The organism is Streptomyces glaucus (assembly GCF_039533365.1).
GTDB classification, from domain to species: Bacteria; Actinomycetota; Actinomycetes; order Streptomycetales; family Streptomycetaceae; genus Streptomyces; species Streptomyces glaucus.
Genome location: NZ_BAAATK010000039.1, coordinates 1 through 56,967, shown reverse-complemented (window position 1 = coordinate 56,967; position 56,967 = coordinate 1). Strand labels below are relative to the sequence as shown.

Genomic DNA, 56,967 nt, shown 5'->3' with positions numbered 1-56,967 from the left:
CGAGCAGGTGATCGAGGACGTCTCGACCACCGTCACCCCGCAGGGCCTGGTCGGGATCTGCCGGTTCCTGGACACGCCCTTCGAGGAGATCCTCAGGGCCCGGCCCAGGCTGGTCGCCGTCCTCGCGCACGTCCGCGACCCCGGCAACGCCGGAACCGTGCTGCGCTGCGCCGACGCCGCCGGAGCCGAGGCCGTCGTCCTCACCGACGCCTCCGTCGACCTGTACAACCCCAAGGCCGTCCGCGCCTCCGTCGGCTCCCTGTTCCACCTGCCGGTCGCCGTCGGCGTGCCCGCCGAGCGGGCCGTGGCCGGGCTGAGGGACGCCGGCGTGCGGATCCTGGCCGCCGACGGCGCGGGCGACCGGGACCTGGACGCCGAGCTGGACCACGGCACCATGGGCGGGCCCACCGCCTGGGTGTTCGGCAACGAGGCCTGGGGGCTGCCGGAGGAGACCCGCGCGCTCGCCGACGCCGTCGTACGCGTCCCGATCCACGGGAAGGCCGAGAGCCTGAACCTCGCCACCGCCGCCGCCGTATGTCTCTACGCGTCGGCGCGTGCACAGCGCGCCGCCGGAGGGTGCCGCTCCGTCACCGAGAGCTAGTAGGGTGACCAGCTCGGGGACCCTCTCCCGAGCGCTCGGCTCCGCACGAGCGGGGAGGCGCCCCCAGGCCGTCCGAGAGGTGGGGTACGGGGATGAGCGTCGGCACGAGCAGCGCACCGGGAGCACCCGAGGTGCGGCGCCCGCCCGCACCCCGGCCCGGTGATCCCGCCGAGCTCGGCATCGACCCCGACGAACTGCCCGACGGCCTCGTCGTCGCCGACGAGCACGGGCACGTCGTCTGCTTCAACGCCGCCGCCGAGCGCATCACCGCCCGGCCCGCCGCCGAGGCCCTCGGGCAGCGGCTGGACCAGGCCCTGCCGCTGGAGGACCTGGAGGGCCGGCGCTGGTGGCAGCTGACCGACCCGTACGGCGGGCTCGCCATCCGGGTCCGCCAGCCCGAGCGCAACCTGCTGCTGCCCGGCGGGCGCGAGGTGCTGGTCTCGGCGCGGTACGTCCGCACCCGGCCCACCGGGCCCGTCCGCCGCGTCGTCGTCACCCTGCGCGACACCGAGGCCCGCCGGCGCACCGAGCGCAGCCACGCCGAGCTGATCGCCACCGTCGCCCACGAGCTGCGCTCCCCGCTCACCTCCGTCAAGGGCTTCACCGCCACCCTGCTCGCCAAGTGGGAGCGGTTCACCGACGACCAGAAGCGGCTGATGCTGGAGACCGTCGACGCCGACGCCGACCGGGTCACCCGGCTCATCGCCGAACTGCTGGACATCTCGCGGATCGACTCCGGCCGGCTGGAGGTGCGCCGCCAGCCCGTCGACATCGGCGCCGCCGTCGGCCGGCACATCCAGGCGTACGTCGCCGCCGGGCAGCCCGCCGACCGGTTCCTGCTCCGCCTCCAGCAGCCCCTGCCCGCGCTGTGGGCCGACCCCGACAAGATCGACCAGGTGCTCAGCAACCTCATCGAAAATGCCGTGCGCCACGGCGAGGGAACCGTCACCATCGACATCACGCCCGCGGCGTCCCCGCGCGAGGGGGAGGACGCCGGCACGTCGGTCACGGTGAGCGACGAGGGCCCCGGCATCCCGGAGGAGTCCATGAACCGCGTCTTCACCCGCTTCTGGCGGGGCAGCAAGCGCGGCGGCACCGGCCTCGGGCTCTACATCGTCAAGGGCATCGTCGAGGCCCACGGCGGCACCATCACGGTCGGCCGCGCCCCCGGCGGCGGCGCCGAGTTCCGATTCACCCTGCCCGTGAGCGCTCCGGCCTATCTGACCTGAGCGGCCCGCGGGCGCATTCGTCCACCTCGGCCCCGTTAGACTCGGCCTTTGGCACCCTTGTGTCCCGCAGACGGCCCTCGGAGTCGGTGACGGGGACTTCAGCCAGCCAATCGGAAGCACGGGAAGAGATGTCGGCACCCAATAAGTCGTACGACCCTGTCGAGGTCGAGGCGTTGAAACCGGAAGAGATCGAGCGCATGCGGGACGAGGCGCTCGCCGCCTTCGCCGCCGCGGACTCCCTCGACGCGCTCCACGAGGCCAAGGTCGCCCACACCGGCCCCGCCTCCCCGCTGGCCCTCGCCAACCGCGAGATCGGCGCCCTGCCCCCGCACGCCAAGGCCGAGGCCGGCAAGCGCGTCGGCCAGGCCCGCGGCGCCGTGAACAAGGCCCTCGCCGCCCGGCAGGCCGAGCTGGAGGCCGAGCGGGACGCCCGCGTGCTGGTCGAGGAGGCCGTGGACGTCACGCTGCCCTACGACCGCGTACCGGCCGGCGCCCGGCACCCGCTGACCACGCTGTCCGAGCGCATCGAGGACGTCTTCGTGGCCATGGGCTACGAGGTCGCCGAGGGCCCCGAGGTCGAGGCGGAGTGGTTCAACTTCGACGCCCTCAACATCGGCCCGGACCACCCGGCCCGCGGCGAGGCCGACACCTTCTTCGTGCAGGGCCCCGAGGGCGGCACCGAGTCCGGCGTCGTGCTGCGCACCCACACCTCACCCGTGCAGATCCGCTCCCTGCTCGACCGCGAGCTGCCGGTCTACGTCATCTGCCCCGGCCGCGTCTACCGCACCGACGAGCTGGACGCCACCCACACGCCCGTCTTCCGCCAGGTCGAACTGCTCGCCGTCGACGAGGGCCTGACCATGGCCGACCTCAAGGGCACCCTGGACCACATGGTCCAGTCGCTGTTCGGCGAGGGCATGAGGACCCGGCTGCGGCCGAACTTCTTCCCCTTCACCGAGCCGTCCGCCGAGATGGACATGGTGTGCTACGTCTGCCGCGGCGAGTCCGTCGGCAACCCCGACCGGCCCTGCCGCACCTGCTCGTCCGAGGGCTGGATCGAGCTCGGCGGCTGCGGCATGGTCAACCCCAGGGTGCTGACCGCCTGCGGCGTCGACCCGGAGAAGTACAGCGGCTTCGCCTTCGGGTTCGGCATCGAGCGGATGCTGATGTTCCGCCACAACGTCGAGGACATGCGAGACATGGTCGAGGGTGACGTCCGGTTCACCCGGCCGTTCGGGATGGAGATCTGATGCGGGTCCCGCTTTCTTGGCTGCGGGAGTACGTCGACCTGCCGGCGACGGAGACCGGGCGCGACGTACAGGCCAAGCTCATTTCGGCCGGGCTGGAGGTCGAGACCGTCGAGCAGCTCGGCGCCGACCTGAAGGGCCCCCTGGTCGTCGGCCAGGTGCTGACCATCGAGGAGCTGGAGGGCTTCAAGAAGCCGATCCGCTTCTGCACCGTCGACGTCGGGCAGGCCAACGGCACCGGCGAGCCCCAGGAGATCATCTGCGGCGCGCGCAACTTCCAGGTCGGCGACAAGGTCGTGGTCGTGCTCCCGGGCGCCGTGCTGCCCGGCGGCTTCGCGATCTCCGCGCGCAAGACCTACGGCCGCGTCTCGCACGGCATGATCTGCTCCAGCGACGAGCTGGGCATGGGCGACGACGGCACCAAGGGCATCATCGTCCTGCCGCCCGAGACCGAGGTCGGCAAGGACGCCATCGAACTGCTGGAACTGGTCGACGAGGTCCTCGACATCGCCGTCACCGCCAACCGCGGCGACTGCCTGTCCATCCGCGGCGTCGCCCGCGAGACCGCCATCGCCTACGGCCTGCCGCTGCGCGACCCGGCGCTGCTCGACGTGCCCGCCCCGAACGCCTTCGGCCACCCGGTGCGCATCTCCGACCCGACCGGCTGCGACCGCTTCACCGCCCGCACGGTGACCGGCCTGAGCCCCGAGGCGCGCTCCCCGATCTGGCTGCAGCGCCGCCTGCAGAAGGTCGGCATGCGCCCGATCTCGCTCGCCGTCGACGTCACCAACTACGTGATGACGGAGCTCGGCCAGCCGCTGCACGCCTACGACCGCAAGCTGGTCCAGGGCGCCATCGGGGTGCGCCGCGCCGAGCCGGGGGAGAAGCTCACCACCCTCGACGGCGTGGTCCGCACCCTCGACGCCGAGGACCTGGTCATCACCGACGAACGCGGCCCCATCGGCCTCGCCGGCGTGATGGGCGGCGCGAACACGGAGATCGCCGACCACGAGGACGCGGAGAACGCCACGACCGACGTGGTCATCGAGGCCGCGCACTTCGACCCGGTGTCCATCGCGCGCACGGCCCGCCGCCACAAGCTGTCCTCCGAGGCGTCCCGCCGCTTCGAGCGCGGCGTCGACCCGCAGGCCGCGGCCGCCGCCGCCCAGCGGACGGTGGACCTGCTGGTCCTGCTGGCCGGCGGCACCGCCGAGGCCGGCGTCACCGAGGTCGCCGCCCCGTCCGCGCCGCGCACCGTCACCATCCCCGCCGACCACCCGGACAAGGTCGCGGGCGTCGCCTACGGCCGCGAGACCGTCGTCCGCCGGCTGCAGGAGATCGGCTGCGACGTGTACGGGCAGGACGAGCTGACCGTCACCGTGCCGTCCTGGCGGCCCGACCTCACCGACCCGAACGACCTGGCCGAAGAGGTCATCCGCCTGGAGGGCTACGAGAACCTGCCCTCCACGCTGCCCAGGCCGCCGGCCGGCCGGGGCCTGACCCACCGGCAGCGGCTGCACCGCCGGGTCGGCCGCGCCCTGGCCGGCGCCGGCTACGTCGAGACGCCGAACTACCCATTCGTCGCCGAGCAGGTCTTCGACCAGCTCGGCCTGGACGCCGACGACCCGGCCCGCCGCGTCGTGAAGCTCACCAACCCGCTCAACGACGAGGAACCCGCGCTGCGCACCTCGCTGCTGCCGGGCCTGCTGGGCGCGCTGCGCCGCAACGACGGCCGCGGCAGCCACGACCTCGCGCTGTTCGAGACCGGCCTGGTCTTCCACCCGCGCGAGGAGCAGAGGGCCGCCGTCCGGCTCCCCGTCGACCGGCGGCCGACCGACGAGGAGATCGCGGAGCTCGACTCCGCGCTGCCCGAGCAGCCGCGGCACGTCGCCGTCGTCCTCGCCGGCGCCCGCGAGCAGGCCGGCTGGTGGGGCAAGGGCCGCCCCGCCGACTGGGCCGACGCGGTCGAGGCGGCGCGCACGGTCGCCCGGGAGGCCGGGGCCGAACTGATCGTCCGCAAGGGCCGGTACGGGCCGTGGCACCCGGGCCGGTGCGCCGAGCTGGCGGTCGTCGCGGACGGTGCGGAGCGGGTCGTCGGCCACGCCGGTGAGCTGCACCCGCGCGTGCTGAAGGCGCTGGGGCTGCCCGCGCGCACCTGTGCGGCGGAGCTGAACCTGGACGTCCTGGAGCAGGTCGGCGACGACACCCCGCAGGCGCCGGGCATCTCCACGTTCCCGGTCGCCACGCAGGACGTCGCGCTGGTCGTCGACGCGTTCGTCCCGGCGGCACAGGTCGAGGCGGCGCTGCGCGAGGGCGCCGGTGAACTGCTGGAGTCCATCCGGCTGTTCGACGTGTACGAGAACGCCGAGCAGCTGGGCGAGGGGCGCAAGTCGCTGGCGTACGCGCTGCGGTTCCGGGCGGCCGACCGGACGCTGACCGTCGACGAGGCGTCGGCGGCCCGGGACGCGGCGGTGGCGCTGGCGGGCGAGCGCACGGGAGCGGTGCTGCGGAGCTAGCGCCGCGGGGGCGGGGCTGCGGGCGTCCGGCGGCCACCGGTTCGTCGTGGGTGTCGCGCCCACCGGTGGAGTCGCGCGTCACCGCAGCCCACGCCCTGTGGGACATACGGGATCACCTCACTCGATCGGGTGAGATCCTTCGCAATCCGGCCCTTTAGGGGCATGTGCTGGACAGAATCGGACCGGCCTTTCGGGGCCGGTCCGCACTGTCAGGGCCTGACTGGGGGGCCATTCGGCATGATCCGCATCAAGGCTGGGGCCCCCCGAAGGGTGCGGCCCCGGACGACTTCCCGGGCACCCGCCCACCCCGGCCTTCCCGCACGCGCCCGGCCGGGCGCCCGGCGCCCGTCGCGGGAAGACGGCCGCGGGCCCCTGCTCCGGGCCCTCGCACTCGGACTGCCCACCGTCCTGGGCGCCACCGCGATCACCTACCGGCTGGTCTCCCCGACCGCCCCGCAGAACGGGCTCGGAGCCCGGGTCGTCACCGGTGCCGTCTTCTTCGCGGCCGGCACCGGACTGGTGCTGCACGTGCGGCGGGGGCTGCTGCGCGAGCTGCGGCAGGCCCGCCGGGTCGCGGGCGCCGCCCAGAGCGCGCTGCTCAGACCGCCGCCCCCGCGCATCGACGGGCTGGACATCGCCGCCGTGCAGCTCTCCGCCGACCCCGGAGCCGCGATCGGCGGCGACCTGTACGAGGCCGTCGGCACCGAACACGGCGTACGGGTGCTCATGGGCGACGTGCGCGGGCACGGCATCGCCGCCGTGGAGACCGCCGCCGCCGTCCTCGGCAGCTTCCGCGAAGCCGTGCACGACGAGGCCGAACTCCCCGGTGTGCTGCGCCGGCTGGACCGCGCGCTCGCCCGGCACCTGCGCCGGCGGTCCGGCGACGAGTACGCGGCGGCCGAGGAGTTCGTCACCGTGCTGCTCCTGGAGATCCGCCCGGACGGCGAGGTGCGCGCCCTGAACTGCGGCCACCCGTGGCCGTACCTGCTGGACGCGACGCGCGTCGAGCAGCTCGCCGGCGCGGAGTGCCTGCCTCCGCTCGGGCCGTTCCCGCTGCCGCCGGACCTGTCGCCGGTCCACTGCGGTCACCTGCTGCCCGGCCAGGCCCTCTTCCTCCACACGGACGGAGCCGAGGACGCGCGGGACGCCGGTGGCCGGTTCTTCCCCCTGGCGGCGGCCCTGACCGGAGCGCTGCACGAGCATCCCGTCCCCGTGCCCCAGGCCGTGCTGCGCTTCGTCCTCACCGCGCTGCTGCGCCACACGGGCGACGCGCCCCCGGACGACGTCGCCCTGCTGGTGCTGCGCAACGACCGCCCGCCGCAGCACCCCCCGACGGCAGGAGGCCGGGACCGGGACGGCTCCGTCGCCGGGCCCCGGCCGGCCACGTCGAACGCGCAGCCGACCACCAGCCTCTGAGCCCGCGACGCCACCGGCGGAACCGGCTGCCGTCCGCCCCGCCGCGGAGTGTCGGGCAGGCGGCGGGGCGGACGGCGTGGCTGCGGGCCGCCGCACTGCTACGAGGGGGGAGCCGGCGGCCCGGCCGGCCTCTTCACGAGGAAAACCAGTCAACCGGCCGGAAACCCCGCGCGACAGCGCGCGCACCGCCCGGATCCGAGCACTCCGTTCACACCCCGTGTGAAGGCGGACGCACTACGCTGTCGGCACCGAGCCATCCCGGGGGCACCCATGCAGCCCAACACCCTGCTCGACGCGATCCTGGACGAAGCCGGGATCTCGCACGCGGGACTCGCCGCACACGTCAACCAGGCGGGCCGCAGACGCGGTCTCGCCCTCCGCTACGAACACACCGCCGTCGCCCGGTGGCTGAAGGGGCAGCGGCCCCGCGGCCAGGTGCCCGACCTGATCTGCGAGGTGCTCGCCGCCCGACTGCACCGGCCCGTCACCCTCGACGACATCGGCCTCGGCGTGCCCGGCGAGCCGTCCGTCCCGCACGTCGGCTCGCTGTCCGGCTTCGTGGAGCGCGCCACCGCCCTGTGGCGCTCCGACCAGCAGCGGCGCCCGCACGTCCTGGACGCGCCCGCGCTCACCGGCACGCCCGCCGTGATGCCGGTGTGGGAGTGGGAGAACCCGCCCGAGGACGTGGACGTCTCCCGCGGCGGCCGGCACCGGGTGACCCCGGCCGACCTCGACATGCTGCGCGCTGCTCGCACCCACTACGAGCAGCTGTACCGCAAGGCCGGCGGCATAGCGACCCGCGCCCGGATCGTCGGCTTCCTCAACGCCGAGGCCGCCCCCCTGCTGCGCGGCAGCTACACCGACGCCACCGGCCGCCACCTGCACCGGGCGACGGGCGGGCTGGTGGCGATCGCCGGCATCTGCGCGTACGACTCCGACGCCCACGGCCTCGCCCAGCGCTACTTCCACCAGGCCCTGCGGCTCGCCAAGGCCAGCGGGGACCGGGGCCTCGGCGCGTACGTCATCGCGCTGCTGGTCAACCAGTCGCTGTTCATGCGGGAGTTCCGCCAGGCCGTCGCCTTCGCCGAGGCCGCCCTGCGCGCCGCCGGCAAGCACATCACCCCGGCGCTCGCCTCCGACCTGTACGCGATGCAGGCCAAGGCGTACGCCCATCTCGGCGACGGCACGAGCGCCCTGTCCTGCATCCGGCGGGCCGAGCGGGCCGCCGAACGCATCCGGCGCGGACACGAACCCGACGAGACCGGCTATGTCCAGCCGGGCCTGGTCAACGTCCAGGTGGCGGAGGCGCTGCTGAGCCTCGGCGAACTCCGGGCCGCCGCCGAGCACGCCGCCGCGGCCGTCGACAACCCCGCCCACGACCGGGGCCGGGTGCACCGGCTCGCCATACTCAGCACGATCGAGCTCCGGCAGGGCAAGGCGGACAAGGCGGCGGCCACCGCGGTGCGGATGGCCGAACAGGCCCGCGGCATGGAGTCCCAGCGGCTGCGCGACCGGCTGCGCGCGGTCCGCGAGCACCTGGTGCGCAGCGGCTGCGCGGGCACGGCCGAGGCGGCCGAGCTCATCGACGGGGCGCTGCGCGTCCCGCTGTGATCCCCTGACGCCCACGTCGCCGGAGGCCGTGCCTCCCCTTGCGCCGCGAGCGGCGGCCGTGCGCCTGCTGCCAGACCGCCCCTGCTGCGATATTGCCACCTACCCGACGAAAGGTGGCATAGCCGTGCAGTGGGTGAAAAAGAACGAACAAACTGTGTACGCGAACCGCTGGTTCAGCGTGAATCTCGCGGATGTCGAACTGCCGGACGGCCGGCACCTCGACCACTTCCTGGTGCGGCTGCGGCCCGTCGCCGTGGCCACGGTGGTCAACGAGGCCAACGAGGTCCTCCTCCTGTGGCGCCACCGCTTCATCACCGACAGCTGGGGATGGGAACTCGCGGCGGGCGTCGTCGAGGACGGCGAGGGCGTCGCCGCCGCGGCGGCCAGGGAACTGGAGGAGGAGACCGGCTGGCGGCCGGGACCTCTGCGCCACCTCATGAGCGTGGAGCCGTCCAACGGTCTCACCGACGCCCGGCACCACATCTACTGGGCCGACGAGGGCGAGTACGTCGGACACCCCGTGGACGACTTCGAGTCGGACCGCCGGGAGTGGGTGCCCCTCAAGCTCGTCCCCGACCTGGTCGCCCGCGGCGAGGTCCCGGCCGCCAACATGGCGGCCGCGTTACTCCTGCTGCACCATCTCAGGCTCGGGCAGGACGTCCTGCCCTGATCCTTCGCAGGCGTTCGGCCGCTCAGCGGCCGAACGCCTGCCAGACCGCCACGACGAGGGCGCCCACGGCCGTGAGGGCCGCGATCGACGGCAGCGGCCAGCGGGCGTGTTCCAGGGTGACGAGCCGGGAGTGCAACTCGTCCAGTTCCTTGGCGGTCTCCTCGGTGCGGTGACTGAGCAGGGCCAGCCCGCCCTCGACGCGGGCGTGCGCCACGTCGAGGCGGCGCCGTAACTCTGCGAGTTCTCCATGGACGACGGGATGCTCGGGATCGGCGGTCACGTGTCCGCTCCTTTCCGTAGTCGAAGCACATCCCTTGCATGCGCATACTGAGTCAACTCGCCTGGTGGGCGCATGGGGAGCGTGTGCGCAGGGCATATGCGGGCTCGGCGCGCACACGGTGTGTGAATGGCGCGGGCCCGGCGCCCTCAGCGGTGCCGGGCCCGCGGGCCGACTGGAAATTCACCCTCCGTAACCAGCTGGGTAAGGGGAGGGAACCGTTCTGCGGCGGATGCCGCGGGGCGCCGGGGTTCCGGCGGCGGATCCGCGGGCGGGCCGCCGGCGGAGGTCCCGCTCCGGGCGGCGGCCCGGTCGTGAACGGGAGTGCCCGGCGCGGCAGTTGCCGGACGCGGTGTCATCGGTGCGGGGACTGGTATGACTTGGTGCATGCAGGAAGAAACCGCCCAGTCGGCGATCGACACGTTCGTCTCCGCGTTCAACGCGTCGGACGACAGCTATGTGACCGTTCTGCTGTCCCAGGCCCTGACCTCGGACGTCATCCTCTGGGGCCCCCTCGGGCGCAGTGAGGGCATCGAGGCGGTGGAGCGTTTCGTGCTGGACATCCGACGGCATCCGGCCGGCGCCGGCCGGATGGTGCGGACCTCGGGGGTGGACATGCCGGGGGAGTGGGCCCGGTACACCTGGGTCTTCACGACGCCGGAAGGGGGGCCGCGGCTGGCGGGGACGGACGTCGTCCACCTGCGGCGCGATCGCATCGACCAAGTGATCGTCTTCGCCGGGGACATCAAGCCACTGCCCTGACCGCCGCCCGGCCCGGAAGCGGGCCGGGCGCCCGGTTCCTGCCGGGCCGCGGGCGGGGGAGCCCGGGGAACAAGGGCACGCGTGCGGCTCGCGCCACTCGTTGCGAGTCCCCGCCCTCACATGTCGACGTTCATTCGAACACACAGCTGTCGCCAATGGTCAGGCGTCAGGCGGCACGCCCCAGGGGCCTTGGCTTGTCGCACCCTTGTCGTCTCACGGTCGCCTCGCCGCGTCCCGGCCACCCGTAGCGGGGCAGGGCCGGGAGGGCGGCCGGTTCTCCGCGGCGCGTCGACAAAGGGGTGCGGCCGCGGATACTTCACAACTCGGTGTTCAAACAAACATGAGTATGTTAGAAATGACTCATGGGTGTCGCCGATCGTCCGGACCTGACCCTGCGGTCGGCGCAGGGCTCCGGCAAGGTCTCCGCGCCGGAGCCCTCCCGGTGTGAGCCCCGGAGACGACCGTGCGCCGGGGCCTGGACGCGCCGGCGCACCGGGGCCCGGCGCGCCCGGTCCTCCCGCGCGATCACGGTCGCGGACGCCGCCGGGTCCGGCGTCCGCGCCTTCGGCCGGGTCGCCGGACCCGGCGCGGCCGATCACGTCGTCACCGGCGCCGCCGACGACCCGCGCACCCACCCCGACGGCCCGACCACCCTCAGGGCACCGCGGCAGCCGGATGTCCGGACCCCTCCGGTCCGACACCCCGTCACCCACTTCACACCGAGGAGCAGTTCCGTGCACACCACCACCCGCTCGCTGATGATCCTGGTCGCCGGACCCTACCGGTCGGGCACCGGCGACGACCCGCGCAAGCTGGAGACGAATGTCCGGGCCATGAACGAGGTCGCCCTCAAGCTCTTCCGCGCCGGTCACCTCGGTGTCACCGGTGAGGCCCTGGCCCTGCCGCTGCTGGAGACCGCCGGCAGCACCGGTCCCGGTGACGCGGCGTACGAGGAGATCTTCCACCCCGTCGCCGAGCAGCTGCTGGCCCGCTGCGACGGAGTGCTGCGGATCGGCGGCCCGTCCGAGGGCGCCGACCGGATGGTCGCCCGGGCACGCGCCCTGGGCAAGGCGGTGTACACCGGCCTCGACGACGTCCCGGCCGCGCGGTGACCGCGGGCATCGACACACCGGACCGGCGCGGCCGCACGGGCCTCGACCGGCACGGCCGCGATCTGACCGGCAACCCGCGGGTGCGGATCGTCGACGTGGAGGTCCTCTCCTGCGACTGGTACGTCCTGCGCAGGACCACCTTCGACTACCAGCACCGCGACGGCCACTGGAGCCGTGAGCAGCGCGAGACCTACGACCGCGGCGACGGCGCCACGATCCTGCTCTACGACACCGACCGGCGGACCGTGCTGCTGACCCGTCAGTTCCGCCTCCCCGCCTACGTCAACGGGCATCCCGACGGGATGCTGCTCGAGACGGCGGCGGGCCTGCTGGACGGCGACACCCCCGAGGAGGCCGTCCGCAGGGAGGCGGCCGAGGAGACGGGATGCGTCGTCGACGCGGCCGAGCACGTCTTCACCGTCTACATGAGTCCCGGCTCGGTCACCGAGCGCCTGCACTTCTTCGCCGCCCGTTACCATCCCGCCTCCGTCGCGGCGACCCACGGGGGCGTCATCGGCGAGGGGGAGGACATCGCCGTCGTGGAACTGCCCTTCCACAAGGCGCTCGACATGATTAACAGTGGCGAGATCGTCGACGCCAAGGCCATCATGCTGCTGCAGTGGGCAGCCCTCGACGGCCCGTTCACGCGCGGCCACCCGGCCGGACGCCCCTTAGGAACCGTCACCCGCTGACGATCCCGAAGGAGCCGGACGCGGCGCGGACGTCCCTCGCCGGCCATCCCGCCGTCCACCACCGCCGGCCGGGCCCGCGCCCGGCCGGCGGGGAAGCGCGCACCTGACACGACCCGACATCCCAGGGGGGAACCATGACCTGCCGCACCCGGACGACCGTGGGCGGTGCACTGGCCGCGATGCTGCTGTCGGCGCTGCCGACGGCGGCAGCCGCGTCCGCACCCGACTCCCACGGACCCTTCACCCTCACCGAGGAGAAGGGACACGTGCTCGACTGCGCGGGGGAGCGGAACGGGGTGAGCGCGGCCGTACAGCTCTACGAGAACTCCGCGTTCGGCACCTACGCGTACGTGAGCGTGCGGACGGCGGACACCGAGTACCTGCGGGACGGGGAGACGGACGCCGGTCTGTTCGACCACGGCACGATCTCCCGCGAGGTGACCGTCCACGAGGGAGGGGAGACGACCGGCCCCGCACGGACGGTCGTCGTCGACGGCTCCTACACGCCCGCCGGACCGCGGCAACGCGTCCACGAGGTGCACGACGAACCGTGGGGCCAGGTGGTGGTGAAGGGCTGGAAGACACCGCTGTCGGCTGCCGTCACCGTGCGGGTGTCGGGACAACGGATCGACCTGGCCTGCGGCGACGCCTTCGCCTTCGACCACAGGGTCCGGCGGCCCGTGACCAGCGGGAACTGAGCCCGGACAGGGACCCCCGCGGAGCGGCGCCCCGTGGGACGGTGCGCGGACCGGCCTGCCGCCCCGCCCGCCGTCCGCGTCCCTGTCACCGCTTCGTCACGACCGGGCGGCGGAGCACAACTCCCGCACGGCACCGCGCGTCCAACCCACGGCCGGACCGGCCACCACCACATCCGACGGGGGAACACACCATGACCCACGGGGACTTCGCGGCTGCCGCCGCGTCCTTACCGCCACCGGCCGGCGCCGGCGTCGCCGCCGGTCCACCCTGCAGCGGGAGCCGGGCGGTGCGGCGCCGCGGCGGCCGCCCGTACGACGAGAACCCGACGACCCGGGCCGCCGAACGGCCCCGGTCCGCCGCACCGGCCGGCACGGCGGCGTCCGCCGGCCGGACAACCGTCCCTACCCGTGAGGTGGTAGCCCCATGAGCATCGTCGACCTCGCCGCGCTCGGTGAGTCCTTCACCCGCGACCCCTACCCCGTGTACGCCCGGCTGCGGGCACAGGGACCGGTGCACCGCATCCGGATGCCGGAAGGGGGCGCGGAGGCGTGGCTGGTCCTCGGGTACGAAGCCGGGCGCGCCGCACTCGCGGACCCCCGGCTCTCCAAGGACTGGAGCAAGGCCTCCCCCTCCTTGCCGCTGGGCGCCATCTCCTCCGGCCCGCACATGCTCAGGGCCGACCCGCCGGACCACACCCGGCTGCGCAAACTGGTCGCCCGCGAGTTCACCACCCGCCGGGTGCAGGAACTCGCCCCGCGCATCCAGCGGACCACCGACGCGCTGCTGGACCGGATGCTCGCCGACCCCGAGGGACGCGCCGACCTGGTCGAGGCGCTGTCCTTCCCGCTGCCGATCTCCGTCATCTGCGAACTCCTCGGCGTCCCCGACCTGGACCGCGAGTCCTTCAGGACGTGGTCGAACGACGCGCTGGGCGCCGCCGATCCCGAAGTCCGCAAGGCCGCCGCGGCCGCGATGGCGCAGTACATGGTGGAACTGGTGGACCGCAAGCGGCAGCAGCCCGGTGACGACCTCATGAGCGCGCTGATCCACGGCTCGGACGAGGACGGCGACCAGCTGTCCCACGAGGAACTCCTCGGCATGGCCTGGCTGCTGCTCGTGGCCGGCCACGAGACCACCGTGAACCTCATCTCCAACGGCGTGCTCGCCCTGCTCACCCATCCGGACCAGCTGGCCGCCCTGCGCGCGGACCTCTCCCTGATCGACGACGCGGTGGAGGAGATGCTGCGCTACGAGGGCCCGTTGGAGACCCCCACGTTCCGCTTCACCACCGAGCCGGTGACGATCGGCGACACCACCGTCCCCGGTGGCGGCGAACTCGTCATCGTCGCCATGGCCGACGCCAACCGCGACCCGGAGCGCTTCCCCGCGCCCGACCGGTTCGACATCTCCCGTGACGCCCGCGGCCACGTGGCGTTCGGCCACGGCATCCACCACTGCCTGGGGGCGCCCCTGGCCCGTCTGGAGGCGCGCATCGCCATCAGGACGCTGCTGGAACGCTGCCCCGACCTCGCCCTGGACATCCACCCGGCGGCCCTCGCCTGGCGCCCGGGAATGATGATCCGCGGCCCGCTCAGCCTGCCCGTGCGGTTCACCGCGTAGGCCGGCGGCAGACCCGGACCGGCCCGGCGGCCGGCCGGCCGGACACCGCTCCACGGCAGCGGACCGGCCCCGCGGCCGGGCACCCGCGCTGCCCGGCCGGCCGGGGCGCGCCACCGGTACCGACCCGGTACCGGTGGCGCGCCGCGACGGCCCGGACACGGCCCGGTCCCGTCACCCGGCGCCCTCCCCCGCCCGCAGACCCGCCCCGACCCGGATGCGAACGACTGTCACCATGACGAACCCCCTCACCGCCGACGACGGCACCCTCCTGGCCAGAATGGAAGCCAACCTCGCGGAGCACGCGAGCCACCTGCACCGGCACATGGACGGCGCGACGGTCACGGAGACGGACGATCTGCTGATCGCCGACAGCGGCCTCGACGACGACACCTTCAACATCGTCGCCGCCGCCCGCTTCGCACCGCACCACGCCGATGCCCGCATCGGCCGGACCCTCCGGGACCTCACCGCCACGGGCCGGCGCTTCTCCTGGTGGGTGGGCCCCGCCTCGGAGCCCTCGGACCTCTCCGCCCGGCTGCGGTCCGCCGGCCTGGCACCCCACGAGAACGAGACGGCCATGTGGGCCGCGCTCGACACCCTGCCGCCCCGGCCGCACCTGCCCGAACTGGACATCCGGCAGGTCGTCGCCCCGGAACAGCTCGCCGACTACTCCGCCGTCCTCGCGGCGAACTGGGACCCGCCGGCCGCCACCGTCCGCCGCTTCTTCCGGCTGGCCGCCCCCCGGGCGCTCGCCGCCGACTGCCCGGCCCAGTACCTGATCGGCTACCACCGCGGCCACCCGGTCTGCTCGGCCGAGGTCTTCCACCACGCGGGAGTCGCCGGGATCTACAACATCAGCACCCTGGTCACCCACCGCAGGCGCGGCTACGGGGGCGCCGTCACCCTCGCCGCACTGCACGCGGCGCGCGACCGGGGACAGCGGATCGCGGTCCTGCAGGCGTCGCCGGAGGGCGAACCGGTCTACCGGCGCCTGGGCTTCGTGCCCTGCGGGCACTTCACCGAGCACGCCGTCGGCTGAGCGGCCGCCGCCCAGGGGCCGGGCGGCGGCCCCTGGGCGGCCGGCGGCCGGCCGCCCGCACGGTCAGCCGTAGGTGTAGAACCCCGACCCCGTCTTGCGGCCCAGCCGGCCCGCGTCGACCATGCGCTGCAGCAGCGGGGGAGCGGCGTACAGGGGCTCCTTGTACTCCTCGTACATCGACCGGGCCACCGAGGCGACCGTGTCCAGGCCGATCAGGTCGGACAGCTTCAGCGGGCCCATCGGGTGGGCGCAGCCGAGCTCCATGCCGTTGTCGATGTCCTCGCGGCTGGCGATGCCCGTCTCGAACATCCGGATCGCGGAGAGCAGGTACGGGATCAGCAGCGCGTTGACCACGAAGCCGGAGCGGTCCTGGGCGCGGATGGCGTGCTTGCCGAGCACCTTCTCGGCGAACAGCTGGGCCCGGCCCAGGGTGCCCTCGGAGGTGGTGAGCGCCGGGATCAGCTCGACGAGCTTCTGCACCGGGGCCGGGTTGAAGAAGTGGATGCCGACGACCTGGTCGGGCCGCGAGGTGGCGACCGCCAGCTTCACCAGCGGGATCGAGGAGGTGTTGGAGGCCAGGATCGCGTCGGGCCGGGTCACGACCTGGTCGAGCACCTGGAAGATCTCGGTCTTGACCTGCTCGTTCTCCACGACGGCCTCGATCACCAGATCGCGGTCGGCGAACTCGCCGAGGTCGGTGGTGAAGCTCAGCCGCGCCTGGGTCGCCGCCCGCTCCTCCTCGGTGATCTTGCCGCGTTCGGCCGCCTTGGCCAGGGAGTTGAACAGCCGGGTCCGGCCGATCTCCAGGGCCTCGCCGGTGGTCTCGGCGACCCTGACGTCCAGACCGGCCCGGGCGCACACCTCGGCGATGCCCGCGCCCATCTGGCCGCAGCCCACCACTCCGACGCGCTCGACATCTGCCGATGGGATGGCTGTCACATCGTCCCCTTCGCTGATCCGCTGGTGTACGGCCGGCGGCGGGCCCGCCGGTCCGGCGCCTGCTCCGTTCGTGCACGTTACTCCCAAGTATCGATGATCGATCGCGGGGGGCGGGCATCCGCCGGGGCATGCTGGGCGCGCCACAGGATCCGCGACGGCGCGGATCCGCGTCTTCGCCAGGGGAGCGCACCCATGGGACGAGTGTCACGCCGGGCGTTCGCCGCCGCCACGTTCGCGGCGCTCACCCCGACGCCCCGGGCGTCCGCGGCGCCGCGCCGCCGTGCCGCGCCCGCCGAGATGCGGGGGGTGTGGGTGGCGACCGTGGCCAACCGCGACTGGCCGTCCCGGCCGGGGCTGACCGCCGCCGCGCAGCGCGCCGAGCTGACCGCCCACCTGGACCGGGCGGTGCGATGCCGGCTGAACACGGTGATCCTCCAGGTGCGGCCCACCGCCGACGCGCTGTGGCCCTCGCCGTACGAGCCGTGGGCGCACTGCCTCACCGGCACCCAGGGCAGGTCCCCCGGCTGGGACCCGCTCGGCACGGCCGTCCGGGAGGCGCACGCCCGCGGCCTGGAGCTGCACGCCTGGTTCAACCCGTACCGGATCGCGGGCCACGCGGACCCGGCCAGGCTGGTCGCCTCCCACCCGGCCCGGCGGCACCCGGACTGGGTGGTGGCGTACGGCGGGAAGCTGTACTACAACCCGGGGCTGCCCGAGGTCCGGGCCTTCGTGCGGGACGCGATGCTGGACGCGGTGGAGCGCTACCCCGTGGACGCCGTCCACTTCGACGACTACTTCTACCCGTACCCGGTGGCCGGCCGGACCTTCGACGACGACGCGGCGTACGCCCGCTACGGCGGCGGCTTCGCGAGCCGGGCCGACTGGCGGCGGGACAACATCGACCGGCTGGTGCGCGAGACGGCGGCCCGCGTCAGGGAGATCCGGCCCGGCACCCGGTTCGGGATCAGCCCCTTCGGGGTGTGGCGCAACGCCGCCACCGACCCGCGCGGCTCCGCCACCCGGGCGGGCGTGCAGACCTACGACGACCTGTACGCGGACACCCGCGCATGGGTCCGCGAGGGCCTGCTCGACTACATCGTGCCGCAGCTGTACTGGCACATCGGCCTGCCCGCCGCCGACTACGCCGAACTGCTGCGCTGGTGGGCAAAGGTCGCCCGGGGCAGCCGGACGAAGCTGTACGCGGGCGAGGCGCTGTACAAGGCGGGCGACCCGGCCCAGCCCGCCGCCTGGCAGGACCCCGCCGAACTGTCCCGGCACCTGGCCCTGGCCAAGGACCACGCGCAGGTGCGCGGGCACGTGTTCTTCGCCGCGAAGGACCTGGCGGCGGACCGGATCGGGGCGATGGCGCGGGTGGTCGCCGACCACTACCGGCAGCCGGCGAGGCCCCCGCGCTGATCTACTGCTGTGTCTCCCTGTGCCGGATCTCGGTGTCGGGGCCGGGGGAGCACACGCCCTCGTGCCCGTCCTCGAAGCGGACGCGGTACGGGGGGTTGCCCTTCGGGCCCAGTACCTCGACGATCTCGCCGACCTTGTCGTGTTGACCGACCACCCTGCCGTGCTGGACAAGCTGGTCGCCCACGGTTGCACGCATCTGAGGGGCCTCCTCCACCATCTGCGAAGAGCAGCGGTCCTGGCCTTGAGTCTACGGCGCGGGCACCGGCTCGGAACCGGCGCGGACGCGCCGCTCAGCCGCGCGCCCGCTGCGTGACGGCGATGCACACGAGCACCGCCGCGGCCGTCAGCGGGGCGGCCGGCGTCAGGTGCTCGCCCAGCAGCAGCACCGACCACACCAGTGTGAGCAGGGGCTGGGCCAGCTGCAACTGACTGGCCTTGGGGATCCCGATGGCCGCCATGCCCCGGTACCAGACGACCAGGCCGAGGAACTGCGAGCCCGCCGCCACCCACAGCAGCCCGGTCACGGCGTGCGCGGTCAGCCGTACGGGCTCGTGCGCCAGCGCGAGCGCGGCGGCGGGCGCGGTGAGCGGCAGGCACAGCACCAGCGCCCAGCCGATCACCTGCCAGCCCGGCATCACCCGGGCCAGCCGCCCGCCCTCGGTGTAGCCGGCCGCGCACACCAGCAGCGCCCCGAACAGGTACAGGTCGGCGGAGGTCAGCGCGCCGCCGCTCTGCTGCACGGTGAAGAAGCCCACCGCCGCGGCGCCCGCCAGCGCCGCCGCCCAGAAGGTGCGCGAGGGGCGGACGCCGACCCGCAGGGCGGAGCACAGGGCCGTCGTCAGCGGGAGCAGGCCGACCACGACGGCGGCGTGCGCGGTGGTCGAGGTCCGCAGCGCCAGCGTGGTCAGCAGGGGAAAGCCGAGGACCACGCCGCCGGCGACCACCGCGAGGCCCGGCCAGTGGCGGCGGGCGGGCAGCGGTACGCGCAGGGCCAGCAGGCAGCCGCCCGCGATCAGGGCGGCGAGCACGCTGCGCACGGCGACCAGCGACCAGGGCCCGAAGCCCTCCAGGCCCCAGGCGGTGGCGGGGAAGGTGAGGGAGAAGGCGGCGACGCCGAGGGCGGCCTGCCCGGTGCCGAGGGCGACGCGCTTCCGGTCGGCGGTGACCGCTATCGGGACGGTGGCAGTAGCGCTACTCTGTGCTCTCATGCATGAGCGTAGCAGTGTGGCCGAACTGGCAGAACGACTGCGGCGCGAGCTGGACCGCTACCCGCAGGGTGGAAAGCTCCCGTCGAGCCGGGTCCTGGTCGAACGGTTCCGGGTGAGCCCCGTCACCGTGTCGCGGGCCCTGGCGCAGCTGGCCGCCGAGGGACTGGTGGTCACCCGGCCCGGCGCCGGCGCGTTCCGGGCCCGGCCCCGGGCCGCGGCCCCCGCCGCCGGGGACACCTCCTGGCAGGAGGTCGCCCTCAGCGCCGACGGCGCCGCCGACCTCGTGCCGCGCTCGGTGGACGCCTCGGGCGTGCTGGTCTCGCTCGCCGCCCCGCCGCCCGGGGTGATCGAGTTCAACGGCGGCTACCTGCACCCGCCGCTGCAGCCGGAGCGGGCGCTGGCCGCCGCCCTGTCCCGCGCGGGCCGCCGCCCCGGCGCCTGGGGCCGCCCGCCCGTGGAGGGGCTGGCGGAGCTGCGGGAGTGGTTCGCGCGCAGCATCGGCGGTGCCGTCACGGCCGCCGAGGTGCTGATCACCGCGGGCGGCCAGGCCGGGCTGACCACCGCGCTGCGCGCCCTCGCCCCGCCCGGCGCGCCCGTCCTCGTCGAGTCGCCGACCTACCCCGGCATGCTGGCCATCGCCCGCGCCGCCGGACTGCGCCCGGTACCCGTCCCCGTGGACGCGGACGGGGTGCGGCCCGCCCTGCTCGCCGACGCGTTCCGGGCCACCGGCGCCCGCGTCCTGGTCTGCCAGCCCCTGTTCCAGAACCCGACCGGCGCCGTCCTGGCCGCCGGACGCCGGGGCGAGGTGCTGCGCCTCGCGCGGGAGGCCGGCGCGTTCGTCGTCGAGGACGACTTCGTGCGACGGCTGGTGCACGAGGACGCGGGGCCGCTGCCGCGCCCGCTCGCCGCCGACGACCCCGACGGCGTCGTCGTCCACGTCTGCTCCCTGACCAAGGCGACCTCGCCCAGCTTCCGGGTGAGCGCGCTGGCCGCCCGCGGGCCGGTGCTGGAGCGGCTGCGGGCGATCCAGGTCGTCGACACCTTCTTCGTGCCCCGGCCGCTGCAGGAGGCCGCGCTCGAACTGGTCGGCTCGCCCGCCTGGCCGCGGCACCTGCGGGCGATCGCGGCGGAGCTGAGGACGCGCCGCGACACCATGACGGCCGCGCTCCGCCGCGAGCTGCCGGACCTCGCCCTGCCGCACGTCCCGGCGGGCGGCTACCACCTGTGGCTGCGGCTGCCCGACGGCTGCGACGAGGCCGCGCTGACGGCGGCCGCCCTGCGCGCGGGCGTCGCGGTCACCCCGGGCCGCCCGTACTTCAGCGCCGAGCCGCCGGCCGCGCACCTGCGGCTCAGCTTCGCGGCGGTCGCGGGCGGCGGGGAGATCACCGAGGGGGTGCGGCGGCTGCGCGCGGCCTGCGAGGAGGTGCTGGGATAAGCGGCCTGCGAGGAGGTGCTGGGATAACCGGTCGACGCGGTCCGGCCGGGCCTGCGAGCATCCCGCCATGACGGACACGCCGAGCCTGCCCGAGGGCTACGAGATCTCCACCGACCCCGGCCGCCTCGATGCCGGGCGCCTGCACCACTGGCTGTCCACCGACGCGTACTGGGCGATCGGCCGCCCCCGCGACAAGCAGGACCGGGCGATCGAGGGATCGCTCAACTTCGGGGTGTACGCGGCGGTGTCGGGGGAGCAGGTGGCCTACGCCCGGGTCGTCACCGACCGGGCCACCTTCGCGTGGCTGTGCGACGTGTACGTCGTCCCCGCGGCGCGCGGCAAGGGCATCGGCACGGCCCTGGTCGGCGCGGTGTGCGCGCATCTGCGGCCGTACGGGCTGCGGCGCGTCCTGCTCGCCACGCACGACGCGCACGGGGTGTACGAGAGGCTCGGCTTCCGGGCGCTGGACCGGCCCGGGCAGTGGATGGCGCTGTCCCTGACCCCGTGAGGCGCGGAGGTCCTCGTCCCCCGGGCCGCCTCCTCGGCCCGTGTGTTCCGGCGGGGCGTCCGTTCAGTCCCCGCGGGTGTAGTCGGTGGTGAGCACCAGGTCCTTGGCCGGGCCGCGCACCCGCCACACGGTCCGCCAGCGGTCCGCGTCCCGGACGGTGAACTCGCCCCGGTAGAGGTCGGCGGCGCACGGGTGGTCGGCGACGTACCGCCCGGACGTCAGGTCCAGGCCGTGGAACGGCCGCCCGTCCGCGAACCGCACGTCCGCCGTGCCCGGCGCCGCCCCCGGCAGGAAGCGGAGCGTCCGCTCGGCGGGGCGGGCGACGCCCCGCCAGACGAAGGTGCCGGACTCCCGGTGCAGCAGACCGCCCCGCTCCAGCGGGTCGAACACGGTGGTGCCGGAGAACTCGCCGGTCTCGCCGCTCGCGAGGTCGCGCACCGACCGCGCCACCCGCCAGCTCCCCTCCAGATACGTCAGCACCTCTGGTACTGGCCAGAACTCGCCCATCGCGTACCGCTCTTCCCGCTCGGCCGTTGCTGCGCGACCCATTGACGCGCACCTGCCCCCTCCCTATCTTGCCGTTCGAAGTGCTGACCATTGGTCGATATATCGAACAACTCCGGCAAGGACGTACACGCAGACGCACCAGCGCACCGCTCCACCCCCTCCCAGAGAGCCGCGGAGTATCCATGTCACGCACCACCCGCACGCGCCTCGGACTCGGTGTCACCGCCACCGCGCTCCTGACGGCCACCGCCCTCGTCCCGGCCCCCGCGCACGCCGAGGCGGTCACCGACTACACGATCACCCTGGACCCGTCCGCCCGGGGCGCGGCCGTCGACGACACGATGTACGGCGTGTTCTTCGAGGACATCAACCGGGCCGCCGACGGCGGCCTGTACGCCGAACTCGTGCAGAACCGGTCCTTCGAGTACTCCACCGCCGACAACGGCTCCTACACCCCGCTGACCTCCTGGACGGCCGAGGGCGCGGCCGAGGTCGTGAACGACGCCGGGCGGCTGAACGAGCGCAACCGCCACTACCTGTCCCTGGGCGCCGGCGCGTCCGTGACGAACGCCGGCTACAACACCGGCATCCGCGTCGAACAGGGCAAGAGGTACGACTTCTCGGTGTGGGCCCGCGCCGAGGCCGGCACCACCCTCACCGTCACGCTGAAGGACGCCGCGGGCCCCCTGGCGACCGCCCGCCAGGTCGCCGCGAAGGGCGGCTGGCGCAAGTACACCGCCGCCTTCACCGCGACCCGCACCAGCAGCCGCGGCCGCCTCGCCGTCGCCTCGACGGACGCGGCGGCCCTCGACATGGTGTCGCTGTTCCCGCGCGACACGTACAGGAACCAGCCCAACGGCCTGCGCAAGGACCTCGCCGAGAAGATCGCCGCCCTGCGCCCGGGCTTCGTGCGCTTCCCCGGCGGCTGCCTGGTCAACACCGGCTCCATGGAGGACTACAGCGAGGCCTCCGGCTGGCAGCGCCAACGCGCCTACCAGTGGAAGGACACCGTCGGCCCGGTCGAGGAGCGCGCCACCAACGCCAACTTCTGGGGCTACAACCAGAGTTACGGACTCGGCTACTACGAGTACTTCCGCTTCGCCGAGGACATCGGCGCCATGCCGCTGCCCGTCGTCCCGGCCCTGGTGACCGGCTGCGGCCAGAACAGGGCCACCGACGACGAGGCGCTGCTGGAGCGGCACGTCCAGGACACCCTGGACCTCATCGAGTTCGCCAACGGCCCGGCGACCTCCACCTGGGGCAAGGTGCGCGCCCGGATGGGCCACCCCAGGCCCTTCGGGCTCACCCACATCGCGGTCGGCAACGAGGAGAACCTCCCGGAGGAGTTCTTCGCCCGCTTCCAGCGGTTCCGGGCGGCGATCGAGGCGAAGCACCCGCAGATCACCGTCGTCTCCAACTCCGGCCCGGACGACTCGGGCACGACCTTCGACACGGCCTGGCGGCTCAACCGCGAGGGCGGGGTCGACATGGTCGACGAGCACTACTACAACAGCCCCCAGTGGTTCCTGCAGAACAACGACCGCTACGACTCCTACGACCGGCAGGGTCCCAAGGTCTTCCTCGGCGAGTACGCCTCCCAGGGCAACGCCTGGAAGAACGCCCTCGCCGAGGCCGCGTACATGACCGGCCTGGAGCGCAACGCGGACGTCGTCAAGCTCGCCTCCTACGCGCCGCTGCTCGCCAACGAGGACTACGTGCAGTGGAGCCCGGACATGATCTGGTTCAACAACCACGCCTCCTGGGGCTCGGCCAACTACGAGGTCCAGAAGCTGTTCATGAACAACACCGGCGACCGCGTGATCCCCTCCACCGCGACCGGCACCCCGGGCGTCAGCGGCCCGATCACCGGCGCCGTCGGCCTGTCGACCTGGGCGACCAGCGCGGCCTACGACGACGTGCGGGTCACCGCGGCGGACGGTTCGACGCTGCTGGGCGACGACTTCTCCGGGGACGCCTCGCAGTGGACCCACCGGGGCGCCGGCACCTGGAGCGTCCAGGACGGCGCCTACGTCCAGAGCGACGCCGCCGCCGAGAACACCCTGGTCACGGCCGGCGACCCGGCCTGGCACGACTACGACCTGCGGGTGAGGGCCACCAAGCGGTCCGGCAAGGAGGGCTTCCTCGTCGCCTTCGGCGTCAAGGACACCGGCAACTACTACTGGTGGAACCTGGGCGGCTGGAACAACACCCGGTCCGCCGTCGAGCAGGCCGTGGACGGCGGCAAGTCGACGCTGGTCTCCAGGGCCGGGTCGATCGAGACGGGCCGCGCCTACGACATCCACGTCAAGGTGCGGGGCCGCCAGGTCACCCTCTACCTCGACGGCCAGGAGTGGGGCGGCTTCACCGACGACAAGCCGGCCGAGCCCTTCCGCCAGGTCGTCACCGAGGACGCGCGGACCGGTGAGCTGATCGTCAAGGTGGTCAACGCCCAGGACGCGGCGGCCCGCACGGCGATCGACCTCGGCGGCGCGAAGGTCGCGTCCAGGGCCCGCGTGACCACGCTGGCCGCCGACGCGGACGCGGTGAACACCGAGACCGACGCCCCGGTCACGCCGGTGACGTCGGCCTTCTCCGGGGTCGCCGAGAGGTTCACGTACACCTTCCCGGCGAACTCCGTCACCTTCCTGCGGATCAGGCAGAGGTAACCGCCGGATCCGCCGGGCGGGGACGGCCCGCGCCTCCGTGCCGGCGCCGGGCCTCTCCCGCACGGCGTTGCATAAACGTGCAATCGAACGTATAGTCATGCCGTCTAGGAGGAGGTTCCATGGCGGTACGTGCGGCAGTGGCCGGAGCGAGCGGATACGCGGGCGGGGAACTGCTGCGTCTGCTCCTGGCCCATCCCGAGGTCGAGATCGGCGCCCTGACCGGCAACTCCAACGCCGGCCAGCGGCTCGGCGCGCTGCAGCCGCACCTGCTGCCGCTGGCCGACCGCGTGCTCGGCCCGACCACCCCCGAGGCCCTCGCCGGGCACGACGTCGTCTTCCTGGCGCTGCCGCACGGCCGGTCCGCCGCCGTCGCCGAGCAGCTCGGCCCGGACGTGCTCGTGATCGACATGGGCGCCGACTTCCGGCTGCGGGACGCCGCCGACTGGGAGCGGTTCTACGGCTCCCCGCACGCCGGCACCTGGCCCTACGGCCTCCCCGAACTGCCGGGCGGCCGCGCCGCGCTGGAGGGGTCCAAGCGCGTCGCGGTGCCCGGTTGCTACCCGACCGCCGTCTCGCTGGCGCTCTTCCCGGCGTACGCGGCGGGGCTCGCCGAGCCCGAGGCCGTGATCGTCGCCGCCTCCGGCACGTCCGGCGCGGGCAGGACGCCCAAGCCGCACCTGCTGGGCAGCGAGGTCATGGGCTCCATGTCGCCGTACGGCGTCGGCGGCGTCCACCGGCACACGCCCGAGATGATCCAGAACCTCAGCGCGGCGGCGGGGGAGCGCGTCTCGGTCTCCTTCACCCCCACCCTCGCGCCCATGTCCCGGGGGATCCTCGCCACGTGCAGCGCGAAGGCGCGCGGCGGGGTCACCGCGGCCTCGCTCCGCGAGACGTACGAGAAGGCGTTCGCCGACGAGCCGTTCGTCCACCTCCTGCCCGAGGGGCAGTGGCCCGCCACCGCCTCCGTCCACGGTTCCAACGCCGTTCAGGTGCAGGTCGCCCACGACGAGGCGGCGGGCCGCATCATCGCGATCAGCGCCATCGACAACCTGGCCAAGGGCACCGCGGGCGGTGCCGTCCAGAGCATGAACATCGCCCTCGGACTTCCCGAGGAGCTCGGTCTTCCCACGATCGGAGTCGCACCGTGAGCGTCACGGCAGCAAAGGGGTTCACGGCGGCGGGCATCGCCGCCGGAATCAAGGAGAACGGCAGCCCGGACCTGGCCCTGGTGGTCAACAACGGGCCCCGCCGCGCCGCCGCCGGCGTCTTCACCGCCAACCGCGTCAAGGCCGCGCCGGTGCTCTGGTCCGAGCAGGTGATCAAGAGCGGGCAGGTCTCCGCCGTGGTCCTCAACTCCGGCGGCGCCAACGCCTGCACCGGACCCAAGGGCTTCCAGGACGCCCACGCCACCGCCGAGAAGGCCGCCGAGGTCCTCGGGCGGGGCGCCATCGAGGTCGCCGTCTGCTCCACCGGCCTCATCGGCGTCCCGCTGCCGATGGACAAGCTGCTGCCCGGCGTCGAGACGGCCGCCGCCCAGCTGTCCGAGCACGGCGGCGAGAAGGCCGCCATCGCCATCAAGACCACCGACACCGTGCACAAGACGTCCGTCGTGACACGGGACGGCTGGACGGTGGGCGGCATGGCCAAGGGCGCGGGCATGCTCGCCCCCGGCCTCGCCACCATGCTGGTCGTCCTCACCACCGACGCCGACCTCGACGGCGCGACCCTCGACCGGGCCCTGCGCGCCGCCACCCGGGTCACCTTCGACCGCATCGACTCCGACGGCTGCATGTCCACCAACGACACCGTCCTGCTGCTCGCCTCCGGGGCGTCCGGGACCACGCCCGGCTACGAGGAGTTCGCCGAGGCCGTCCGGGCCGTCTGCGACGACCTGGGCCGGCAGCTCGTCCGGGACGCCGAGGGCGCCAGCAAGGACATCAAGGTCGAGGTGGTGGGCGCCGCGACCGAGGACGACGCCGTCGAGGTGGGCCGCTCCATCGCCCGCAACAACCTCCTCAAGTGCGCCATCCACGGCGAGGACCCCAACTGGGGCCGGGTGCTCTCCGCGATCGGCACCACGTCCGCCGCCTTCGAGCCCGACCGGCTGAACGTCGCCATCAACGGCGTCTGGGTGTGCAAGAACGGCTCCGTCGGCGAGGACCGCGAGAAGGTCGACATGCGCTACCGCGAGGTGCACATCGTCGCCGACCTCGCCGCCGGTTCCGAGACCGCCACCATCTGGACCAACGACCTCACCGCCGACTACGTCCACGAGAACAGCGCCTACAGCTCATGAGCACGACGAGGAAGCACACCGCGCTCCCCAAGGCCCAGATCCTCATCGAGGCGCTGCCCTGGCTGACCCGCCACCACGGCAGGACCGTCGTCATCAAGTTCGGCGGCAACGCCATGGTGGACGAGGAGCTGAAGGCCGCCTTCGCCCAGGACGTCGTCTTCCTGCGGCACGCCGGCCTCAGGCCCGTCGTCGTGCACGGCGGCGGCCCGCAGATCAGCGCCGCCCTCGACCGGCACGGCATCGTCAGCGAGTTCAGGGCCGGCCTGCGCGTCACCACCGAGGACGCCATGGACGTCGTACGGATGGTGCTGGCCGGGCAGGTGCAGCGGGAGCTGGTCGGGCTGCTCAACCAGCACGGCCCGCTCGCCGTCGGCCTCACCGGCGAGGACGCGCACACCATCACCGCCACCAGGCACCGGCCCGAGATCGACGGCGAACTCGTCGACATCGGGCGGGTGGGCGAGATCACCGAGATCGACACGGGCGCCATCGAGGCCCTGCTCGCCGACGGCCGGATCCCGGTCGTCTCGTCGATCGCCCGTTCCCAGGACGACGGACATGTCTACAACGTCAATGCTGATACGGCGGCTGCGGCACTCGCTGCGGCACTGGGCGCCGAAACCCTCATGGTCCTCACGGACGTCGAGGGACTCTACGAGGACTGGCCCCACTCCGACGAGGTGATCAGCCGCCTCACCGCATCCCAGCTGGAGAAACTGCTGCCGGAGCTGTCCTCGGGCATGGTGCCCAAGATGGAGGGCTGCCTGCACGCCGTGCGCAACGGCGTGCGCACCGCGCGCGTCATCGACGGCCGGGTCCAGCACTCGATCCTGCTGGAGATCTTCACCGACGAGGGCATCGGCACGATGGTCGTGCCGGACGAACAGGGGGAGCCGTGAGCAACGCCGCCAGCGACACCGTCGCCGACGCCACCGGCAACGAGGAACTGACCGCCCGGTGGCAGGGCGCACTCATGAACAACTACGGCACCCCGCGGCTGCCCCTGGTCCGCGGTGAGGGCGCCCGGCTCTGGGACGCCGACGGCAGGGAGTACCTGGACCTCGTCGGCGGCATCGCGGTCAACGCCCTCGGCCACGCCCACCCGGCGGTCGTGGCCGCCGTGAGCGAGCAGATCGCCTCCCTCGGCCACGTCTCCAACCTGTTCGTCGCCGAGCCGCCCGTCGCGCTCGCCGAGCGGCTGCTGCAGCTCTTCGGGCGGGACGGCAGGGTCTACTTCTGCAACTCCGGCGCCGAGGCGAACGAGGGCGCGTTCAAGATCGGCCGGCTGACCGGGCGGACGCACATGGTCGCCACCGAGGGCGGCTTCCACGGCCGCACCATGGGCGCCCTGGCGCTGACCGGGCAGCCCGGCAAGCGGGAGCCCTTCCTGCCGCTGCCCGGCGACGTCACGCACGTGCCGTACGGGGACGCGCAGGCGCTGGCCGCCGCGGTCACCGAGGAGACGGCCCTGGTCGTCATCGAGCCGATCCAGGGCGAGAACGGCGTCGTGATGCCCCCGGCCGGTTATCTGAAGGCGGCCCGCGCGATCACCGCCGCGACCGGGGCGCTGCTGGTCCTCGACGAGGTGCAGACCGGGATCGGCCGCACCGGGCACTGGTTCGCGTACCAGGCCCACGAGGGCGTCCTGCCGGACGTCGTCACCCTCGCCAAGGGGCTCGGCGGCGGGCTCCCGCTGGGCGCGACGGTGGCGTTCGGACGGGCGGCCGACCTGTTCCGGCCGGGCCAGCACGGCACCACCTTCGGCGGCAACCCCGTCGCCTGCGCCGCCGGACTCGCCGTCCTCGACACCGTCGCGAGCGAGGGGCTGCTGGACAACGTCAAGCGGCAGGGCGAGAAGCTGCGCGGGGGGATCGAGTCCCTGGGCCACGGACTGGTCGACCACGTCCGGGGCGCGGGCCTGCTGCTGGGTATCGTGCTCACCGAGCCGCTCGCGCCCGAGGTGCAGCAGGCGGCCCAGGACGCCGGCTTCCTCGTGAACGCGCCCGCCCCCGACGTCGTACGGCTGATGCCGCCGCTGATCCTCGGCGACGACGCGGTGGACGCCTTCCTCGGGGCCCTGCCCGGCATCCTTGACAAGGCCATCGAGGCCGACGGGGACGGACGATCCGGAGAATGAGACGACGATGAGCCAGGCGCAGGACCAGGAACAGCCCGCCGGGCCTGCCGTGCCGCAGACCCGCACCGCACGCCACCGCCGGATCGTGGACATCCTCAACCGGCAGCCGGTGCGCTCGCAGAGCCAGCTGGCGAAGCTGCTCGCCGACGACGGGCTGAGCGTCACGCAGGCGACGCTCTCCCGGGACCTGGACGAGCTGAACGCGGTGAAGATCCGCAACACCGACGGCGACCTGATCTACGCGGTGCCGAGCGAGGGGGGCTTCCGCACCCCCCGCGCGCCGCTGGGGGAGTCGGCGAAGGAGGAGCGGATGCGGCGGCTGTCGCAGGAGCTGCTGATCTCGGCGGAGGCCTCCGCCAACCTGGTCGTGCTGCGGACGCCGCCCGGGGCCGCGCAGTTCCTCGCCTCGGCCATCGACCAGGCGGAGCTGCACGACATCCTGGGGACCATCGCCGGTGACGACACGCTGCTGCTGATCAGCCGGAACCCCGACGGCGGGCAGGCGCTCGCCGATCACCTGCTGCGGCTGGCGCAGAACGGGCACTGAGGCGCGCCGGACGCCGGGCCGCCACGGGCACCCGGCAGGGCCGCTCGTCCCGGCCGGACGGCCGGGCCCCGCGTGCCGGAGCGGGCCGGCGCCGGACCGGCCCCGGTCCATCCGCCGCCCCCGCGGTCCCAGCAGGTCACCGTCCCCGAGGCGGAGCCGGTCCGCGGGGCGAGCGCGGTGACCGGCCGGGTGCCGGCGGCGTCGGCCGTCCGGGCCGGCAGCGGCGGCGGACACGAGTGGGGGCGGGGCAGCGACGGCACCGGGGCATGGCTCAGACCGGGGCCGGGGGCAGCGGCAGCGGCAGCCCGGGCAGTCCGTCCAGGCTGGTCGCGACGTGCTCCTTCTTGGTGAAGTAGGCGCTCAGCGAGGCGTCGTCCTCACGCGCGAAGCGCTTGCCGTGCAGGTTCCGGTCGGCCTCGTAGGCCATCAGGGGCACGGCGTAGCCGCAGGTGCCGCGGACGAGCTCGGCCGTCACGACGATGACGGCGCGCAGGCCGTGGACCGTCGGGTCGATGTCCGGGAAACGGGCGAGGAGGCCCTTGAAGCGGGGGTCGTCGCGGAAGACCGGTTCGCCGCGGCCGTGCACGCGGACGATGTTCGGCGGTCCCTGGAAGGCGCACCACATCAGGGTGATCCGGCCGTTCTCCCGCAGGTGGGCGATGGTCTCGGCGTTGGAGCCGGCGAAGTCGAGGTAGGCCACGGTGTGCTCGTCGAGCACCGCGAAGGAGCCCTTGAGCCCTTTGGGGGAGAGGTTGACCGTGCCGTCGGCGGACAGGGGGGCGGTGGCGGTGAAGAAGAGCGGCTGGGACTCGATGAAAGCGCGGAGCCTGCCGTCGATGCGCTCGTATGTCTTTCCCATATTTGACGAGTATGTGCGCAAATCTTTCGACCGTCTAAGGAATCGCCCGGTCCGGTTCGGTTCCGGCCGGCCGTGCGCAACGCGCCGCCGGCCGTGGCCGCCCCGGCCGGCGCTCGTGCGGGGCGGCCACGGGTGCCTGCCACGTCATCGGGTGAGCGTGACAGGCGGCTGGAGGGGGCGGCTCCGGAAAGGCCCTGGCCGGACGGCGGCCGTGCGCGGGCCGGGGCGGAGCCTGTGCGGCGGAACGACGCCCGTGTCCGCAGAGAGGTACGCGAAAGCGGTCCCGCGTGTTCAAACACCGTAAGAAATCGGCCGCTATCCGACCGAAACCGATCCCCTTGGGGGGCGGATTGACGAATCATGCGGACTCCTGCATACTCATGCATGTCAGCGAATGCACTGTGAGGAGAAACCCGTGACCGAGCGCGTCGTACTCGCCTACTCAGGCGGTCTGGACACCTCCGTCGCCATCGGCTGGATCGCCGAGGAGACGGGCGCCGAGGTCATCGCCGTTGCGGTCGACGTCGGCCAGGGCGGCGAGGACCTGGACGTCATCCGCAAGCGCGCGCTCGCCTGCGGTGCCGTCGAGGCCGAGGTCGCGGACGCCAAGGACGAGTTCGCCGAGGAGTACTGCCTCCCGGCGATCAAGGCCAACGCCCTCTACATGGACCGCTACCCGCTGGTCTCCGCGCTGTCCCGGCCGGCGATCGTCAAGCACCTCGTCGCCGCCGCCGAGAAGCACGGCGCCACCACCGTCGCCCACGGCTGCACCGGCAAGGGCAACGACCAGGTCCGCTTCGAGGCCGGCATCGTCGCCCTCGCCCCCGACCTCAAGTGCATCGCCCCGGTCCGCGACTACGCCATGACCCGCGACAAGGCCATCGCCTTCTGCGAGGAGAAGGGCCTGCCGATCGCGACCACCAAGAAGTCGCCCTACTCGATCGACCAGAACGTCTTCGGCCGCGCCATCGAGACCGGCTTCCTGGAGGACATCTGGAACGCCCCGATCGAGGACATCTACGAGTACACCCAGAACCCGGCCGTCGCCCGCGAGGCCGACGAGGTGGTCATCTCCTTCGAGCAGGGCGTCCCGGTCGCGATCGACGGCAAGCCGGTCACCGTCCTGCAGGCCGTTCAGCAGCTCAACGAGCGCGCGGGCGCCCAGGGCGTGGGCCGGATCGACATGGTCGAGGACCGCCTCGTCGGCATCAAGTCCCGCGAGGTGTACGAGGCGCCGGGCGCCATCGCCCTGATCACCGCCCACCAGGAGCTGGAGAACGTCACCGTCGAGCGCGAACTCGCCCGCTACAAGCGCCAGGTCGAGCAGCGCTGGAGCGAACTCGTCTACGACGGCCTGTGGTTCTCCCCGCTCAAGCGCGCCCTGGACGGCTTCGTCGAGGAGGCCAACCGGCACGTCACCGGCGACATCCGGATGACCCTGCACGGCGGCCGCGCGGTCGTCACCGGCCGCCGCTCCGAGCAGTCGCTGTACGACTTCAACCTCGCCACCTACGACACCGGCGACACCTTCGACCAGTCCGCCGCCAAGGGCTTCATCGACATCTACAGCCTGTCGGCGAAGATCGCGGCCAAGCGCGACCTCGCGTGACACCGCACGGCACCTCACCCGCATCGGCCTGACACCCGCCTCCTCACTTGCGCCTGAGTGGGGAGGCGGCGGCACATCCGTATCTTCCTAGGAGCGACCCACGTGAGCAGCAACAGCGGTGACGTACGGCTCTGGGGCGGCCGTTTCGCCGACGGTCCCGCCGAGGCCCTGGCGAAACTGTCCGCGTCCGTCCACTTCGACTGGCGGCTCGCGCCGTACGACATCGCCGGTTCGCGCGCGCACGCGCGCGTGCTGCACAAGGCCGGGCTGCTCACCGACGACGAGCTCCGGCGCATGCTGGCCGGGCTCGACCAGCTGGAGGCCGACGTGGCCGACGGCTCCTTCGTGGGCACCGTCGCCGACGAGGACGTGCACACCGCCCTGGAGCGCGGCCTGCTGGAGCGCCTCGGACCCGACCTCGGCGGCAAGCTGCGCGCCGGCCGCTCCCGCAACGACCAGGTGGCGACGCTCTTCCGGATGTACCTGCGGGACCACGCCCGGATCATCGGCGGTCTGATCGCCGACCTCCAGGACGCCCTGATCGGCCTCGCCGAGGCCCACCCGGACGTGGCCATGCCCGGCCGCACCCACCTCCAGCACGCCCAGCCGGTGCTCTTCGCCCACCACGTCCTCGCCCACGTCCAGGCGCTGTCCCGGGACGCGGAGCGGCTGCGGCAGTGGGACGAGCGGACGGCGGTCTCGCCGTACGGATCGGGCGCCCTGGCCGGCTCGTCGCTGGGCCTGGACCCCGAGGCGGTCGCGAAGGACCTCGGCTTCGAGCACGGCAGCGCGGCCAACTCCATCGACGGCACGGCCTCCCGCGACTTCGTCGCCGAGTTCGCCTTCATCACGGCGATGATCGGGGTCGACCTCTCGCGGATCGCCGAGGAGGTCATCATCTGGAACACGAAGGAGTTCTCCTTCGTGACCCTGCACGACGCGTTCTCGACGGGCTCGTCGATCATGCCGCAGAAGAAGAACCCGGACATCGCCGAGCTGGCGCGCGGCAAGTCGGGCCGCCTGATCGGCAACCTCACCGGCCTGATGGCCACCCTCAAGGCCCTCCCGCTCGCGTACAACCGCGACCTGCAGGAGGACAAGGAGCCGGTCTTCGACTCCATCGACCAGCTGGAGGTCCTGCTGCCGGCCTTCACCGGCATGATGGCCACGCTCACCGTGCACCGGGAGCGCATGGAGGAGCTGGCTCCCGCCGGGTTCTCCCTCGCCACGGACATCGCCGAGTGGCTGGTCAGGCAGGGTGTGCCGTTCCGGGTCGCGCACGAGGTGGCCGGCGAGTGCGTGAAGGCCGCCGAGGCCGAGGGCAAGGAGCTGGACGAGCTCACCGACGAGCAGTTCGCGAAGATCTCCGCCCACCTCACCCCCGAGGTGCGCGCGGTGCTCGACGTCCCGGGCGCCCTGGCCTCCCGCAACGGCCGCGGCGGCACGGCTCCCAGCGCGGTCGCCGTCCAGCTGGCCGAGGTGAAGGCGGACGTGGCGGCCCAGCACGCGTGGGCGGACGCCAGGAGGTGACACCCCCGCGGGGGCGAGGGGCAGCGCGGTCTACGGTGGTCGCACACACGGAGCCGGCCGGACGGAGCCCGCGACGCCCTTCGCCCGTCCCGCGCTCCCGGCTCCACCCGAGCAGGAGAGACCCCCATGGCCCCAGCAACGATCCCGACGTTCCGCATCGGCCTGGGCCTCGCCGCCGTCGGCCGCCCCGGCTACATCAACCTCGGCCGCGAGCGGGACCTCCCGGCCGAGCGCACCGTCGACGCGATGCGCGCCCGCACCCACGAACTCCTCGACGCCGCCTACGCCCAGGGCGTCCGCTACGTCGACGCGGCCCGCTCCTACGGGCGCTCGGAGGAGTTCCTCGCCGACTGGCTGAAGGCCCGGCCCGACGCCGGCGACGTGGTCGTCGGCAGCAAGTGGGGCTACACCTACACCGCGGACTGGTCCACCGAGGCCGAGCACCACGAGGTCAAGGACCACGGCCTCGCCACGTACGAGCGGCAGCGCGCCGAGACCGACGCCCTGCTCGGCGACCGGCTCGACCTCTACCAGATCCACTCGGTGACCCCGGACAGCCCGGCCCTCACCGACGAGCGCCTCCACGAACGGCTGGCCGAGGCGGCGGCGGCCGGAGTGACCATCGGCTTCTCCACCAGCGGCCCCGCCCAGGCCGACGCCGTCCGCGCCGCCCTCGCCGTGACCGTCGACGGCGAGCCCCTCTTCCGCACGGTCCAGTCCACCTTCAACCTGCTGGAGACCTCCGCCGCCCCCGCCCTCGCCGAGGCGCACGACGCCGGGCTCACGGTGATCGTCAAGGAGGGCATGGCCAACGGGCGCCTCGCCGGCCCCCACGCGCCGGACGCCCTCCGGGCGGTGGCCGCGCGGGCCTCCCTCGGCTGCGACGCGGTCGCCCTCGCCTTCGTGCTGCGCCGGCCGTGGGCCGGAGTGGTCCTCTCCGGGGCGGCGACCACCGGGCAGCTCGCGTCCAACCTGCGCGCCGCCGCCGCGGACCTCGACGAGGACCAGCTGGCCCGCCTCGACGCCCTCGCGGAGGACCCGCGCGCCTACTGGGCCCGGCGCGGACAGCTGCCCTGGCACTGACGACGACCTCGCGAACCCCCGGGCAGTGAGTCACACGCATTGCGAATGAGACATGAATGTCTCAAATGGCTTATGGTCGTCTCATGGCTGTCGATCGTGACCACGTGCTGCGCACCGCGGCGTCCCTGCTGACCCGCAAATCCACCGCGACCATGGACGAGGTCGCCAAGGCCGCCGGGATCAGCCGGGCCACGCTGCACCGGCACTTCGCCGGGCGCGACGCGCTCGTACGGGCCCTGGAGTCCCTCGGCATCGCCGAGTGCGAGGCGGCCCTCGACGCGGCCCGCCCGGAGGAGGGGGACGCCACCGGTGCCGTACGGCGCCTGGTGCGCGCCGTCGAACCGGCCGCCGGACTGCTCGCCTTCCTCTACACCGAGAACCAGCTGTTCGAGGGCGAGGACCGCAACGCGGGCTGGGCCCGCATCGACGACCGCGTCGAGGCGCTGTTCCGGCGCGGTCAGCAGGCCGGCGAGTTCCGCATCGACCTGTCCCCGGCCTGGCTCACCGAGGCCCTGTACGGGCTGCTGGCCTCCGCGGCCTGGGCCGTGTCGGAGGGACGCGTCGCGCCCAGGGACTTCACCCACATGATCGTCGAGCTGCTGCTCGGCGGCGCGCTGCGGCGAGCGGAATCATGACCGGCACCCTGCGGCCGGCGCATCCGGCGCATCCGGCTGAGACGAAGCGGCCGGGCCGGTGGCTCGCGCTGGCCGTCCTCGTGCTCGCCGTGCTGCTGGTCGCCGTCGACGCGACCGTCCTCGGCCTCGCGACCCCGTACATCAGCGAGGACCTGGCACCGACCGGCACGCAGCTGCTGTGGATCGGCGACGTCTACTCGTTCGTGATCGCGGGCCTGCTCATCTCGATGGGCAGCCTCGGCGACCGCGTCGGCCGCAAGCGGATCCTGCTCGCCGGCGCCACCGCCTTCGGCGCGGTGTCCGTCCTCAACGCCTATGCCGCGACACCCGAGCTGATGATCGCGGCGCGGGCGCTGCTCGGCGTCGCGGGCGCCACGCTGATGCCGGCCACGCTCGCGCTGATCCGCAACCTCTTCCACGATCCGCGCGAGCGCAGTCTCGCCGTCGGCGTCTGGGGCGCCGCCGCCTCCGCCGGCACGGCCGTCGGCCCGGTCGCCGGCGGTCTGCTGCTGGAGCACTTCTGGTGGGGCTCGGTCTTCCTGATCAACCTGCCCGTGATGGCCCTCCTGGTCCTCGTCGGCAGCAGGCTGCTGCCCGAGTCGCGCAACCCGGACCCCGGCCCGTGGGACCTGCTCAGCGTGGTGCTGTCCCTGGCCGGCACGGTCGGCGTCGTGTACGCGGTGAAGGAGACGGCCGCCCACGGGTTCGCCCGGGAGGCGCTCGGGACGGGCCTGCTGGGCGCCGCCGCCCTCCTCGGCTTCGTCCGGCGCCAGCTCGCCCTGCCCGTCCCGCTGCTGGACCTGCGGCTGTTCGCGCGCCGCGGCTTCAGCGGGGCCGTACTGGCCGACCTGCTGACCGTCCTCGGCCTGTCCGGGCTGGTGTTCTTCCTCTCCCAGTACCTGCAACTGGTGCAGGGCAGGCGGCCGTTCGAGGCGGGGCTGGCCGAACTGCCCGCCGCCGTCGGCGCGGTGGCGGCCGGACTGGTCGCCGGGCGCGCGGCGCGCCGCTTCTCGGTGCGGGCCGTGGTCTGCGGCGGGCTCGCGGCCGTCGGCCTCGCGCTCGCCGCGCTCACCGTCGTCGACCGCTCCACCGGCTATCCGCTGCTGGGCACGGCCCTGCTGGTCGTCGGCGTCGGCGCCGGGTTCTCGTTCACCGTGACCGCCGACGTGATCCTCACCAGCGTGCCCGGGGAGCGGGCGGGCGCCGCCTCCGCGGTGTCCGAGACGGCGTACGAACTCGGCGCGGCCCTCGGCATCGCGCTGCTCGGCTCCCTCGTGACCGGCGTCTACCGGGACTTCACCGGACCGGCGGGCACCCCCGCCGAGGCGCGCGAGTCGCTGGGCGGCGCCGTCGAGGCGGCCGCGGGCCTGCCCGCGCACACCTCCGCCGCACTGCTGGACGCGGCCCGGCAGTCCTTCGTCGACGGGCTGGCGCTCGCGGCGGGCGTCGGCGCGGCGGTCCTGCTGGCCGCGGCCGTGGCGGCCTGGTTCCTGCTGCGCGGGCAGCGCCTGGAGGACGGGGCCGAGCGCCCCCGGGACGTGGCGCGGGAGTGACGCCGCCGGCCCGGGACGGCGGGAGGGCCCCGGCGCGGGACACGCGAACGGCGGGCCGCCCGAGGAGCGGCCCGCCGTGGGAGAACCAGGACTTACGCGGCCTTCTTCGCCTTCGTGGCGTACATGTCCACGTACTCCTGTCCGGACAGCCGCATGACCTCCGCCATCACGGAGTCGGTCACCGCCCGCAGCACGTAGCGGTCGCGGTCCATGCCCTCGTAGCGCGAGAACTCCATCGCCTCGCCGAAGCGGACCGTGACCCGGCCGGGCCGCGGGATGCCCCGCCCGCCCGGCTGGAGCTTGTCGGTGCCGATCATCGCGAACGGCACCACGGGCGCGCCGGTCATCAGCGTGAGCCGGGCGATGCCGGTGCGGCCCCGGTAGAGGCGGCCGTCGGGGGAGCGGGTGCCCTCCGGGTAGATGCCGAACATCTTCCCCTCCTCCAGCACCCGGCGTCCGGTCATCAGCGCCGCCACCCCGCCGCTCGCGCCGTCCCGGTCCACGGGGATCATGCCGACGCCGGTGAAGAACCAGGCCATCAGCCGGCCCTTGAGGCCCGTGCCGGTGACGTACTCGTCCTTGCCGATGAAGAACACCTGCCGCTTGGTGACCAGCGGAAGCACGATCGAGTCGATGAACGTCAGATGGTTGCCGGCCAGGATCACCGGGCCGTCGCCCGGGATGTGCTCCGCGCCCTCCACCCGTGGGCGGAACATCAGGCGCATGATCGGACCGAGCACTGCCTTGATGAGCGCGAAGCGGGACAACGTGCCCTCCGTGTCAGAGAGTGCCGAGGATTTCGGTACGAGCGGTGCGGGACGGACCCGGGAAGGATCAGTCTGCGCAGGTGAGGACATTACTCGCGGCCACGGGGCCGGCGCACGTCGGACGCGAGGGGTTCATCGAGGTCTTACACGCTGTTGACCCGCGTTCACCTGCGGTGACACGCTGTTGACGGTCCGTGATGCGGCCGCCTCGATGTGACGGACGTCGCCCGGGAGCCACACCGGACGGCTGCCCCGTCCGGCCCGGTGAATGCCCGCGGGCCGGATGGCGCGCGGTCCTCCGCGCGCCATCCGGCGTCATCCGCGCGTTCCGCGGAAGGTCTCCCGCAGGTCATGAACACGCCCCTACGATCGGCGCGCACGTGACGAGCGACGGCGGGAGACACCCATGGGAACCCAGCACACACACGAGCCGGACGGCCAGCCGGGCGTAACCGGGCGACGGGCGCTGCTCGGCGCCGCGGTGCTCGGCACGGGCGGCGCCGTCCTCGGCCTGTCCGGCACGGCCCGGGCGGCCGGCGCCCGGCAGGACGGCCGCGGGGTGAAGGGCCTGCCGGTGCCGACGATCATCGGCCACCGCGGTGCCAGCGGCTACCGGCCGGAGCACACCCTCGGCGCGTACCAGCTCGCCCTCGACATGGGCGCCGACATCGTCGAGGCCGGCGACCTGGTCCCCACCAGGGACGGCCACCTCGTGTGCCGCCACGAGCCCGAGATCGGCGGCACCACGGACGTCGCCGACCACCCCGAGTTCGCCGACCGCAGGACCACCAAGGTCCTCGACGGGGTCCCCACCACCGGCTGGTTCACCGAGGACTTCACGCTCGCCGAGCTCAAGACGCTCCGCGCGACCGAGCGCATCCCCGCCAACCGCCCGCACAACACCCTCTACGACGGTCGCTGGGAGATCCCTACCTTCGAGGAGGTGCTGCGCTGGCAGGACGAGCAGACCCGCAAGCGCGGCAAGCAGGTCTGGATCTACCCCGAGCTCAAGCACCCCACCTACTTCCGCAAGCTCGGCCTCGGCCTGGAGGAGCGGGTCGCCAAGCTGCTGCGCGCCCACCGCCGGGACAGGTGGAACTCGCCGGTCATCCTGCAGTCCTTCGAGCCGACCAGCATCCAGCGCCTGAACAAGCTGGTCGACAACCCGCTCGTGGTGCTGCTGTCCGGCGCCGGCACCCGCCCCTGGGACTTCGTCGAGACCGGTGACCCGCGCACGGTCGCCGACCTGGTCAAGCCGGCCGGCCTCAGGGAGATCGCCTCCTACGCGCAGGGCATCGGCCCGACCCTCGACCTGATCATCCCGCGGGACGGCGCCGGCAACCTCACCGAGCCGACCGGCCTGGTCGCCGACGCGCACAAGGTGGGCCTGATCCTGCACCCCTACACCCTGCGCAACGAGAACCCGTTCCTGCCCGCGGACTTCCGCCGGGGCACCGGCGCCGACGCCTACGGCGACGTGTTCGGCGCCTACCGGGCGTACTTCGCGACCGGCATCGACGGCATCTTCACCGACCAGCCCGACACCGGCCTGCTGGCCCGGGCCGACTTCGTCAACGGCTGAGCCGTCCCGCCCCCGTCGAGGTGACCTCCGGCCGTCCGGGCAACCCGCCGCCCGGGCGGCCGCGTCGCTTCGCACATGACGCACGACCTGGTCACCTCCCTGCGCCCGCTGCTCAGGGCCGAGGCCTGCGCCGAGGCGTACGCCTCGGGGGCCGAGCCCGGCGATCTGGAACAGGCGGTCTGGCTCCGCCTCCTGGAGCGCCTCGGCACCCACGGCCCGCCCGCCGACCCCCACCGCTGGCTGCGCGGCGCCGTGCGCGCCGAGGCCCGCCGCGCCCGCCGTACGACCCGGCGCGAACTGCCGTACGGGGCCGAGCCCGCCGACGAGGCCGGGCGCGATCCCGAACAGCTCGCCCTCGCCGCCGCCCGCCGCCGGGCCCTGCGGGAGGCCGTGCGCCGGCTGCCCGGCCGCTGCCCGCGCCTGGTGGAGGCCCTGCTGTCGCCGAGGGACCCGACCTACCGGGAGATCGCGGGGGAGTTGGGTATCTCACAGGGCAGTCTCGGGCCGGAACGTTCCAGATGTCTGGGATGTCTGCGGCGATTGCTCACATCGGAGGTTGCGGCCCGCCGGGGGCGGGGATAGGAGTGGGGGACGACAGGCGATCAGGTGAGCGGGAGGCATGCGCACATGGGCATGAGCGTGACCATCTCGGCGGCGACCGAGCAGGACGCGGAACAGATCTTCCGGCTGCAGTACCTCTGCTTCCAGAGCGAGGCGGCGCTGTACGGCAACTACCGCATCGACCCGCTCGTCCAGACCCTCGACTCGGTCCGCCGGGAGGTCGCCGAGGACTGCGTCTTCGTGGCGCGGCTCGGCGACGAGGTGGTCGGATCGGTGCGCGGCCGGGTGACCGAGGACGGCGCCGCCTCCATCGGCAAGCTCTGCGTCCACCCCCGCCTCCAGGGCCACGGCATCGGCGCCCGGCTCCTGCGGGCGGCCGAGTCGGCCCTCGCCCAGGAGCGCGGCGCCACCCGCTTCCGCCTGCACACGGGCCACCGCGGCGAGGGCGGCCTGCGCCTGTACCGCCGGGTCGGCTACCAGGCGGTGGGCACCTCCGAGGGCCCCGACGGCGTACCGGTGATCGTCCTGGAGAAGGCGGCGGGCGACTACGCGGCCACCGCCTGATCCCCCCTCAGGAGGCTTCCGGCTGCTGCCCGCGGGACCTGCGCAGCCAGTAGACGGCCGACAGCGGCAGCAGCACCGGAATGAAGAGGTAGCCCATCCCGTAGTCCGACCACACGGTCGCGTCCGGGAAGGCGGACGGCTCGACCAGGGTCCACGTGCCGACGGTGAGCACCCCGACCAGCTCGGCGGCGCAGCACACCAGCGCCGCCCTGCGGGCCGTCTCGCCGCCCCGGACCAGCGTGTACGTGATGAAGCCGTACACCACGCCCGCGACCGCGGACAGCGTGTACGCCAGCGGCGCCCGGTCGAACTCGGTCGCGATCTGGTACACCGACCGCGACACGGCGCCGACGACCATCACGCCGTACAGCCACACCAGCAGCAGGCCGGGGCCGCCGATGAGCCGCGTCCGTGCGGGCTTTCGCTGTGCCGTCGCCACCTCAGCCTCCCCAGATGTCGTACAGCCGCACTTCGAGCACGGCCAGCACCACGCCGCCGGCCGCGACCGTCACCGAACCCCACCGGGTCCGCTCCGCCAGCGACATGAACCCCGCCGCCGGGACGCACGCGAAGGCCCCCAGCAGATACGCCACGAAGATCGTCGTGCCCTGCTCCGGCCGCTCGCCCCGCGCCAGCTGCACGATCCCGACCACCAGCTGGGCCAGGGCCAGCAGTGTCACCACGGCCATGCCGATGAAGTGCCAGTCCTTCGTGGGCTGGTCACGGTAGGCGGCCCAGCCGCACCAGGCGGCGAGCAGCAGCGCGGCGACGCCGGTCGCCAGCGTCAGGGCATCATGCATGGCAGCGACCCTATTACGGCCCGGAATTACGGCCCAAAAGACCCCACGCCCACCCCGGCCGCCGGTCCCCGCGCCCTCACCCCCGGTCGCCGCGTCCTCACTCCCGGTCCCCGTCCGCCGCCCCCGAGCCCCGTCCGCCGCCCCCGAGCCCCGTCTGCCCGCCGCCCGCGCACCGGGCGCCGCCCCGGCCCGCCGCGTCGTCCTCGAGGACGCCCCCGCCGGAAAACCGCTCCGGCCGCGCCGCCGGCACGACCACCGTGGCGTTGGCCACAGCGCACACCGCCCACGAGCTCGGCGCCGGCCTGGTGGTGCGGGACCTGCCCGCCTTGTCCGTCCTGGTCACCGGCGGGGGGGGGCGGGAATCCCCGCGCGCGTCCGGGACCTTCCACGGCTGTCCAGTATGCGGACAGCGAGACGTGGTCAGGAGCATATGTCTGCTTTACTGATGCGCATGACCACGACGAGCTGCCGCACCCCTGCGACCGAGGCGACCCCGACGCCCGGTGCTCGTTGTACGTGTCGAATGTGCGCCTTCTAGAGGGCCCCTGCACCATCCCCGAGCTCGCGCCCCGAAGCGAGCCGCCGTGGCCCCGTGCGCCACCGCCGTACGGGACATCAGCCGCCCCGCGCACATGTTCTCCCCCGGTTCCACCGCCACCGCGAGAACCGTGCCGCGTCCCTGACCGAATGCAGCCGTGCCCGGGCCCATCCGCGCCCGCGCACTCGACAGTGACGGAAACCCCAGTGATCACCACCACGGGCCTGACCAAGGTCTACCGCTCACGCGGCCGTGAGGTCACCGCTCTCGACGGCGTCGACCTGCACGTGCGCGAAGGCGAGGTGTACGGCGTCATCGGCCAGTCCGGCGCCGGCAAGTCCTCGCTCATCCGCTGCGTCAACCTCCTGGAGCGTCCCACCGCCGGCACGGTCACCGTCGCCGGCCAGGACCTCACGGCGCTCGCCGGCCGCGGCCCCCGCGCCGGCCGGGAGCTGCGGCGGGCGCGCAGCCGTATCGGCATGGTCTTCCAGCACTTCAACCTGCTCTCCTCGCGGACCGTGCAGGACAACGTCGAACTGCCGCTGGAGATCCTCGGAAAGTCGGGGAGGGAACGTTCCCGCAAGGCCCTGGAACTGCTCGACCTGGTGGGCCTGGCCGACAAGGCCAAGGCCTACCCCGCCCAGCTCTCCGGCGGCCAGAAGCAGCGCGTCGGCATCGCCCGCGCCCTGGCCGGCGACCCCAAGGTGCTGCTGTCCGACGAGGCCACCAGCGCCCTCGACCCCGAGACCACCCGCTCCATCCTGACGCTGCTGCGCGACCTGAACCGGCAGCTGGGCCTCACCGTCCTGCTCATCACGCACGAGATGGACGTCGTGAAGTCGGTCTGCGACTCGGCCGCCCTGATGGAGAAGGGCCGCATCGTCGAGTCCGGCACCGTCGGCGAGCTGCTCGCCACCCCCGGCTCCCAGCTCGCCGCCGCGCTGTTCCCGGTGGGCGGCGACGCCTCCGGCGACGACCGCACCGTCCTCGACGTCACCTTCCACGGAGAGGCCGCGACCCGGCCCGTCATCTCCCAGCTGGCCCGCACCTACAACATCGACATATCGATCCTCGGTGCCGCCATCGACACCGTCGGCGGCCTCCAGGTCGGCCGGATGCGCATCGAACTGCCCGGCCGCTACGAGGACAACGTCGTGCCGGTCGGCTTCCTGCGCGAACAGGGCCTGCAGATCGACGTGGTGGGCCGGGACGAGTCCCCGCTGGTGAAGGAAGGTGCCAAGTGACCTGGTCCGAGATGCAGCCGCTGCTGGAACAGGCGTGTCGCGAGACGCTGGTGATGGTCGGCTGGTCGACCCTGATCGCCGTCGTCGGCGGCCTGCCCCTCGGCATCCTGCTCGTCCTCACCGACAAGGGCGGCCTGCTGCAGAACACCGTGGTGAACAAGGTCATCGGACAGGTCGTGAACGTCGGCCGCTCGATGCCGTTCATCATCCTCATGGTCGCGCTGATGAGCTTCACCCGCTGGGTCACCGGCACCACCATCGGCAGCGAGGCCGCGATCGTGCCGCTCGCCATCGGCGGCATCCCCTTCTTCGCCCGCCTCGTCGAGACGGCCGTCCGCGAGGTGGACCACGGCCTGGTCGAGGCCGTACAGGCCATGGGCGGCAGCACCTGGACCATCGTCCGCAAGGTCCTGGTCCCCGAGGCGCTGCCGTCGCTCATCGCCTCCACCACCACCACGGTCATCGCCCTCATCGGCTACTCGGCCATGGCCGGCACCGTCGGCGGCGGCGGCCTCGGCGACCTCGCCGTCCGCTACGGCTACCAGCGCTTCGAGACCGGCCTGATGTGGGTCACCGTCGCGGTCCTCGCCGTCGTGATCTCCCTCATCCAGTTCGCCGGCGACTACGCGGCCCGCTCCCTGCACCGCCGCGGCGGCCGCTCCGGCCCCGCGCCCAGGCTGCGGCTGCTGAAGGCCAAGGAGCCGGCCGCGGGCGACGTCGGCAAGGCCGCCTGAGCGGGCCCGCGAAGGACCTCCCGGACTCCCGCGCACCCCGGACTCCCGCACATCCCGGACTCCCCGTACACCCGCGACGGGGTCGCACCACCCACAAGGAAAGGCACTTTTCGTGCGTAACACCGCCAAGATCACCACTGCCGTCCTCGCCGCCGGGGCCCTCGCCTTCGGGCTCACCGCCTGCGGCTCGGGCGACGACGCCGCCTCCGACACCTCCGGCCCGCTGATCGTCGCCGCGAGCCCCGTCCCGCACGCCGAGATCCTGACCTACGTCAAGGAGAACCTGGCCGAGAAGGCGGGCCTCGACCTCGAGGTCAAGGAGTTCACGGACTACGTCACGCCGAACACGGCGACCGAGGACGGCTCCGTGGGCGCCAACTACTTCCAGAACCAGCCGTACCTCGACGACTTCAACAAGAAGAACGGCACCCACATCGTGCCCGTCGTCACGGTGCACCTGGAGCCGCTCGGCCTGTACTCCCGCAAGGCCGAGAAGGCCGACGACCTCAAGAGCGGTGCGACCGTCGCCGTCCCGAACGACACCGTCAACGAGGCGCGGGCGCTGAAGCTGCTCGACGCCAACGGGATCATCACGCTCAAGGACGGCGTGGGCAACGAGGCGACCCCCTCCGACATCGTCAAGAACCCCAAGAACCTCAAGTTCAAGGAGCTGGAGGCGGCCCAGACCCCGCGCTCCCTCGACGACGTCGACGCCGCCGTCATCAACGGCAACTACGCCATCGAGTCCGACCTCGAGCCGGCGGAGGACGCCCTCGTCCTGGAGTCCCCGAAGGACAACCCCTACGGCAACTTCCTCGCGGTCAAGGAGGGCAACGAGGACGACCCGCGCGTGAAGAAGCTCGCCGAGCTGCTCACCTCCGCCGAGGTGAAGAAGTTCATCGAGGACAAGTACGCCGGCTCGGTCATCGCCTCCTTCTGACCCGCACGGCACCACGGGGTCCGCTCCCGGGACGGGAGCGGACCCCGTGGTGCGGCAGCCCGCCTCCATGCTGCATGCTGGGCAGCTCAGCAGGTTCTGACGGTTCAGAAGGTCCGAAGGTTACGGAGCGGCGCATGACGAGCACCTTCCCCACCATCTCCATCAGCACGGAGCGGTTGGTGCTGCGTCCCCTCGACGAGGACGACGTGCCCGCCCTGGCCGAGATGATGAACGACGAGCAGGTCGCGGCCTGGACCGACGTCCCCCAGCCCTTCACCGAGGACGCCGCCCGCACCTGGATCACCGAGTACGCCCCCGCCGAACGCGCCGCCGGACGCGGTCTGGACCTCGCCGTCGCCGAGTTCCTCACCCAGCGGCTGGTCGGCGTCATCCAGCTCACCAAGGCGAACTGGCACGTACGGTCCACCGAACTGTCGTACATCATCGCCCCCTGGGCCCGCGGCGAGGGCTACGCCGCCGAGGCGGCCCTCGCCACCGCCCGGTGGCTCTTCCACGACCAGAAGTTCGAACGCGTCGAGCTGCGCACCGCCGCCGACAACACCGCCTCCCAGCAGGTCGCCCAGAAGATCGGCTGCATCAGCGAGGGCGTCCTGCGCAACGCCTGCATAGCGCACGTCCGCGCCGCGGACGGCACCTGGAGCGACGTGCGCACCGACTACATCGTGTGGAGCCTGCTGCCCGAGGACCTCGAGGGCGCCGGGGAGCGGCCGGCCGACACCGGCGGTTTCCCGTCCTTCACCGACTGGAACTGATCCCGCGGAGGCGGCACCGCCACCCCGCCCCGGTACCGCACCGGGTACCCTCACGGAGCCCGCCCACGGGCGTGTTCCTCGGACGACCTGCGAAAACCCCTGGAGACTGACGACGATGGCCGACCGGGTCACGGTGATCGGCTGGGACGGTTCGCCGCTGACCGCCGCGGCACGCGCCGCCCTGGGCGCCGCCACGCTGGTGGCCGGCGCCGCCCACCACCTGGCGCTGCCCGAGGTGCCGCCTGCCGCCGAGCGCGTCCGCCTCGGCAGCCTCGCCCTCGCCGCCCGCCGCATCGCCGCCCACCGCGGCACGGCGGTCGTGCTCGCCGACGGCGACCCCGGCTTCTTCGGCGTCGTACGCACCCTGCGCGCCCCCGAGTTCGGCCTGGAGGTCGAGGTCGTCCCGGCCGTCTCCTCCGTCGCCGCCGCCTTCGCCCGGGCCGGCATGCCGTGGGACGACGCCCAGGTGGTCGTCGCCCACCCCCGCACCCTGCGCCGCGCGGTGAACGTGTGCCGCGCCCACACCAAGGTCGCCGTCCTCACCTCACCCGGCGCCGGGCCCGCCGAACTCGGCCTGCTCCTGGAGGGGGTGCACCGCACCTTCGTCATCTGCGAGGAACTCGGCACCGAACGCGAGCAGGTCACCGTCGTCACCTCCGACAAGGCCGCCGACCACACCTGGCGCGACCCGAACGTCGTCATCGTCATCGGCGGTCCCGCCCGGACCGGCGGCCCGGACGAGCGCGGCGGCTGGATCGCCGGCCGCGACCCGGCCGCGGGCCCCCGCGGCTGGTCCCTGCCCGCCGAGGCGTACGGCGGCGGCCTCGGCGAGGGCGAGGCGGATCTGCTGCGCGCCGCCCAGCTCGCCCGGCTCGGGCCGCGGCCCGGGGACCTGGTGTGGGACATCGGCTGCGGCAGCGGCGCGTTCGCCACCGAGGCCGGCCGCGGCGGCGCCGCCGTCATCGCCGTCGACCGCGACCCGGACGCCTGCGCCCGCACCGAGACCACCGCCCGCCGCTTCGGCGTGCAGCTCCAGGTCGTGCACGGCACCGCCCCGCACGTCCTGGAGGACCTGCCCGAACCGGACGTCGTCCGCGTCGGCGGCGGGGGAGCGGCGGTGGTCTCCGCGGTCGCCGACCGCCGCCCGCAGCGCATCGTCACGCACGCGGCGACCCGGGACGCGGCCGAACTCGTCGGCCGCGACCTCACCGAGCACGGCTACGTCGTCGAGTGCGCCCTGCTGCAGTCCGTCGGACTCGACACCCGCACCTGGGCGGAGACGGAGCGGAGCGTCGCCTTCCTGCTCAGTGGTGCGCTGCCCGGCCGCACGCCCTGACCCGGGACCGTCCCCGCGCTCCGATCGTCGTACCGCGCGCGGTAGGCTGGCCGATCGTCGTACCGCACTCGGACGCCCGGCGCCTCGCCGGTCGATGCCCGGAAGGCACGCCCGCTCCGGGGCGGGTGTGGTACGGCGGAACCGGAGGACGCGCAACGTGGCGCAGTCCACAGCGGAACCGCCGCGGATCAGGCTGTCGTGACGGGGGAACGGCCGCGACAATGCCACTCAATGGCTTTGTCGTCTTTTCCGGCGGGTCGTTCGTGCCGCTGGGCACGCACGCTCGTTGTTCACCGCGGGGCGGTCGGTGCGCCGTTCCGGGTGAGCTGGTCGTAGAAGCACTAACCGATGGGCGAGGGGTACGCATGACCGACACCGGCCAGGTCCCGGGCGAGGGGCTGCCGGAGAACGCAGGCACGGTGGAGCAGCCGGGCGTCCCCGCGCCCGGCGCGTACACCTACCTCTCCGAGACCACCGCCGAGGACGAGGACCTGTTGCTGCTGCCGGGCGCCCAGGGCGCCTGGGGCAACGAGGTCCCGCCGCCCGCGCCGGAGCCGGTCGTCGAGGCCGTGCACGAGCCGGGCCCGCACGAGCTGTCCGGCCGCGACAGCGGCTCGGTCGACCTCGGCGGCGTCCGCCTGCCCGACCCCACGCCGCCGCCGGCCGCGCCGCGCCGGCCCCTGCACCTCGGTCCGCCGATCCCGGACACCTCCGCGAGCCCGGTCCGCTCCCTCGCCGACCGCGGTCCCGCGCACGCGCCGGTACGCCAGCCCGGGCCGCCGGCGACCGGCCCCGAGTACCTCGACGCCCCGCCGGAGGCGGCCCCGCAGGGGGGCGCGCCCTGGGGCGCGCCGACCGCTCCGACCGCGCCGCAGGCCCACGTCCGCCAGAGTGCCGGGACGGCGGTGCCTGCCGAAACGGTTGTCCCGGCACCGGGGCACACCGCCGGAACCCCGGACCCGGCGGCCGAGCCGGCGGGCGCGGCGCAGGCCGTGGTGGCGCGGGTGGCCGGCGAGGCCGCCGCCGACGCCGGCACGGGCGTCCAGCCCGTGGCGACCGTGGACGCGCCGCCGGAGGAGGCCGCGCAGGACGGTGCCTACGACGTACGGGTCCCGCAGGGCGACGCGCACGACGCGCAGGCCCCGCAGGGCGGGACGGGCACGCCGGACGGCGGCGTGGCGGACGGCGCGCAGACCGCCCCGGTCGCCGCCGCGCCCGCCCCGGAAGCCCCGCAGGGACCCGCCCCCGACGCCGGCGAGGCCGTACCCGGTACGGACGCCGCGCAGGCCGTCGAGCCCGCCCCCGCCCCGGAGGCCGCACCCGCGGAACCCCGCCCCGAGGCCGCCTCCGGCGAGGACGGGCAGCTCCCGGAGTCCGCCCCCGCCCCGGAGGCCGCACCCGCGGAAGCGGACGCCCAGGCCCCCGAGGCGGCGCCGTCGGAGGAGGCGCAGGCCGCCGGCACGCCCGAGCCCCCGGCCGGCGGGCCCGCCGAGGTGCTCGTTCCCGAGCCCGCCCAGCCCGCCGAGGCGCCCGTCGTCCAGGCCCCCGAGGCGGCGCCGTCGGAGGAGGCGCAGGCCGCTGGCACGCCCGAGCCCCCGGCCGACGAGCCCGCCGAGGTGCCCGTTCCCGAGCCCGCCCAGCCCGCCGAGGCACCTGTCGTCCAGATCCCCGGGGCGGCGGCGCCGTTCCCGGTGGCCCCCGCCGAGCCGTGGGCGCCGCAGCCCGCGGACGGTTCCGGCGCCGTCGTGTCCGAGGCTCCCGCCGCCCCGGCGGCCCCGGACGCCCAGCCGGCCCAGGACCCGGGGCAGGCTCCGCCCTCCGCCGTCACGCCGGCCGCGCACCCCTCCGGGACCCCCGAGGGCGCGCAGCCGGCCCAGGAGGCGCAGCCCGCCCCGGACGTCCAGCCCGCCCAGGGCCCCCAGTCGGTGCCGGACCCCGCCGCGGCGCCCTTCCCGGCGGACCCCTTCCCTCCCGCCGCCCCCGCCGAGCCGCAGCCCCACGCCGCGGAACCCGGCACCTCCGCGCCCGCGGATCCGGCCGTCCCCGCGCCCGCGGAGCACACCGCTCCCGACGTCACCGCCCTCCTGCCCGGCGGCCCGACTCTCCCGGAGCAGCCTCCGGGGGAGTCCGTGCCGGCCGAGGACCCGGTGCCGGCCGCCCCGCACCTCGCGCCGGCCCCGGCACAGGTCCCCTCCCCGTCGGCGGAGGAGCAGCAGGCGCCGGACGGCGCCGTCCCGGTCCCCGCGCCCCACGAGGCCGGCCCGGACGTCGCGCAGAACGCCGACGACCTGGAGACCCGGGCCGCCGGACAGGAGGACCGGCACAGCCCGCAGGACCAGCAGAACCCGCAGGATCCGGAAGAAGAGAGCACGGCCCCCGTGGCAGAAGCACGACAGTCCACCGGTCCGGCCGCGCCCCCCTACGCCGAGGCCGAACGCGAGGCCGTCCTGAAGGTCATGCGCGAGCGCCGTGACATCCGCAACGGCTTCCGCAGCGACCCCATCCCGCACGAGGTGCTGCTGCGCGTCCTGGAGGCCGCGCACACCGCGCCCTCCGTCGGCCACTCGCAGCCCTGGGACTTCGTCGTCATCCGCTCCGCCGAGACCCGGCGCACGATGCACGAACTGGCCATGCGCCAGCGCGAGGCCTACGCGCGGTCCCTGCCCAAGGGCCGCGCCAAGCAGTTCAAGGAACTGAAGATCGAGGCCATCCTCGACACCCCGGTCAACATCGTCGTCACCGCCGACCCGACCCGCGGCGGCCGCCACACCCTGGGCCGCCACACCCAGCCCCAGATGGCGCCGTACTCCGCCGCGCTCGCCGTGGAGAACCTCTGGCTCGCCGCCCGGGCCGAGGGCCTGGGCGTCGGCTGGGTCAGCTTCTTCGACGAGCGCGAGATGGTCCGCGCGCTGGGCCTGCCCGAGCACCTGGAGGTCATCGCCTACCTGTGCGTCGGGTACGTCGACGAGTTCCCGGACGAGCCCGAGCTGATGCAGGCCGGCTGGTCCAAGCGCCGCCCGCTGTCCTGGGTGGTGCACGAGGAGACGTACGGCCGCCGCGCCCTGCCCGGCGAGGAGCCGCACGACCTGCTCGCCGAGACCGTCGCGCAGATCCGCCCGCTGGACGCCAAGGCGCTCGGCGAGGCGTGGGAGCGGCAGAAGCGGATGACGAAACCGGCCGGCGCGCTCGGCATGCTGGAGATCATCTCCGCCCAGCTCTGCGGCCTGTCCCGCCAGTGCCCGCCGCCCGTCCCCGAGCCCGCGGCCGTGGCGATCTTCGCCGGCGACCACGGGGTGCACGCCCAGGGCGTGACCCCCTGGCCGCAGGAGGTCACCGGCCAGATGGTCGCCAACTTCCTGGGCGGGGGAGCGGTCTGCAACGCCTTCGCCAACCAGGTCGGCGCGGAGGTCTGCGTGGTGGACGTCGGCGTGGCCGCCGATCTCCCCGCCACGCCCGGCCTGCTGCCCCGCAAGATCCGCGGCGGTACGTCCGACATGACCGCCGGCCCCGCGATGACCCGCGAGGAGGCCAAGAAGGCCGTCGAGGTCGGCATCGAGACGGCCCGCGACCTGGTGGCGGCCGGCAACAAGGCGCTGCTGACGGGGGAGATGGGCATCGCCAACACGACGGCGTCCGCCGCTCTGATCTCCGTCTTCACGGGCGCGGACCCGGCCGAGGTGACCGGCCGGGGCACCGGCATCAACGACGAGACCCTCGCCCGCAAGACGGACGTCGTCCGCCGCGCGCTCGAACTGCACCAGCCCGACCCGGCCGACCCCCTCGGCGTCCTCGCCGCGGTCGGCGGCTTCGAGCACGCCGCCATGGTCGGCCTGCTCCTCGGCGGCGCCTCCCTGCGCACGCCGGTGATCCTGGACGGCGTCAGCGCCGGCGCCGCCGCGCTGGTCGCCCGCGCGATCGCCCCCGAGGTCCTCGCGGCCTGCATCGCCGGCCACCGCAGCGCCGAGCCCGGCCACGTGGCGGCGCTGAACAAGCTGGGCCTGCGCCCGCTCGTCGACCTCGACCTGCGCCTGGGCGAGGGCACGGGCGCGCTGCTCGCCCTGCCGCTGGTGCAGAGCACGGCACGCGCGATGCACGAGGTGGCGACGTTCGACTCGGCGGGCGTCACCGAGAAGTAGCGGGCACCCAGGAGCGGGGGCGGGGCGGCGCACCGCCCCACCCCGCCCCCGCCGTACGCTGAACCCACTCTTAAAATCCGCACGTCAGGGCCGCTCCAGAGCCGTAGCGCCCACCGCACGCCGCCCCTACGAGGAGCCACACCCTCATGGCCGAACACCCCGCCTACCCCGTAGGTCTCCGCCTCACCGGCCGCCGCGTGGTCGTCCTCGGCGGCGGCCAGGTGGCCCAGCGCCGCCTCCCGGCCCTGATAGCGGCGGGCGCGGACGTCCTCCTGGTCTCCCCCGAGGCGACCCCCTCCGTGGAGGCCATGGCGGACGCGGGCGAGATCACCTGGGCCAGGCGCCGGTACGCCGACGGCGACCTCGCCGACGCCTGGTACGCCCTGATCGCCACCAGCGACCCGGAGGCCAACGCCGCCGCCTCCGCCGAGGCCGAGCGCCACCGCGTCTGGTGCGTCCGCTCCGACGACGCCGACGCCGCCACCGCCTGGACCCCGGCCACCGGCCACAGCGAGGGCGTCACGATCGCCGTCCTCACCACCCACGCCAAGGGCCGCGACCCCCGCCACACCGCGGCCGTCCGGGACGCGGTCGTCGAGGGACTGCGCGACGGCACCCTGGTGGCGCCCCACCACCGCACCCGCACCCCGGGCGTCGCCCTGGTCGGCGGCGGCCCCGGCGACCCGGACCTGATCACCGTCCGCGGCCGCCGTCTCCTCGCCGAGGCCGACGTCGTCATCGCGGACCGCCTCGGCCCCCGCGACCTGCTCGCCGAACTCCCGCCGCACGTCGAGGTGATCGACGCGGCGAAGATCCCCTACGGCCGCTACATGGCCCAGGAGGCCATCAACAACGCGCTGATCGAGCACGCCAAGCAGGGCAAGTCGGTGGTACGGCTCAAGGGCGGCGACCCGTACGTCTTCGGCCGCGGCATGGAGGAGCTGCAGGCGCTCGCCGAGGCGGGCATCCCCTGCACGGTCGTGCCCGGCGTCTCCAGCTCCGTCTCGGTCCCGGGCGCCGCCGGCATCCCGGTCACCCACCGGGGCGTCGCCCACGAGTTCACCGTGGTCAGCGGCCATGTCGCCCCCGACGACGAGCGTTCTCTGGTCGACTGGCCCGCCCTCGCCAGGCTGACCGGGACGCTGGTGATCCTCATGGGCGTCGACAAGATCGGCAAGATCGCCGAGACCCTCGTCGCCCACGGCAAGTCCCCCGACACCCCGGTCGCCCTCGTCCAGGAGGGCACCACGGCCGCCCAGCGCCGCGTGGACGCCACCCTCGCCACCGTCGCCGAGGCGGTCCGTACGCACGAGGTCAGGCCCCCGGCGGTCATCGTCGTCGGCGAGGTCGTCACCGTGGGCCCGCGCGAGCCGGAGTGACCGGGAGCGATCCCCCACCGCTCCGAGCCGTTGGCACCCCACCCAGGACGAGGCAGTATCACCCGTGGCCGATCTCATCACCGTCGACGACCCCGACGACCCGCGCCTGCACGACTACACGGGCCTGACCGACGTCGAGCTGCGCCGCAGGCGCGAGCCGGCCGAGGGCCTGTTCGTCGCCGAGGGCGAGAAGGTCATCCGCCGGGCCGGGCAAGCCGGCTACGAGATGCGGTCCATGCTGCTGTCGGCCAAGTGGATCGACGCCCTGCGGGACGTCATCGACGAGCTGTCGGCCCCGGTGTACGTGGTCAGCCCGGAACTCGCCGAGCAGGTCACCGGCTACCACGTGCACCGCGGCGCGCTCGCCTCCATGCGGCGCAAGCCGCTGCCCACGGCGGCCGGCCTGCTGCGGACCGCCCGCCGGGTCGTGATCATGGAGTCGGTCAACGACCACACCAACATCGGCGCGATCTTCCGTTCCGCCGCCGCGCTCGGCATGGACGCGGTCCTGCTCTCCCCGGACTGCGCCGACCCCCTCTACCGCCGCAGCGTCAAGGTCTCCATGGGCGCGGTCTTCTCGGTCCCGTACGCGCGTCTGGACGCCTGGCCCCAGGACCTGGAGCCGGTCCGCGAGGCGGGCTTCACGCTGCTCGCGCTCACTCCGGACGGAACGGCCCGGACCCTCGACGAGGCCGCCCCGCACCGGATGGAACGCGTGGCCCTGATGCTCGGCGCCGAGGGCTCCGGCCTGTCCCGGCAGGCCCTGGCCGCCGCCGACGCATGGGTCCGCATCCCCATGTCCCACGGCGTGGACTCCCTCAACGTGGGCGCCGCCGCCGCGGTCGCCTTCTACGCGGTGACGGCGGGCCGCCCCCGCACCTAGCGCCCCGGCGGGCGGCGTCCGCCCCGCCGCGGGACCCGGCACGTTCCCTCGCCACCGCCGGAGCGGGGAGGCGTCCCCGTCCGCCGCACCGGCCGGGGGTCCGGACGGGTCCGGTACGGGCACGCCGGGGGCACGCACCGGACGCCGCCCCCTTGACGGAGGTCCGCCGGAAGGGCTCTAGCCGACCCGGCCGGACGCCGACGCGCGCCGCTCGGCCGTGAACCCTCCGGCCAGCGGTCCGGCGTCCTTCCGCACGGGCTCGTACTCCTGCTCCTGCCGCACGCCGTTCCCGCCGCCGTCCAGTCCGCGCGCGGGCCCCTGACAGCCCTGTGCCGCCGCGATGCCCAGCGCCACCAGCAGTGTCACCACGACGAACACGAACAGCCGCTGCCGCAGCAGCCGCGGGTTGGCGGGCCGCAGTCCCGTCCCCGTCGTCCGGGGCGCCGGACGCCCGGCACCGCTGCGCGGCGCGGGACGGCTGCCGCTGCCGGACCGCGTCGTGTTCCGTCCGGTGCCGCGGGACGCCGGCGTGGGCCGCGCCCCGGACCGCGCCGGCGCACCGGCACCGCGTGCGGAGCCGCCGCCCCGCGACGGGACCCCGCCCCGTGCCGGAGCGCTGCCCCGCGCGGGAGTGGTGCCCCGCGCCGGAGTGGTACCCCGCGCGGGAGTGCTGCCGCGCGCCGGAGTGACGCCCCGCGCGGGAGTGCTGCCGCGTCCCGGGCCGCCGCCCCGCGGCGCGGGAGTCCTCGGCGCCCCCTGCTGCGGACGCCGCCGGTCGCGGTCCGGGTAGGTGTCGGCGAGCCGTCCGGTGGGCCGGTCCGCCTCCCCGGCCCGTGGCGCGGGCGGCCGCGCGTCGGTCGGCCCCTGGGCCTCCCGGGCCGCGATCTCCTTCAGCCGCAGCGACAGTTGGAGCGTGCTGGGCCGCTCGTCGGGGTCCTTCGCGAGGCACGCCCGGATCAGCGGGGCCAGCGCGTCCGGGACGCCGTGCAGCTGGGGCTCCTCGTGCACCACGCGGTACAGCATCACCTCGGAACTGCCGTGCCCGAAGGGCGAGTCCCCCATGGACGCGTACGCCAGGGTGGCGCCGAGCGAGAACACGTCCGTGGCCGGCGTGACCGCCGCGCCGCGCACCTGCTCCGGCGCGAGGAAGCCCGGTGAGCCGACCGCCGTACCCACGTGGGTGAGCGTCGAGGCGCCGGTCGCCCAGGCGATGCCGAAGTCGATGATCCGCGGTCCCTTCGGGGACAGCAGGATGTTGGACGGCTTCAGGTCCCGGTGCACGACCCCGGCCTCGTGCACGGCGACCAGCCCCTCGGACAGGGCGGCCCCGATGGCGGCGACCTCCGCCGCGCTCAGCGGCCCCTCGTCGACGACCTTGTCGTGCAGGGAGGGGCCGGGTACGTACTGCGTCGCGAACCACGGCCGGTCCGCCTCCAGGTCGGCCGCCACCAGCCGCGCGGTGCACCCGCCCCTGATCCGCCGCGCCGCCGAGACCTCACGGGCGAACCGCGAGCGGAACTCCTGGTCCTCCGCCAGATCCGGCCGGATGACCTTCAGCGCGACCCGCTGCCCCTTCTTGTCGGAGCCCAGGTAGACCACGCCCATTCCGCCCGCGCCGAGCCGCCTGTGAAGCCTGAACGAGCCGACGACGCGCGGGTCCTCGCGCCTCAGGCGCATCATCGCCATGTTCATCCCCGCTGCCCGGTCCTGTGACGAGCCACAGCTTACGTTTCCACGGCCGCCCGCGCGCAGAGGCCGCGCCCTCTCGCCCCGATCGATTGTCAGTGCCGGGTGGGAGACTTGGAAGGTGGTCGAGGAACGCGCGAGCAGGCCGGCGGCACGCCGCCTGTGATCCCAAACAGCGGTCACAGAAGGGGGATTGGACCCGTGAAGGGTGATCGTGTGGAGATAGTCGTGGACGCCGGCGACACGACGCGCACCTACGAGGTCGTGGCGAGCAGGGCGGGCCGCCGGGTGGAGACGGCGGTGCGCCGGGGCGTGGTGGAAGTGAGCGAAGTCACCCGCTCCGGGACAGTCGTACGAACGGCCCGCTTCATGGCGAACCGGGTCCTCGCCCTGGTCGAGCAGCCCGTTCCGCGCGAGGACAGCTCGGAGAAAGCAGGGCACAGCGGTCGTCCCCTCCGGGAAGACCCCGAGACGTGAGCCGCCTTCTCCACCCAGGGGAGTAGGCGGCAGGTCATGGCTCATCCTCCGGGAGGCCCGGCAATCGGTACGCGGGCATGACGCCCGGGCGACCGCCGGACGCATAGATTCGAGGTCGAGCGGCGGGTGCGGCACTCGTCCCCCGAGGCCGGGCACCCGTCGCCGCCGACGACAACACCGAACGGTCAGGAGAGGGCCATGGCCCACACGGCACTGCGGACACCGGTCCGCACGCAGGAGCGCAGGGCGTACACCGCCTCGTTCCGCTCCCGCCGCCAGGGCCGCCGCCACCCCGCGGTGGCGACGCTGATGGCCCTTCCCCTGGCGGTCCTGCTCCTCCTCGTCTTCGACGGGTGGGAGACAGTGGCCACACAGGCGTCGTCCGTGGGTGTGATGCTGGGGCGCTGAGCGGCGACCCCAGGCCCGGAAGAGCGGTCCGGGCGGGGACATCCATCCATGAAACCCCGTGGGGACGGGGGTGCGGCGGACGGCACGGATGCCGGCGCGGCTGGGGAGCCGCGCCGGCATCGCCGTGTCGTGCGCCCGAGCCGTCCGCCGCTTTCGCGGCGAGGACGCCCGGCGCGGGGAGGACCGGCGGCGGGTCGCGGCGCGTGGGGACGGGCCGGGGCCGGCGGCCTCGTCCGGGCCCCGCTCCGGCCGGCCAGGGCCCCCTCGCGTACGCTCGCCGCACCGACCCGCACGACCGGGAGTCCCGTGACCACGAACCCCCTCCTGTCCGGGCTGACCGTCCATGCGACGGCCGCGGCCCACTCCCGTACGGCGGCCTGCGCCTGCGGAGCGACCGTCGTCCTCGCCGACCGGCCCGACGCCACCGTCGCCCGGCACGCGGACACCGTCGCCAAGGCGCACTCCGCCGGCACCGACCCCGGCGAACTCGGCGTCCGCCTCGCCGTCGCCGCCCGCCTCCCCGGCATCCTCCTGCCCCCGCTCGACCCGACGCCGGCCGACCTGCACGGCAGGCTCGTGACGTGCTGGCCCCACGGCAGCCCGGTCGACCCGGACGATCCCGGCGCCGCCCCCTGGGAGGCCGCCGCCACCCTCCTCGCCCGCCTGCACCGGAGCCCCGTCCCGCCGGGCCTGCCCCCGATGCGCGGGCCCGCCGAGGCGGCCCGGGCCGTCGCCCGCCTCCGGGCCGCCGGCCCGCACCCCGGCACCGCCTCCGTCCTGCGGGCCTGGGCGGCCCTGCCCGCCTGGGCCCGCGCCGAGGCGCCCCTGCCGGACACCGCCACCCTGTGCCACGGCGATTTCCACCTCGGTCAGCTCGTGCGCCATCCGGCTCCGGACGGGCCCTGGCTGCTGATCGACGTCGACGACCTCGGCACCGGCGTCCCCGCCTGGGACCTCGCGCGGCCCGCGGCCTGGTACGCCTGCGGCCTGCTCCCGCCCGACGCGTGGCACCGCTTCCTGGCGGCCTACCGCGCGGCGGCCGGCCCGGCCGTTCCCGCGGACGGCGACCCGTGGCCCGCCCTCGACGTCCCCGCCCGCGCCCTGACCGTGCAGACCGCCGCCCGGGCGATCACCAAGGCGGTCGCCGCCGGCCGCGCGCTGGACGGGGTCGAGCAGGCCGTCGTCGACGCCTGCCACCGAATGGGCACCGTCCCCCCGCAGTTGACCCCGAGCTTCGCAAAGTAGGGTGCAACCGACCGCGGCCGGACAGAGTCTGTCCCGGCGGTACACGAAGCAGGACCGACCGGCGAGGAGTTGAACCGACCATGCAGTGTCCGAAGTGTCATGCCCCGATGCACACGTACAACCGCAACGGTGTCCAGATCGAGCAGTGCAGCGGCTGCCGGGGGATCTTCCTCGACTACGGCGAACTGGAGGCGCTGACCCGTCTGGAGGCCCAGTGGTCCCAGGCCGCCCCGCCGCCCCCGCAGTCCTACCCGGCGCCGCCGGCCCCGCAGTCCTACCCGGCGCCGCCGGCCCCTGCCTGGGGCGCCCCGCACGGCGGCCACCACGGCCACCACGGCCGCAAGAGCTTCGGGCGCATGCTGTTCTCCAGCTGAGCCGGCCGGGCCGCACGGACGACGAAGCCCCCGGCCGTCTCGCACGGCCGGGGGCTCCGGTGTGATGTGGACGATACTGGGATTGAACCAGTGACCTCTTCCGTGTCAGGGAAGCGCTCTC

At 74.1% G+C, this 56,967-nt stretch carries 52 protein-coding genes and 1 pseudogene (1 of these 53 only partly in view); 43 read left to right on the top strand and 10 right to left on the bottom strand.

Annotation, left to right across the window (positions count from 1 at the left end; genetic code table 11):
• From ABD363_RS24540 to ABD363_RS24510, 7 genes are all read left to right on the top strand, one after another.
• Positions 1-601 carry the 3' portion of a TrmH family RNA methyltransferase gene (locus ABD363_RS24540; protein WP_344607176.1) on the top strand. 260 nt of this gene lie to the left of the window's left edge, so only the last 601 of its 861 coding nucleotides appear in the window; its start codon lies off the left edge, out of view; the stop codon is at positions 599-601.
• Positions 602-693: 92 nt separating this feature from the next.
• Positions 694-1,830 (top strand): sensor histidine kinase, encoded by a 1,137-nt coding sequence (locus ABD363_RS24535; RefSeq protein WP_344607174.1) that lies wholly within the window; start codon positions 694-696, stop codon positions 1,828-1,830.
• A 128-nt stretch (positions 1,831-1,958) separates the two neighbouring features.
• Positions 1,959-3,080 carry a phenylalanine--tRNA ligase subunit alpha gene (gene pheS / locus ABD363_RS24530; RefSeq protein ID WP_344607172.1) on the top strand — a complete coding sequence of 374 codons (1,122 nt, stop codon included), beginning with the start codon at positions 1,959-1,961 and terminating at the stop codon, positions 3,078-3,080.
• Positions 3,080-5,593, top strand: coding sequence for a phenylalanine--tRNA ligase subunit beta (gene pheT / locus ABD363_RS24525; RefSeq protein WP_344607170.1), 2,514 nt, complete (start codon positions 3,080-3,082; stop codon positions 5,591-5,593). Before pheS ends, pheT begins: the two co-directional genes overlap by 1 nt.
• Before the next feature lie 237 nt (positions 5,594-5,830).
• On the top strand, positions 5,831-7,009 hold the full coding sequence (locus ABD363_RS24520) for a PP2C family protein-serine/threonine phosphatase (protein ID WP_344607168.1): 1,179 nt from the start codon (positions 5,831-5,833) through the stop codon (positions 7,007-7,009).
• A gap of 270 nt (positions 7,010-7,279) precedes the next feature.
• On the top strand, positions 7,280-8,620 hold the full coding sequence (locus tag ABD363_RS24515; protein WP_344607166.1) for an NsdA family TPR-like regulatory protein: 1,341 nt from the start codon (positions 7,280-7,282) through the stop codon (positions 8,618-8,620).
• A 124-nt stretch (positions 8,621-8,744) separates the two neighbouring features.
• Positions 8,745-9,290, top strand: coding sequence for an NUDIX domain-containing protein (locus tag ABD363_RS24510; RefSeq protein WP_344607164.1), 546 nt, complete (start codon positions 8,745-8,747; stop codon positions 9,288-9,290).
• 22 nt (positions 9,291-9,312) lie between these two features.
• Here ABD363_RS24510 and ABD363_RS24505 read toward each other — a convergent pair whose 3' ends face one another.
• Positions 9,313-9,570 carry a hypothetical protein gene (locus ABD363_RS24505; protein WP_344607162.1) on the bottom strand — a complete coding sequence of 86 codons (258 nt, stop codon included), beginning with the start codon at positions 9,568-9,570 and terminating at the stop codon, positions 9,313-9,315.
• A gap of 384 nt (positions 9,571-9,954) precedes the next feature.
• Here ABD363_RS24505 and ABD363_RS24500 point away from each other — a divergent pair, with 384 nt between their 5' ends.
• The 6 genes from ABD363_RS24500 (at position 9,955) to ABD363_RS24475 (ending at position 15,491) form a co-directional block, all read left to right on the top strand.
• The gene (locus tag ABD363_RS24500; protein WP_344607160.1) at positions 9,955-10,329 is read left to right on the top strand and encodes a nuclear transport factor 2 family protein; all 375 of its coding nucleotides are present in this window, start codon (positions 9,955-9,957) and stop codon (positions 10,327-10,329) included.
• Positions 10,330-11,063: 734 nt separating this feature from the next.
• On the top strand, positions 11,064-11,441 hold the full coding sequence (locus ABD363_RS24495) for a DUF4406 domain-containing protein (RefSeq protein ID WP_344607159.1): 378 nt from the start codon (positions 11,064-11,066) through the stop codon (positions 11,439-11,441).
• Positions 11,438-12,133, top strand: a complete 696-nt coding sequence (locus tag ABD363_RS24490) for an NUDIX domain-containing protein (RefSeq protein ID WP_344607157.1) — start codon at positions 11,438-11,440, stop codon at positions 12,131-12,133. Before ABD363_RS24495 ends, ABD363_RS24490 begins: the two co-directional genes overlap by 4 nt.
• Before the next feature lie 134 nt (positions 12,134-12,267).
• Positions 12,268-12,831 carry a hypothetical protein gene (locus tag ABD363_RS24485; protein ID WP_344607155.1) on the top strand — a complete coding sequence of 188 codons (564 nt, stop codon included), beginning with the start codon at positions 12,268-12,270 and terminating at the stop codon, positions 12,829-12,831.
• Between the two features lie 424 nt (positions 12,832-13,255).
• Positions 13,256-14,452, top strand: a complete 1,197-nt coding sequence (locus ABD363_RS24480; RefSeq protein WP_344607153.1) for a cytochrome P450 family protein — start codon at positions 13,256-13,258, stop codon at positions 14,450-14,452.
• Between the two features lie 277 nt (positions 14,453-14,729).
• Positions 14,730-15,491 (top strand): GNAT family N-acetyltransferase, encoded by a 762-nt coding sequence (locus ABD363_RS24475; RefSeq protein ID WP_344607190.1) that lies wholly within the window; start codon positions 14,730-14,732, stop codon positions 15,489-15,491.
• A 63-nt stretch (positions 15,492-15,554) separates the two neighbouring features.
• On the opposite strand, the gene ABD363_RS24470 is transcribed toward ABD363_RS24475, so the two are convergent.
• Complete coding sequence (locus ABD363_RS24470; protein ID WP_344607151.1) at positions 15,555-16,430, bottom strand: 3-hydroxybutyryl-CoA dehydrogenase; 876 nt, start codon at positions 16,428-16,430, stop codon at positions 15,555-15,557.
• 192 nt (positions 16,431-16,622) lie between these two features.
• Between ABD363_RS24470 and ABD363_RS24465 the strand changes: the two genes are divergently transcribed.
• Entirely contained in the window at positions 16,623-17,846 is a 1,224-nt protein-coding gene (locus tag ABD363_RS24465; RefSeq protein ID WP_344607149.1) for a glycoside hydrolase family 10-like protein, read from the top strand.
• A 1-nt stretch (position 17,847) separates the two neighbouring features.
• Here the strand turns inward: ABD363_RS24465 and ABD363_RS24460 are convergent, their stop codons facing one another.
• Both ABD363_RS24460 and ABD363_RS24455 read right to left on the bottom strand, forming a co-directional pair.
• Positions 17,848-18,042, bottom strand: coding sequence for a DUF1918 domain-containing protein (locus ABD363_RS24460; protein WP_344607147.1), 195 nt, complete (start codon positions 18,040-18,042; stop codon positions 17,848-17,850).
• Between the two features lie 94 nt (positions 18,043-18,136).
• Complete coding sequence (locus ABD363_RS24455; RefSeq protein WP_344607145.1) at positions 18,137-19,054, bottom strand: DMT family transporter; 918 nt, start codon at positions 19,052-19,054, stop codon at positions 18,137-18,139.
• On the opposite strand from ABD363_RS24455, the gene ABD363_RS24450 reads away from it, so the two are divergent.
• Both ABD363_RS24450 and ABD363_RS24445 read left to right on the top strand, forming a co-directional pair.
• Positions 19,053-20,489, top strand: coding sequence for an aminotransferase-like domain-containing protein (locus tag ABD363_RS24450; protein ID WP_344607143.1), 1,437 nt, complete (start codon positions 19,053-19,055; stop codon positions 20,487-20,489). The two genes, ABD363_RS24455 and ABD363_RS24450, sit on opposite strands and share 2 nt — an antisense overlap.
• 67 nt (positions 20,490-20,556) lie before the next feature.
• On the top strand, positions 20,557-20,997 hold the full coding sequence (locus ABD363_RS24445; RefSeq protein WP_344607141.1) for a GNAT family N-acetyltransferase: 441 nt from the start codon (positions 20,557-20,559) through the stop codon (positions 20,995-20,997).
• Between the two features lie 63 nt (positions 20,998-21,060).
• On the opposite strand, the gene ABD363_RS24440 is transcribed toward ABD363_RS24445, so the two are convergent.
• Positions 21,061-21,504 carry a DUF6314 family protein gene (locus ABD363_RS24440; RefSeq protein WP_344607188.1) on the bottom strand — a complete coding sequence of 148 codons (444 nt, stop codon included), beginning with the start codon at positions 21,502-21,504 and terminating at the stop codon, positions 21,061-21,063.
• A 182-nt stretch (positions 21,505-21,686) separates the two neighbouring features.
• Between ABD363_RS24440 and ABD363_RS24435 the strand changes: the two genes are divergently transcribed.
• The 6 genes from ABD363_RS24435 (at position 21,687) to ABD363_RS24410 (ending at position 29,150) form a co-directional block, all read left to right on the top strand.
• Complete coding sequence (locus ABD363_RS24435) at positions 21,687-24,170, top strand: alpha-L-arabinofuranosidase C-terminal domain-containing protein (protein ID WP_344607139.1); 2,484 nt, start codon at positions 21,687-21,689, stop codon at positions 24,168-24,170.
• Positions 24,171-24,289: 119 nt separating this feature from the next.
• Positions 24,290-25,318 carry an N-acetyl-gamma-glutamyl-phosphate reductase gene (argC, locus tag ABD363_RS24430; RefSeq protein WP_344607137.1) on the top strand — a complete coding sequence of 343 codons (1,029 nt, stop codon included), beginning with the start codon at positions 24,290-24,292 and terminating at the stop codon, positions 25,316-25,318.
• Positions 25,315-26,466 (top strand): bifunctional glutamate N-acetyltransferase/amino-acid acetyltransferase ArgJ, encoded by a 1,152-nt coding sequence (argJ, locus tag ABD363_RS24425; protein WP_344607135.1) that lies wholly within the window; start codon positions 25,315-25,317, stop codon positions 26,464-26,466. Before argC ends, argJ begins: the two co-directional genes overlap by 4 nt.
• Complete coding sequence (gene argB / locus ABD363_RS24420) at positions 26,463-27,365, top strand: acetylglutamate kinase (RefSeq protein WP_344607133.1); 903 nt, start codon at positions 26,463-26,465, stop codon at positions 27,363-27,365. Before argJ ends, argB begins: the two co-directional genes overlap by 4 nt.
• The gene (locus tag ABD363_RS24415) at positions 27,362-28,603 is read left to right on the top strand and encodes an acetylornithine transaminase (protein WP_344607131.1); all 1,242 of its coding nucleotides are present in this window, start codon (positions 27,362-27,364) and stop codon (positions 28,601-28,603) included. The genes argB and ABD363_RS24415 overlap by 4 nt, the downstream gene beginning before the upstream one ends.
• 7 nt (positions 28,604-28,610) lie before the next feature.
• Complete coding sequence (locus ABD363_RS24410) at positions 28,611-29,150, top strand: arginine repressor (RefSeq protein WP_344607129.1); 540 nt, start codon at positions 28,611-28,613, stop codon at positions 29,148-29,150.
• Between the two features lie 271 nt (positions 29,151-29,421).
• On the opposite strand, the gene ABD363_RS24400 is transcribed toward ABD363_RS24410, so the two are convergent.
• Positions 29,422-30,009, bottom strand: coding sequence for a pyridoxamine 5'-phosphate oxidase family protein (locus ABD363_RS24400; protein ID WP_344607127.1), 588 nt, complete (start codon positions 30,007-30,009; stop codon positions 29,422-29,424).
• Positions 30,010-30,424: 415 nt separating this feature from the next.
• Here ABD363_RS24400 and ABD363_RS24395 point away from each other — a divergent pair, with 415 nt between their 5' ends.
• The 5 genes from ABD363_RS24395 (at position 30,425) to ABD363_RS24375 (ending at position 36,419) form a co-directional block, all read left to right on the top strand.
• Positions 30,425-31,618 (top strand): argininosuccinate synthase, encoded by a 1,194-nt coding sequence (locus ABD363_RS24395; RefSeq protein WP_344607125.1) that lies wholly within the window; start codon positions 30,425-30,427, stop codon positions 31,616-31,618.
• Positions 31,619-31,720: 102 nt separating this feature from the next.
• Positions 31,721-33,148 carry an argininosuccinate lyase gene (gene argH / locus ABD363_RS24390; protein ID WP_344607123.1) on the top strand — a complete coding sequence of 476 codons (1,428 nt, stop codon included), beginning with the start codon at positions 31,721-31,723 and terminating at the stop codon, positions 33,146-33,148.
• 126 nt (positions 33,149-33,274) lie between these two features.
• Positions 33,275-34,231: an aldo/keto reductase gene (locus tag ABD363_RS24385; protein ID WP_344607121.1), complete on the top strand. Its 957-nt coding sequence runs from the start codon at positions 33,275-33,277 to the stop codon at positions 34,229-34,231.
• A gap of 83 nt (positions 34,232-34,314) precedes the next feature.
• Positions 34,315-34,866, top strand: a complete 552-nt coding sequence (locus tag ABD363_RS24380; protein WP_344607119.1) for a TetR/AcrR family transcriptional regulator — start codon at positions 34,315-34,317, stop codon at positions 34,864-34,866.
• Complete coding sequence (locus tag ABD363_RS24375; RefSeq protein ID WP_344607117.1) at positions 34,863-36,419, top strand: MFS transporter; 1,557 nt, start codon at positions 34,863-34,865, stop codon at positions 36,417-36,419. Before ABD363_RS24380 ends, ABD363_RS24375 begins: the two co-directional genes overlap by 4 nt.
• A 92-nt stretch (positions 36,420-36,511) precedes the next feature.
• Here the strand turns inward: ABD363_RS24375 and ABD363_RS24370 are convergent, their stop codons facing one another.
• On the bottom strand, positions 36,512-37,186 hold the full coding sequence (locus tag ABD363_RS24370) for a lysophospholipid acyltransferase family protein (protein ID WP_344607115.1): 675 nt from the start codon (positions 37,184-37,186) through the stop codon (positions 36,512-36,514).
• Positions 37,187-37,592: 406 nt separating this feature from the next.
• Between ABD363_RS24370 and ABD363_RS24365 the strand changes: the two genes are divergently transcribed.
• The 3 genes from ABD363_RS24365 to ABD363_RS24355 all read left to right on the top strand — a co-directional run bounded on the left by ABD363_RS24365 (position 37,593) and on the right by ABD363_RS24355 (position 39,893).
• Positions 37,593-38,768, top strand: coding sequence for a glycerophosphodiester phosphodiesterase (locus ABD363_RS24365; RefSeq protein WP_344607113.1), 1,176 nt, complete (start codon positions 37,593-37,595; stop codon positions 38,766-38,768).
• Between the two features lie 75 nt (positions 38,769-38,843).
• Positions 38,844-39,350: a sigma-70 family RNA polymerase sigma factor gene (locus ABD363_RS24360; protein WP_344607111.1), complete on the top strand. Its 507-nt coding sequence runs from the start codon at positions 38,844-38,846 to the stop codon at positions 39,348-39,350.
• A gap of 45 nt (positions 39,351-39,395) precedes the next feature.
• Positions 39,396-39,893 carry a GNAT family N-acetyltransferase gene (locus tag ABD363_RS24355; RefSeq protein WP_344607109.1) on the top strand — a complete coding sequence of 166 codons (498 nt, stop codon included), beginning with the start codon at positions 39,396-39,398 and terminating at the stop codon, positions 39,891-39,893.
• Between the two features lie 7 nt (positions 39,894-39,900).
• Here ABD363_RS24355 and ABD363_RS24350 read toward each other — a convergent pair whose 3' ends face one another.
• Positions 39,901-40,332, bottom strand: coding sequence for a hypothetical protein (locus tag ABD363_RS24350; protein WP_344607107.1), 432 nt, complete (start codon positions 40,330-40,332; stop codon positions 39,901-39,903).
• A gap of 1 nt (position 40,333) precedes the next feature.
• A complete protein-coding gene (locus tag ABD363_RS24345) occupies positions 40,334-40,693 on the bottom strand; it encodes a hypothetical protein (protein WP_344607105.1) in 360 nt (119 codons plus the stop codon).
• A 142-nt stretch (positions 40,694-40,835) separates the two neighbouring features.
• Between ABD363_RS24345 and ABD363_RS24340 the strand changes: the two are divergent.
• The 9 genes and pseudogenes from ABD363_RS24340 to ABD363_RS24300 all read left to right on the top strand — a co-directional run.
• A pseudogene (locus ABD363_RS24340) lies at positions 40,836-41,064 on the top strand (HAD family hydrolase); the annotation flags it as partial.
• 373 nt (positions 41,065-41,437) lie between these two features.
• The gene (locus ABD363_RS24335; protein WP_344607103.1) at positions 41,438-42,475 is read left to right on the top strand and encodes a methionine ABC transporter ATP-binding protein; all 1,038 of its coding nucleotides are present in this window, start codon (positions 41,438-41,440) and stop codon (positions 42,473-42,475) included.
• Positions 42,472-43,209, top strand: a complete 738-nt coding sequence (locus ABD363_RS24330) for a methionine ABC transporter permease (RefSeq protein WP_344607101.1) — start codon at positions 42,472-42,474, stop codon at positions 43,207-43,209. The genes ABD363_RS24335 and ABD363_RS24330 overlap by 4 nt, the downstream gene beginning before the upstream one ends.
• Before the next feature lie 112 nt (positions 43,210-43,321).
• Positions 43,322-44,149, top strand: a complete 828-nt coding sequence (locus ABD363_RS24325; protein ID WP_344607099.1) for a MetQ/NlpA family ABC transporter substrate-binding protein — start codon at positions 43,322-43,324, stop codon at positions 44,147-44,149.
• A 134-nt stretch (positions 44,150-44,283) separates the two neighbouring features.
• Positions 44,284-44,922 (top strand): GNAT family N-acetyltransferase, encoded by a 639-nt coding sequence (locus ABD363_RS24320; protein WP_344607097.1) that lies wholly within the window; start codon positions 44,284-44,286, stop codon positions 44,920-44,922.
• A 115-nt stretch (positions 44,923-45,037) separates the two neighbouring features.
• Entirely contained in the window at positions 45,038-46,258 is a 1,221-nt protein-coding gene (cbiE, locus tag ABD363_RS24315; protein WP_344607095.1) for a precorrin-6y C5,15-methyltransferase (decarboxylating) subunit CbiE, read from the top strand.
• A gap of 365 nt (positions 46,259-46,623) precedes the next feature.
• A complete protein-coding gene (gene cobT, locus ABD363_RS24310) occupies positions 46,624-50,394 on the top strand; it encodes a nicotinate-nucleotide--dimethylbenzimidazole phosphoribosyltransferase (protein WP_344607093.1) in 3,771 nt (1,256 codons plus the stop codon).
• A 146-nt stretch (positions 50,395-50,540) separates the two neighbouring features.
• Positions 50,541-51,773: a uroporphyrinogen-III C-methyltransferase gene (gene cobA, locus ABD363_RS24305; protein WP_344607091.1), complete on the top strand. Its 1,233-nt coding sequence runs from the start codon at positions 50,541-50,543 to the stop codon at positions 51,771-51,773.
• 64 nt (positions 51,774-51,837) lie between these two features.
• Complete coding sequence (locus ABD363_RS24300; RefSeq protein ID WP_344607089.1) at positions 51,838-52,656, top strand: TrmH family RNA methyltransferase; 819 nt, start codon at positions 51,838-51,840, stop codon at positions 52,654-52,656.
• Between the two features lie 177 nt (positions 52,657-52,833).
• On the opposite strand, the gene ABD363_RS24295 is transcribed toward ABD363_RS24300, so the two are convergent.
• Positions 52,834-54,348, bottom strand: coding sequence for a serine/threonine-protein kinase (locus tag ABD363_RS24295; RefSeq protein WP_344607088.1), 1,515 nt, complete (start codon positions 54,346-54,348; stop codon positions 52,834-52,836).
• A 195-nt stretch (positions 54,349-54,543) separates the two neighbouring features.
• Between ABD363_RS24295 and ABD363_RS24290 the strand changes: the two genes are divergently transcribed.
• From ABD363_RS24290 to ABD363_RS24275, 4 genes are all read left to right on the top strand, one after another.
• Entirely contained in the window at positions 54,544-54,819 is a 276-nt protein-coding gene (locus tag ABD363_RS24290; protein ID WP_344607087.1) for a hypothetical protein, read from the top strand.
• A 198-nt stretch (positions 54,820-55,017) separates the two neighbouring features.
• Positions 55,018-55,227 (top strand): hypothetical protein, encoded by a 210-nt coding sequence (locus tag ABD363_RS24285; protein ID WP_344607086.1) that lies wholly within the window; start codon positions 55,018-55,020, stop codon positions 55,225-55,227.
• Positions 55,228-55,533: 306 nt separating this feature from the next.
• Positions 55,534-56,472, top strand: a complete 939-nt coding sequence (locus tag ABD363_RS24280; protein ID WP_344607085.1) for a phosphotransferase — start codon at positions 55,534-55,536, stop codon at positions 56,470-56,472.
• Positions 56,473-56,552: 80 nt separating this feature from the next.
• On the top strand, positions 56,553-56,846 hold the full coding sequence (locus tag ABD363_RS24275; protein WP_344607083.1) for a TFIIB-type zinc ribbon-containing protein: 294 nt from the start codon (positions 56,553-56,555) through the stop codon (positions 56,844-56,846).
• Positions 56,847-56,967 lie beyond the last annotated feature (121 nt).

Excerpts from the sequence above, each read along its gene's own strand:
- ABD363_RS24515 (WP_344607166.1), top strand. The coding sequence starts at position 7,280 with ATGCAGCCCAACACCCTGCTCGACGCGATCCTGGACGAAGCCGGGATC.
- cbiE (WP_344607095.1), top strand. The coding sequence starts at position 45,038 with ATGGCCGACCGGGTCACGGTGATCGGCTGGGACGGTTCGCCGCTGACC.
- ABD363_RS24450 (WP_344607143.1), top strand. The coding sequence starts at position 19,053 with ATGCATGAGCGTAGCAGTGTGGCCGAACTGGCAGAACGACTGCGGCGC.
- ABD363_RS24500 (WP_344607160.1), top strand. The coding sequence starts at position 9,955 with ATGCAGGAAGAAACCGCCCAGTCGGCGATCGACACGTTCGTCTCCGCG.
- ABD363_RS24380 (WP_344607119.1), top strand. The coding sequence starts at position 34,315 with ATGGCTGTCGATCGTGACCACGTGCTGCGCACCGCGGCGTCCCTGCTG.
- ABD363_RS24520 (WP_344607168.1), top strand. The coding sequence starts at position 5,831 with ATGATCCGCATCAAGGCTGGGGCCCCCCGAAGGGTGCGGCCCCGGACG.
- cobT (WP_344607093.1), top strand. The coding sequence starts at position 46,624 with ATGACCGACACCGGCCAGGTCCCGGGCGAGGGGCTGCCGGAGAACGCA.
- ABD363_RS24375 (WP_344607117.1), top strand. The coding sequence starts at position 34,863 with ATGACCGGCACCCTGCGGCCGGCGCATCCGGCGCATCCGGCTGAGACG.
- ABD363_RS24345 (WP_344607105.1), bottom strand. The coding sequence starts at position 40,693 with ATGCATGATGCCCTGACGCTGGCGACCGGCGTCGCCGCGCTGCTGCTC.
- ABD363_RS24445 (WP_344607141.1), top strand. The coding sequence starts at position 20,557 with ATGACGGACACGCCGAGCCTGCCCGAGGGCTACGAGATCTCCACCGAC.
- ABD363_RS24400 (WP_344607127.1), bottom strand. The coding sequence starts at position 30,009 with ATGGGAAAGACATACGAGCGCATCGACGGCAGGCTCCGCGCTTTCATC.
- ABD363_RS24485 (WP_344607155.1), top strand. The coding sequence starts at position 12,268 with ATGACCTGCCGCACCCGGACGACCGTGGGCGGTGCACTGGCCGCGATG.
- ABD363_RS24480 (WP_344607153.1), top strand. The coding sequence starts at position 13,256 with ATGAGCATCGTCGACCTCGCCGCGCTCGGTGAGTCCTTCACCCGCGAC.
- ABD363_RS24320 (WP_344607097.1), top strand. The coding sequence starts at position 44,284 with ATGACGAGCACCTTCCCCACCATCTCCATCAGCACGGAGCGGTTGGTG.
- ABD363_RS24275 (WP_344607083.1), top strand. The coding sequence starts at position 56,553 with ATGCAGTGTCCGAAGTGTCATGCCCCGATGCACACGTACAACCGCAAC.
- pheS (WP_344607172.1), top strand. The coding sequence starts at position 1,959 with ATGTCGGCACCCAATAAGTCGTACGACCCTGTCGAGGTCGAGGCGTTG.
- ABD363_RS24355 (WP_344607109.1), top strand. The coding sequence starts at position 39,396 with ATGGGCATGAGCGTGACCATCTCGGCGGCGACCGAGCAGGACGCGGAA.
- ABD363_RS24440 (WP_344607188.1), bottom strand. The coding sequence starts at position 21,504 with ATGGGCGAGTTCTGGCCAGTACCAGAGGTGCTGACGTATCTGGAGGGG.
- ABD363_RS24360 (WP_344607111.1), top strand. The coding sequence starts at position 38,844 with ATGACGCACGACCTGGTCACCTCCCTGCGCCCGCTGCTCAGGGCCGAG.
- ABD363_RS24435 (WP_344607139.1), top strand. The coding sequence starts at position 21,687 with ATGTCACGCACCACCCGCACGCGCCTCGGACTCGGTGTCACCGCCACC.
- ABD363_RS24460 (WP_344607147.1), bottom strand. The coding sequence starts at position 18,042 with ATGCGTGCAACCGTGGGCGACCAGCTTGTCCAGCACGGCAGGGTGGTC.
- ABD363_RS24535 (WP_344607174.1), top strand. The coding sequence starts at position 694 with ATGAGCGTCGGCACGAGCAGCGCACCGGGAGCACCCGAGGTGCGGCGC.
- cobA (WP_344607091.1), top strand. The coding sequence starts at position 50,541 with ATGGCCGAACACCCCGCCTACCCCGTAGGTCTCCGCCTCACCGGCCGC.
- ABD363_RS24465 (WP_344607149.1), top strand. The coding sequence starts at position 16,623 with ATGGGACGAGTGTCACGCCGGGCGTTCGCCGCCGCCACGTTCGCGGCG.
- ABD363_RS24475 (WP_344607190.1), top strand. The coding sequence starts at position 14,730 with ATGGAAGCCAACCTCGCGGAGCACGCGAGCCACCTGCACCGGCACATG.
- pheT (WP_344607170.1), top strand. The coding sequence starts at position 3,080 with ATGCGGGTCCCGCTTTCTTGGCTGCGGGAGTACGTCGACCTGCCGGCG.
- argC (WP_344607137.1), top strand. The coding sequence starts at position 24,290 with ATGGCGGTACGTGCGGCAGTGGCCGGAGCGAGCGGATACGCGGGCGGG.
- ABD363_RS24410 (WP_344607129.1), top strand. The coding sequence starts at position 28,611 with ATGAGCCAGGCGCAGGACCAGGAACAGCCCGCCGGGCCTGCCGTGCCG.
- ABD363_RS24455 (WP_344607145.1), bottom strand. The coding sequence starts at position 19,054 with ATGAGAGCACAGAGTAGCGCTACTGCCACCGTCCCGATAGCGGTCACC.
- ABD363_RS24285 (WP_344607086.1), top strand. The coding sequence starts at position 55,018 with ATGGCCCACACGGCACTGCGGACACCGGTCCGCACGCAGGAGCGCAGG.
- argB (WP_344607133.1), top strand. The coding sequence starts at position 26,463 with ATGAGCACGACGAGGAAGCACACCGCGCTCCCCAAGGCCCAGATCCTC.
- ABD363_RS24385 (WP_344607121.1), top strand. The coding sequence starts at position 33,275 with ATGGCCCCAGCAACGATCCCGACGTTCCGCATCGGCCTGGGCCTCGCC.
- ABD363_RS24365 (WP_344607113.1), top strand. The coding sequence starts at position 37,593 with ATGGGAACCCAGCACACACACGAGCCGGACGGCCAGCCGGGCGTAACC.
- ABD363_RS24295 (WP_344607088.1), bottom strand. The coding sequence starts at position 54,348 with ATGAACATGGCGATGATGCGCCTGAGGCGCGAGGACCCGCGCGTCGTC.